This window comes from Streptomyces sp. NPDC096310 (assembly GCF_044763125.1).
Taxonomy (GTDB): Bacteria; Actinomycetota; Actinomycetes; order Streptomycetales; family Streptomycetaceae; genus Streptomyces.
Genome location: NZ_JBIWFO010000006.1, coordinates 166632 through 223615 on the forward strand (window position 1 = coordinate 166632; position 56984 = coordinate 223615).

Sequence of the window (56984 nt, forward strand, 5' to 3'; positions counted from 1 at the left end):
TCAGGTGCTGCGGGTGCTGCGGTACTACGGGAAGGGGTGAAAAGGGCCGGGCAGGTCAGACACCGAGGGCGGGGAAGACCACGGAATCCAGATACGACCGGAGGAAGGCCGGGTCGGGCGGCAGATCCTCGATGAGCTGCCGCGCGACGAAGGCACCGACGAGCATGTGGATGAGGTAGGGCACGGCCGGGTTGTCCGTGGCGATCTCGCCACGGTCCACGGCGCGCTGGACCATGTCGTGGAACGAAGCGACCTCCGGCTCGATGAGTACTTCCCTCATCGCCTGGAGCAGCTCCGGGTTGCTGTGGACGGCATGGAACAGACCCCGCATCAGCGCGGCGTCCTCCTCCATCTTGTGTTCTTCGGCCAGCGCGGCGATGGCGAGGAAGTCCCCGCGCAGCGAGCCGGTGTTGACCTGCCCGATGTCATGCGGCTTCGTGCACCGCATGGCAGAGGCGACCAGCTCCGGCTTGCTCCCCCACTGGCGGTAGAGGGTGGCTTTGCTGGAGCGGGTGCGGGTGGCGATGGCGTCCATGGTGAGGGCGTCATAACCGACCTCGCGCAGGAGATCGAGCACGGCGTTGTACAGCTCGGACTCCCGCTCCGGCGTGAGTCTGCTGCGTGCCACGATCGACCTCCATCGAACGAAACGGTTTCGTACAGTACGAAGGTAAGCCCGGGCCGAGCGAAACGGAAGTGTTTTCTTTGTGGCCTGGGCCACGCCCTCGCCGCGCCACGTCTCCACACCGCCTCTCCGCGCCACCTCACCGCGCCACCCGCGCCTCAGCCGCCTCACCGCACCGGACGGAGCGGGGAAACGTGCCGTCCCGGAGGCGAAGAGCGCACCAAAAGGGCAGCATTGGGGGGTGAGTGACGAGACCGCGTACCTTCGCTTCCCGCACCTTCACGACGACTCGCTGTGTTTCGTGGCGGAGGACGACCTCTGGGTCGCCCCCCTCACGCCACCCGGACACCGGCCGGAGCGCGCATGGCGGGTGACCGTCGACCGTACCCGGATCGGCCATCCGCGCTTCTCGCCGGACGGCCGCCACATCGCCTATACGAACTGGCGCAGCCTCGATCCCGAGATCCATCTCGCCCCGGTGGAGGGCGGGCCCGCGCGCCGGCTCACCTACTGGGGCGCGACCGACACGCGTGTCTGCGGCTGGACGCCGCCGGACAAGGACGGCGAGTCGCAGATCCTGGCCGTCTCCTCGCACGGCCAGCCGTTCTCGTACTTCGCCTGGGCGTACAGCCTGCCCACGGACGGCTCCCCGGGCGGGGCGCTGCCCTGGGGCCCGGTGACGGACATCGCGATCACGGACCTGCCGGTCACCGAGGCCGCGCCGGGGTCGGCGGCCGGATCGGGGCCGGGGTCCGGGGCCGAGCCGGACCCCGGAGAGCGCCGTACGCTCCTGCTCACCGGGAAACCGCCGCACGAGCCCGCCGCCTGGAAGCGGTACCGGGGCGGCGCCATGGGCCGGCTCTGGCTGCACGGCCAACGGCTGCTGCCGGATCTGGGCGGCCATCTCGACTGTCCGATGTTCGTCGGCGGACGTATCGCGTTCCTCTCCGACCACGAGGGCGTCGGCAATCTCTACTCCTGCCTCCCCGACGGCACGGACCTCACCCGCCACACCGACCACGACTCCTTCTACGCCCGCCACGCCTCCTCCGACGGGCGCCGGGTCGTCTACCAGTGCGCGGGCGACCTCTGGCTGGTGGACGCGCTGACGCCGGACTCGGCGCCGCGCAGGCTCGACGTACGGCTGGGCGGCCCGCGCGCGGGCCGGCGCGGCTACCAGGTCCCGGCCTCCCGCCACATCGACGGCATCTCCGTGGACCTGACGGGCCGGGCGAGCGCGGTCTCCGTACGCGGCAGCCTCTACTGGCTCACCCACCGCGACGGCCCGGCCCGCACCATCGCGGACACGCCGGGGGTACGGGTCCGCAACCCGGTGATGCTCGGCAGCGGCGGCCAGGTCGCGTACGTGACGGACGCGGACGGCGAGGACGCGATCGAGATCGCCTACCTCCCCCGGGCCACCGGCGACCGCCCCCCGCGCCGCCTGGCCTCCGGGCGGCTGGGCCGGGTCCTGGACATGGTGGCCGACCCGGAGGGCACCACCATCGCGGTCGCCGCGCACGACGGCAGGCTGCTGCTGGTCGACGTGACGGACGAGGAGGAGGGGACGGAGGCCGGTACGGCGCTGACACCGGCGGCGGAGGCCGAGCCACCGACCACGGGAAGCGAACCCACCGAACCCACCGAACCCTCGGACGCCACCGCCGACGCCGCCGAGGCCGCCGGCACCGCCGACAACAGCGCCCCCGATCCCGAGTCCCCGTCCCCGTCCCCGTCCGATTCCGAGGCGGACCACGCCCCGGACCCCGACCCCGACCCGGACCCGGACGGTGTCACCGAGCTGATCCGTTCCATCAACGGACCCGTCACCGACCTCGCCTTCTCCCCCGACGGCGGCTGGCTCACCTGGTCCCACCCCGGGATCGGCCGTTCGCTCCGGCAGATCAAGCTCGCCAAGATCGCCGGAAGCTTCGCCCGTACCATCGTCGATGTCACCAACGGCCGCTTCGAGGACGAGAATCCGGTCTTCACCAGCGACGGCCGCTACCTCGCCTTCCTCTCCTGGCGAGGCTTCGACCCGGTGTACGACGTCCACACCGGCGACCTCTCCTTCCCCCTCGGCTGCCGCCCGTACCTCGTCCCCCTCTCCTCCGCGACCCCCTCCCCCTTCGCGCTCTCCCCGGACGGCCGTCCGGCGGCCGGCGGGCTCGATCCGGCCGGCGACGGGCTGGTGGGCGGGATCGACGGGGCGGTCGCGGTGACCGTCGAGGTCGAGGGGCTGGCGGACCGGGTGACCCCGTTCCCCGTCACCGCGTCCAAGTACTCCGCCCTGCACCCGGTCAGCGGTGGTGGCCTGGTCTGGCTGCGCTGGCCGATCTCCGGGGCGCTCGGGGAGACCTTCGCCAACCCCGCCGACATGTCGGGGCGCCCCACTCTCGAACACTTCGACATCGCCCGTGCCCGCAAGAGCGAACTCGTCTCGCACCTCGACTGGTTCGCGCCGAGCGGCGACGGTACCCGCCTCGTCGTCGTGGACGACGGCGAGCTGCGCGCCGTACCCGCGACCGAGCTGGGCGACCTCGACTCGACCGTCTTCCTCGATCCGCGCCGGATCCTGCACGATGTCGACCCGGAGGCGGAGTGGCGCCAGGCGTACGCGGAGGCGGGCCGCATCATCCGGGCGTTCTTCTGGGAGCCTGGGATGTGCGGCATCGACTGGGACGGGGTGCTCGACCAGTACCGTCCGCTGGTCGAACGGGTCGCGTCCCCCGACGAGTTCGCCGATCTGCTCCGCGAGGTCCTGGGCGAACTGGGCACCTCCCACGCGTATGTCTCCCCCGCCCGCCGCGACGAGGGACCGCCGCACTACCAGCGCCCCATGGGCCTGCTCGGCGCCAACCTCGTGTGCCGGGACGGGGATTGGATGATCAAGCGGATCCTGCCCGGTGACTCCTCGGACTCCAAGGCCCGTTCCCCGCTGGCCGGTACGGGGATCCGCGAGGGCGCCGTCCTCACCCATGTGGACGGCCGCGCCGTCGACCCGGTGACCGGACCGTACCCGCTGCTCGCCGCCGCCGGAGGGACCACGGTCGAGCTGACCTTCCGGCCCGCCGAGCGCGAGGGCTCCCCCGCCGTCCACGAGAGCCGGCCCCGCCGGGTCGCGGTCGTCCCGCTGATCGACGAACGGCCGCTGCGCTACCAGGACTGGGTGGCCAAACGCCGTGAGGTCGTACGGGAGATCAGCGGCGGCAAGTGCGGCTATCTCCACATCCCCGACATGGGCGGCTCCGGCTGGGCACAGTTCAACCGGGACCTGCGCCTGGAGGTCTCACGGCCCGCGCTGATCGTGGATGTACGGGGCAACGCGGGCGGCCACATCAGCGAACTCGTCGTGGAGAAGCTCAGCCGCCGGATCATCGGCTGGGACCTGACCCGCGACGCGCAGCCCGTCTCGTACGCCTCGAACGCGCCGCGCGGTCCGGTCGTCGCGCTCGCCGACGAGGCGACGGCCTCCGACGGCGACATGATCACGGCGGCGTTCCGGCTGCTCGACCTGGGGCCCGTGGTCGGCCAGCGCACCTGGGGCGGCGTCGTCGGGATGACGGGCCGGCACCGGCTCTGCGACGGGACGGTGATCACCGTGCCGATGAACGCCGCCTGGTTCGACGCGTACGGCTGGTCCGTCGAGAACCGCGGCGTGGAGCCGGACATCGAGGCGCTGCGCACCCCGCTCGACTGGGCGGAGGGGCGGCACGCGCAGCTCGACGACGCGGTGTGGGTGGCGCTGGACCTGCTGGCCGGGCAGCCCGCGTCGGCCCCGCCGGGGTACGGGGCGGTCCCGGATCTGCGCCGCCCGAAGCTCCCGCCGCGCTAGTGTCATGATCTTGCGTGGTGGATCATGGTCGAGTGGTACCTCGCCATGAACTGCCGCGAGCTGCCAGGGTCCCGTTGAGGGCTGGGAAAGACCGTGTCGGATCGGGCGCGCCGGGCGTCCGCCAAGTCGCTCAAGCCGATCGGGTCGGTGACGTCCTGGCCGGGTCGGTCCTTGACGTGGTGCACCCGCAGCGGGTGCACGGAGGCCCCGTCCCTCGTCGTCCCTGTACCAGGAGATTCAGCGCAACCCTGGGGAACAACGGTCCGACCACGACTTTTTCGAGGCCCGCGGCAACCTTCGGCGCCCCGGCGGCAACCACTCCGTATCTCTTCCCCCACCGTGTCCGACACAGATCGGAAGAATCCATGAGTGAGATACGCAGCACCGCCCGCCACCACAAGCGGCGGACCACCCTGGCCGCGGGTGTCCCGCTGGCTCTCGCCGCCGCCGGCGTCATGGCGTACGGCAGCGGCCCCGGGGCGTTCCGCGCGGACGGGCAGCGGATGGTCGCCGCGACGGCCTCGGCCGCCGCCCCCGCCTGGGCGGCCGATGTGGCGGACGGCTTCGCCTCCGTCAACGCCCTCGGTCAGAACGGGACGTACGGCGGGCGCGACGGCAGGACCGTCACCGTGACGACGCTCGCGGATCTGGAGAAGTACGCCACCGCCACGGAGCCGTACGTCATCGTCGTGGCCGCGGCCATCACCATGGACCCGGTCGGCAAGGAGATCAAGGTCGCCTCGGACAAGACGATCGTGGGCCGGGGGACCTCCGGGCAGATCGTCGGCGGTGGGTTCTTCCTCGGCCAGGGCGTGCACAACGTGATCATCCGTAACCTGACGATCCGTGACGCCTACCAGGGCGTCTGGAACGACAAGGACCATGACTTCGACGGCGTGCAGATGGACGGCGCCCACCATGTGTGGATCGACCACAACGATTTCCGGCGGATGGCCGACGGGCTCATCGACAGCCGTAAGGACACCACCTATGTGACGGTGTCCTGGAACAAGCTGAGCGAGAACAACAAGACGTTCGGCATCGGCTGGACCGAGAACGTCACCGCCTCCCTCACGATCCACCACAACTGGTTCCGCGAGACCGAGCAGCGCAACCCGTCCACCGACAACGTGGCCCAGGCGCACCTCTACAACAATTACCTGGAGGACGTCGCGGGCACCACCATCAACTCCTCCTACGGCAACTACTCGCGCGGCAGCACGAAGATGGTCCTGGAGAACAGCTACTTCCAGGGGATGAAGAACCCTGTGCAGAAGGACGCCACCGCCTCCGTGGTCCAGCGGGGGAACGTTTTCTCCGGCACGAGCGGACGCAACGAGAGCGGCGGCACGGCGTTCGACCCGAAGGCGTCCTACAGCTACACCCTCGACCGGGCCGCCGATGTGCCGGCGCTCCTCAGGGCCGGGGCGGGGCCGCGTACGTCGATCGGAACGGTGAGTGCGACGGACACCACGGCGGCCGCCGCCACCACGATCACCGTGGCCAAGGACGGCAGCGGCCAGTACACCAGCGTCCAGAAGGCCGTCGACGCGGTACCGGCGGGCAACGCCTCCCGCGTCGTCATCCTGGTCAGGCCAGGGACGTACCGCGAGACCGTCAAGGTCCCGTCGAACAAGCCGCACGTCACCATCCAGGGCTCGGGCGCCGGCCGCAAGGACACCGAGATCGTGTACAACAACGCGGCGGGGACCGCGAAGCCGGGCGGGGGTACGTACGGCACCAGCGGCAGCGCGTCCGTCGCCGTCGAGGCCGACGACTTCCAGGCCCGCAACCTGACCATCAGCAACGACTTCGACGAGGCGAAGAACCAGAGCCTGTCCGGTCATCAGGCCGTCGCCCTGCGCACCGCCGCCGACAAGGTCTTCCTCGACGGGGTCATCGTCAACGGCGACCAGGACACCCTTCTGCTGGACACAGCGGCCAAGGACCGGCTCGGTCGGGTCTTCGTCACCAACTCCTACGTCACGGGCAACGTCGACTTCATCTTCGGCCGCGCCAGCGCCGTGATCGACAAGTCCGTGATCACGGTCAAGAAGCGGTGGGACGGCAGTTCGGCCGGTTACATCACCGCGCCGAGCACCGCCGCGGACCGCAAGGGCATCCTCATCAGCCGCTCGACCGTCAACGGCGATGTCTCCTCGGGGAGTTTCTATCTGGGCCGGCCCTGGCACGCGGGCGGCGACGCCTCCCTCGACCCGCAGACCACCGTCCGCGAGTCCACGCTGAGTGCCGCGGTCAAGACGACTCCCTGGACCGACATGAGCGGCTTCTCGTGGAAGGACGACCGGTTCGCCGAGTACAAGAACACCGGCCCGGGATCCGGCTCCGCGAGCGGCGACCGGCCGCACCTCAACGACTCCCAGGCGGCCGGCCAGGAGGTCGCCGACTGGCTGGGCGACTGGACGCCGACGGCCGGCTGAGCGTCCGACCGGCGCGGCGGGCCTCGCGGTCGACGGTGACACCCGCGTCGTGGACGACGGGGGCTTCGGGGGTGCGCAGGGAGAACACCCAGCTCACGCGGGCGAACGAGATCCTGCGGACGGCCCCGGCAACAGAGCCTCCCGCACCACGGCTGAGAACAGCGGAGAAGGCGCACCCGGCGGACCGGGTGCGCCTTCTCCGTACGGCCGTACGGTCACGAGTCGAAGTGGTCGTCCATCTCGTCACGGGCGCTCTGCGCCCTGTCCTTCGCCTGGTCGCCCATGCGGTCCTTGGCGTCGGAGGCGCGGCCGGACGTGTCGTCCTTGTTGCCCGCCTGCTCCTTCTCCTTGGCCTGGTCGGCGAGCTTCTGTGCCTTGTCCTTGAACTGGTCGGCGATACCCATGAAAGGTCAACTCCTGAGGGCTTGAGAGCCTGAAGGCCTGCGTGAAGGCACCCTGAGTGGGGCCTCGACCAGCCTGACACGGGCGGACATTCAGCGCATTTCGATCAGTTACGCTCCGTGCCGGTCCTGGCGCCTCCTCGCGCCGCCTCGTCCGCGGCGCCGCCCGCGCCCACCAGCCCGTACCCGACCCCGGCCCCTGCCAGGCGCGGCGCGAGGCGCCGCATCTCGCGCGCGCCGGCCGTGGCGATCACCCCGGGGATCCAGCCCCGTACCGCCTGTGTCCCGCGCAGCCACCACTGCGCGTACACATGCGGCGAGCGGCGCTCGATCCCGGCGACGAGCCGGTCCACGGCCGGGCCGGGCGGATACGTACGGTTCGCGGGCCAGGGCAGCCGCTGCCGCAGCTCGCGCAGCACGCCGTCGCGGTCGGCGCCGCGCACCATGTCGGTGTCCGTCCAGGACAGATAGCCGACACCGACGCCGACCCCCCGGTGGGCGACCTCGGCGCGCAGGCAGTGCGCGAACGCCTCGGCGCCGGACTTGGAGGCGCAGTACGCGCTCATCATCGGCGCCGGCGTGATCGCGGCGAGGGAGGCGATCTGGAGGAAGTAGCCGCGGCTGCGCCCCAGCGCGGGCAGGAAGGCGCGGGCGGTCACCGCGGAGCCGATCAGGTTGACCTCGATCACCCGCCGCCACGCGGCCGGGTCGGAGCCGTCGACCGGGCCGCCGGTCGCCACGCCCGCGTTCGCGACGACGATGTCCACCCTCCCGAAGCGCTCGACTGCTGCCGCGGCGACCCGGGCCATGGCCGCCTCGTCGGTGACATCGGCGTACCAGTGGCCGCACTCGGTGTGCAGCCGGCCCGCGACCGCCTTCAGGCCGTCCGCCTCCAGGCCGACGAGGACCAGCTTGGCGCCGCGCGCGGAGAGCTTGCGGGCGAGGAGTTCCCCGACGCCGCGCGCCGCGCCGGTGACGACGGCGACCCGCCCGTCGAGGCGGCCGGCCGGCGGACCGTCCCTGTCGTCCCTCATGCGACGTCCTCCTTCGTGTCCGGGTACGCGGTGACCAGGGCCCGTATCGAGGCGGTGACGGCCTCCGGCGCCTCCACGGGTGTCATGTGCCCGACCCCGGTGAGCACGGTGAGCCCGGTGCAGCGGGGCAGCGTCGCGGCGAGCGCGCGGGAGCGGACGGGCGGAGTGAGCCGGTCGTCCGCTCCCGTGAGCACGGCGGCGGGGACGCGCAGCTCCCGTACCTCGGCGTCGAGATCGAGCGTGCCGAGCACCTTCGCCCAGGCGGCCCGGACGACGCGCGGGCAGGCGTGCACGACCCTGGCGCACTCCGCGACCCGGGCGGGCGCGGCGCCCGCGCCCATCGTCCCGTACCGCAACAGCCTCTTCGAGAGCAGCGTGACGGGCCCCAGCGGGAGGGAGGAGGCGAGCAGTGCGGCCGTGATCCGGGTCCGTACGGGTCCGGCGCGCAGCGGGACCACCCGGGAGTCGGCGACCAGCCGCGAGCTGCCCGTGCTGCACAGCAGGACAGCGGCGGCGTGCTCCTGGAAGGCGGGTCTGCGGGCGGCGGCCATCAGGGTCATGCCGCCCATGGAGTGCCCGGCGAGCACCGCACGCTCGCCGGGCGCGAGGGTGAGGCGCAGTACGGCCTCCAGGTCGTCGGCGAGGGCGCCGGTGCCGTATCCGGCGGAGTGCGCGGGGTCGGGCACCGCCGACCGGCCGTGCCCGCGCTGGTCGTAGACGATCACCCGGTGGTCGGCGGCCAGCTCCGCGAGCTGCGCGGACCAGAAGCTGACCGAGCAGGCCCAGCCGTGTATGAGGACGACGGCGGGGCGTCCTGGCTCACCGTGGACCTCGACGTGGAGCCGGGTGCCGTCGGCCGAGACGGCGGTCAGTTCGCGTTCCCTGGGCGGCCGTGTCATCGCGCGGTCTCCTTCTTCCTCGTCGTCGCGGCTCGCTGTCCCGGCACACCGGGTCCTGGCACACCGGCGCGGCTCACCTCGTACTCGGCGAGGTCGACCCGCCGGGTGGCGCGCCGGAACTCGCCCGTGGTGCCGGGCCAGATGGTGGTGTTGCGGCCGCCCGCGTCCAGGTACCAGCTCGTACAGCCGCCGGTGTTCCACACGGTGCGCCGCATGCGTTCCTGCACCCGCCGGTTCCAGGCGTCCACGGCGGCGGGGCGCGGGGTCAGGACGGCGCGGCCGGTTCCGCCGCGCCCGCCCAGACCGTCCAACTGCCGCAGGTAGTCGGCCAGATAGGCGAGCTGCGCCTCGATCATCAGGATCATCGAGGAGTTGCCGAGGCCGGTGTTGGGGCCGATGATCGTCATCCAGTTGGGGAAGCCGACGGCGGTCGCGCCGCGCAGCGACGCCATGCCGTCCTTCCACGACTCGGCGAGCGTGATGCCGCCCTCGCCCACCACCCGTTCGGCGATCGGCATGTCGGTGACGTGGAAGCCGGTGCCGAAGACGATGGCGTCCGCCTCCGTCTCCGTACCGTCGGCCGCGACGAGTGTGGAGCCGCGCACCTCGGCCAGCCCGGAGGCGACGAGATCCACGTGGGGGCGGGCGAGCGCCGGGTAGTAGGAGCTGGAGAGCAGGATGCGCTTGCAGCCGATGCGGTACGAGGGCGTCAGCCTGGCCCGGAGTGCCGGATCCTTGATCGCCCGTGCGATGTTGGCCTTGGCCAGGGACTCGACGAGCCCGAGTTCGTCCGGCCGCTTGGTGAACGCCTGGATCTGCAACTCCCTGATGCCCCAGAGCAGTTGGCGGCGTACGGCGCCGGTGAAGGGCAGCGCGCGGTGCAGGGCGCGCTCGGCGTCGGAGATCGCCCGGTCGACGCGTGGCATCACCCAGGGCGGGGTCCGCTGGAACAGCGTCAGCCGCGCCACCTCGGACTGGATCGCGGGCACGATCTGGATCGCGGAGGCGCCGGTGCCGACCACGGCGACGCGCTTGCCGCGCAGGTCGTAGCCGTGATCCCAGCGCGCCGAGTGGAAGACCTTGCCGGGGAAGCCGTCGAGCCCGGGGATCTCCGGGATCCTGGGGTCGGAGAGCGGCCCGGTCGCGGAGACGACGACCTCGGCGGTGAAGGCCCCCCGCGAGGTCTCGATCTCCCAGTGCGCGGCGTCGCCGTCCCAGCGCATCAGCCGCACCTCGTGGCCGAGCCGCAGATGGGGCCGGAGCCCGAAGGTGTCGGCGACATGCTCCAGGTACGCCCTGATGTGGCGCTGGCCGGAGAAGGTGCGCGGCCAGTCGGGGTTGGGCGCGAAGGAGAACGAGTAGAGGTGCGAGGGTACGTCGCAGGCGCACCCCGGGTAGCTGTTGTCCCGCCAGGCCCCGCCGACGGTGTCGGCGCGCTCCAGGACGACGAAGTCGGTGATGCCCTCCCGGCGCAGCCGGACCGCGGCACCCAGCCCGCCGAACCCGGATCCGATCACCGCCACCCGCACCTGCCGGCGTTCATGCCGGTCCGTGACCATCCTGACCACCTCTCCCAGCCGTATCCACCGCACACACTCATCACGCCAGCAATCACTGGCATGGTGGTGAGGGTAGAGCAGCGGGCTACCCGTGGGTAGGGGGTGGACCGAAACAAGTTACCGGCGGTACGTCATAGGCTGCCCGCCATGGAATACCGCATGGAGGAGCTGGCCCGCGCCGCGGGCATCACCGTGCGCACCGTGCGCTTCTACCGCGAACGCGGCCTCCTGCCGCCACCCCGGCGCGAGGGCAGGATCGCCTGGTACGACGACCACCACCTGGCCCGGCTCCGTACCGTCGCGGCCCTGCTGGAGCGCGGCCACACCCTCACCGGCATCGCGGACCTCGCCACCGCCTTCGAGAGCGGACGCGACGTCGGCGAGGTCCTGGGGCTCGGCACCCCGACGGAGGAGACGCCCGTACGGCTCTCCCCGGAGGAACTGGCGGACTACTTCGAGGACGAGGTCACCCCTTCGAGCCTGGCCACGGCGCTGGAACTCGGCTACCTCGCCACGGACGGCGACGAGATAGTCCACATCAGCCGCCGGCTGCTGGACGTCTCCTCGTCGCTGGTCCGCGAGGGCGTCCCCCTCGCCGCCGTCCTGGAGACGGCGCGCCGGGTCCGCGCCCACGCGGACGCGCTGGCGGACCTCTTCGCCACCACGCTCGACACCCACGCCCCCGCCGCGGACCCGGCGAAGCTGCGCCCACTGGCCCGGAGCGTGGTGGAGGCGGAACTCTCCATGGCCCTCGACCGCCGCCTCCGCCAGGGACCGCCGGCCACCTGACGCGGCGGCGGTCCCGCGTCCGCAAGCCCGCGCCACGGGTCCCGGCACAGGTCCGCCGCCTCAGGTCCGCCGCTACAGGTCGTACACCGCCGTCACCGGCGCGTGGTCGCTCCACCGCTCCGCGTGGCTCGCCGCCCGCTCCACGTACGCCTTCACCGCGCGCGCCGCCAGACCCGGCGTCGCGATCTGGTAGTCGATGCGCCAGCCCGCGTCGTTGTCGAAGGCCCGGCCGCGGTACGACCACCACGAGTACGGGCCGTCCTGGTCCGGATGCAGGGCGCGTACGACATCGACGTACCCGGGACCCGGCTCCTCGAAGACCCGGGTCAGCCAGGCGCGCTCCTCGGGGAGGAAGCCGGAGGACTTGCGGTTGGCCTTCCAGTTCTTGAGGTCCGACTCCTGGTGGGCGATGTTCCAGTCGCCGCAGACGACGACCTCGCGCCCGTCGGCCGCCGCGCGCCGGCGCAGCTCCTCCAGGTACGGCAGGAACGCGTCCATGAAGCGGATCTTCTCGTCCTGCCGCTCCGTGCCGACCTCGCCCGAGGGCAGATAGAGGCTCGCGACGGTGACCCCGGGCAGGTCGATCTCCGCGTACCGCCCGCTCGCGTCGAACTCCTCGCTGCCGAACCCGATCCGGGTGGCCTCCGGCTCCCGGCGCGCGTAGAGCGAGACGCCCGCCCGGCCCTTGGCGGTGGCGGGGGCGTGCAGGACGTGCCAGCCCTCGGGCGCCCGTACGGCGTCGGGGAGCTGCTGGGGCTCGGCCCGTACCTCCTGGAGGCAGACCACATCGGCGGAGGTGGTGGCCAGCCACTCCACGAAGCCCTTCTTCGCGGCGGCACGCAGCCCATTCACATTCACGCTGGTCACGGTGTACAAAACATCATCTTCCGTCGCACGTCGCACAGAACAGACGGGCAGCCTATCCGGCCACCCCCTGGAAGACTCCCGCACCTCCCGCTAGTCTGAATTCGAACTAGTCGAGATTTCCAGCTACTCGACAACCCCAGGACTCGACCCACGACCGCATGACTCGATCCACGGACGAAGGGAGGCCGTATGCCGGGCAAACCGGTGGACTGGCAGGCGGGCTGGCTGCGCGGCGCCCTCGAACTCGCCCTCGCCGCCGTCCTCGCCGAGGGCGACGGCCACGGCTACGCACTGGCCCAGCGGCTCGACGAACACGGCTTCGGCCAGGTCAAGGGCGCCGCGCTCTACCCGGTGCTGGGCCGGATGGAGCGGGACGGCGTGGCGACCGCGCACTGGGAGCCGGGCGAGGGCGGCCCCGGCCGCAAGGTGTACGCGCTCACCCCGGCGGGCCGGCAGCGGCTCGCGGAGCAGCGGGCGGAGTGGGCGCGCTTCTCGGTGCTCATGGACGGGCTGCTGACCGAAGCACCACCCGCGGCGCACGTAACCGAAGCACCACCCGCGGCGCACGCACCGAACCGACCGACGCAGGAGGAACGATGACCGAGACGCACCGCAGGACCGCCGAGCAGTGGACGCAGCGGCTGGAGTACCGGCTGGCCGGGGAGCCCGGCATGGACCGCGCCGCGATCACCGAGGTGCTGGACGAGGTCGCCGCGCACTGCGCCGAGACCGGCCGGCACCCCGAGGAGGCGTTCGGAACGCCGGACGAGTTCGCCGCCCGGGCGGCCCGCGACCGGGTGCCGGTCGAGGAACGGGCGCGCCGCGACCGGTCGTTCCGGGCGCCTTCGGAGTTCTGGCCCGCGGGCCTGGTCACGGTCACCGGACTGCTGGCGGTCTTCACCGTCTTCGCCCTCGTCCACCACGGCCTCTGGTTCGACGTGACGGTGTCGGGCCTGTGCGGGGTCGCACTGATGGCCGTTGTGGTCCAACTGGGCTGGTTCGGGCTGGGGTTGCACGCCGACGGGCGGATACGGGCCGCCGCCCTCGCCGTGGGCGGCGCCGCCGCGCTGGTCGTCGCGTCGGCGCTCGCCTTCCTGGCGCTGCCGGACGACCGGATCGCCCGCTTCCCGACCCTGGCGCTGATCCCGGTCTGCGTGGCGCTGCACGCCCTGACCGTACGCCTCGGGCGCGGCCGGCACAGCCGCGCGACGGCGCCCGCCGGGCCCGGCGACCCGACCGACCCCGACCAGTGGCTGCGCCGGCTCGAAGCGCTGTTGCGGGGACGCCACAAGCTGCCCGGCCGCCGCGCCGCCGAGCTGACCGCCGAGGCCCGTAACCACCTGGCCGCGAGCGGGAGTTCACCGGCGGAGGAGTTCGGCCCCGTGGAGGTGTACGCGCTCGGCCTGGCCGAGCACGCGGGCCCCCGTACCTGGTGGTCACGCTCCGACTGGCAGCTCCCGGTCCTGTGCGCCCTGGTCACGGCCAGTTGGGTGGTGCGCCTCTACCAGGGCGACATCGACCGGGTGTTCTGGGTCAACACCGCGGGGGTCGTCGCCGTCGCGCTGCTCTGGGTCGCGAAGGTGATGCCGGACAAGCCGTCCTCCTGAGGGTGCGCGGGGGCATCAGCGACCTCTGGCGGGTACACATCGGGGTACACATCGGATGACCTGATTCCTCAGGAGGTGCTGTATCCATGCTCCACCGCGCCAGAGCAACATCCGCCTCATCAGAGATCCGAGGGATGGCTCGCCTCGCCGGGATCCTCATCACCGCGCTGCTGCTGGTCACCGGGCTCGCGCCCACCGCGACCGCCACGGCCACCACGAGCGCCGCCACACCTGCCGCCGCCGCGCCCCGTACCGTCCCCGCCCTCACCAACTGGACTGCGGGACAAGGTGAGTTCGCCCTCACCGACGCCACCCGTCTGGTCGTCGCCCCGGCCGACCCCGCCGCCCGCCGCACCGCCGACACCCTCGCCCAGGACCTCCGCGCGGCGGGCCGGGGCGCCCTCCCCGTCGCCGCCGTACGGGGCAGCGGCCGCCCCGGGGACATCCTGATCGCGACCGACGCCGGGCGGAGCGGGACGCTGGGCGCCGAGGGGTACGAACTCCGGGTCGCCGACCGGGTCCGTATCACCGGAGCCACCGCCGCCGGCGCCTTCTACGGCACCCGCACCCTGCTCCAGCTCCTCGCCACGGCCGACCGCATCCCCGCGGGCCGCACCGTCGACATCCCCGCGTACCCGGAGCGTGGCGTGGGCGTCTGCGCCTGCTACATCCACATCACCCCGGCCTGGCTGGAGAACCTGGTCCGCGACATGGCGTACCTGAAGCTCAACCAGCTTCTGCTGGAGCTGAAGGTGAAGAGCGACCGCCACCCGGAGGCCAACTCCTGGGGCTACTACACCAAGGACGAGATACGGCAGCTCGTCGCGCTCGGCGACCGCTACCACATCACCATCGTCCCGGAGATCAACTCCCCCGGCCACATGGACCCGTGGATCGAACGGCGGCCCGACCTCCAGCTCACCGACTCCGACGGCGTGCCCCAGCCCTCGCGCCTCGACGTCACCAGCCCGGCCGCCTTCTCCTACTACACCGATCTCATGGACGAGTACGCCGAGGTCTTCACCGCGCCCGTCTGGCACATGGGCGCGGACGAGTACATGCTCGGCTCCGACTTCGCGAAATACCCGCACATCCTGGAGTACGCGCGCCAGCGGTACGGCCCGGCCGCCACCCCGCAGGACGCCTTCATCGACTTCGTCAACCGCGTCCAGGCCCATGCGGCGGACCGCGGCAAACAGCTCCGGATCTGGAACGACGGGCTGACCGGCGACCACACCGTCCCGGTCGCCGCGGGCACCACCGTCGAGCACTGGCTGAACGTCAGGACCAGGCCCAGCGAACTCCTCGCCCAGGGGTACCGGGTCATGAACGCCTCGTACTCCCTGTACCTCATCCGCGGCGGCTTCCACATGGACACCGCCTCCCTGTACGCGCAGGGCTGGGACCCCCGGAGCTTCGAGGGCGAGAAGGTCGCCTCCGCCGCCGGGATCACCGGCGCGAAGATCAGCCTCTGGCCCGACAACGGCCGGGGCGAGACCGAGAACGAGGTGGCCGCGGGCCTGTTCGCGCCGCTGCGCTACATCGCCCAGACCACCTGGGGAGCCCCCCGCCCCGACGCGACCTACGCGGAGTTCACCGCCCGCGCCACCGCCGTCGGCCACGCGCCCGGCCGTACCGATCTCACCCGCCCGCCGCTGCCCGACGGCACCTACACACTGCGCGAGGCGGCCGGCCAGCTCCCCGCCGTCCGGAGGCGGATCACCCGTACCGCCGACGGCTACGTCACTCTCACCGACCCGGCCACCGGACGGTGCGCGGAGACCAGGAGCGGCAGGCTGACCCTCAACACCCCGCTGGAGCCCGGTAGTCCGGTCACCCAGGAGGCCTGTTCCGCCGCCAGTACCCTCCAGCGCTGGCAACTGACCCCGGTCCAGGGCGGTTTCCATCTCACCCAGGCGATCACACGGATGTCCGTCGTCCTCACCACCGACGGCCGGTGGCTCCAGTACCCGCCCGACCAGCGCCCGCCCACCGTCTGGACACTCACCGCGCCGGCCGCCGCCCCGCAGAAGGGAAACCGCTCATGACTCTCGGAAGACGCCCGTTCGTCGCCGGGCTCGGTGCACTCACCGCCGTGTCCCTCCCCTCGTACGCCTCCGCGCTCCCGGCCCGCGCCGGCGCGGACGACACCGCCGCCCGCGTCCCCGTCGGCCCCGAAGACACCCCCGACCAGCTCGTGGCGAAGGCAGCCGGTCTGCGCCCCACGGAGCGCCAGATAGCCTGGCAGCGGCTGGAGCGGACCGCGTTCCTGCACTTCGGGGTGAACACCTTCACCGGCCTCGAATGGGGGACGGGCGACGAGGACCCCGATGTCTTCCAGCCCACCGGCCTGGACACCGACCAGTGGGCGCGCGCCCTGCGCGACGGCGGCTTCACACTCGCCATCCTCACCGTCAAGCACCACGACGGGTTCGTCCTCTTCCCCTCCCGCCACACCGGCCACACCGTTGCCTCCTCCACCTGGGAAGCGGGCCGCGGCGATGTCCTGCGCTCGTTCGCCGACTCGATGCGCGCCCACGGCATCAAGGTCGGCGTGTACATCTCCCCGGCCGACGAGAACCAGTACCTGCACGGCGTCTACGCCAACGGCAGCGCCCGCACCCTCCGCACCATCCCCACCCTGGTCGACGGCGACGACCGCGCGGGACGCGGCGGCCTCCCCGCCCCCGGCCTCCCCGTCCTGCGCCTTCCCGCCACCGACTACGGCACCTTCATGCTCGACCAGCTCTACGAGGTGCTGACCGAGTACGGTCCGGTCGACGAGGTGTGGTTCGACGGCGCCCAGGGCCGTATCCCGCCCGAGCATGTCGAGGCCTACGACTGGGACAGTTGGTACGCGCTGATCCGCGCCCTCGCCCCGCAGGCGGCCATCGCCGTCTCCGGGCCCGATGTCCGCTGGGTCGGCAACGAGGACGGTTCGGCCCGCGAGAACGAGTGGAGCACCGTCCCCGTCAAGGCGATGCCAGGCGGCCGTACCGACTTCGCCCTCTCCTACGACACCCCCGACCAGGGCAGCCGCGACGCCCTCGTCCGGGCCCAGCCGGACACCGACTTCCTCCAGTGGTGGCCCGCCGAGTGCGATGTGTCGATCCGGCCCGGCTGGTTCTTCCACCCGGAAGAACGCCCCAAGACGGCCCAGCAGCTCACCGACCTCTACTTCCGCTCGGTCGGCCGGGGCGCGGTCCTCCTGCTCAACGTCCCGCCCGACCGGCACGGCCGGCTCGACCCGGCGGACGTCGCGGCCCTCGGCGCCTTCGCCGAGCGGGTACGGCGCGAACTCCCCGCGGACCTGGCCCGGCGTGCCCGTGCCCGGGGCGACGGCCGTGATCCCGCCCTGGCGGTCGACGGCGACCCGGACACCTCGTGGACCGCCCCGGCACCGTCCGCCGGGACGCTCACCCTGGACCTGGGCGCGCCGACGGCCGTCGACCGGATCCGGCTGGCCGAGGACATCCGCCACGGCCAGCGGATCGAACGGGCCGTGGTCGAGGCCGAGTCGGCGTCCGGCTGGACGGAGATCACCCGTACGGGGACGGTCGGCGCGAGCCGCATCCTGCTGCTGCCGGCCCCGGTCACCGCCCGGCGCTGGCGGCTGCGGATCCTCGGCTCCCGCGGCCCGGCCCGTGTCGCGGAGTTCGGTCTCTACCGCTCCACGCTCTGACGCTCCCGCACGTCCGTCCCGGTCTCCGTCACCGGCGTGGTCCCGCCGCGCCGGTGGCGGGCCGAGGCGAACAGCGCGACACCGGTGCCGGCCGCCGCGTAGAGAGCCAGCACCCACAGCGGTCCGGCGAGCGCGTTGCCGCCGAAGTAGACGGTGTTGCGTACGGCGGTGGTGCCCGCGCCGGTGGGGATCCAGTCACCGATGGCCCGCCAGAACGGCGGCAGCAGCGAGCTGGGGAACGCGCCGCCCGCGCTGGGGTTGCCCAGGACGACGAAGACCAGGATGGTCACACCGATCCCGAGGACGCCCAGCAGGATCTGGAGGGCGACGGTGGTCGCGGCGGCGGCGAAGACGGTCAGCGCGCCGATCGCCCACAGCTCCGCGAAGTGGCCGCTCAGCGCACCGAGCACGGGCCCCGCGATCAGGGCGCCGCCCAGCCCGGAGACCACCGCGTACACGGCGAGGACGCCGAGCCTGATGACCGTACGGTGCGGGTTGGCCGGCCGGGATCCGGCGGCGACGCCGAGGATGGCCGCGGCGAGATAGCCGCCCACGATCCAGCCGATGGCCAGGTAGAACGAGGAGAGCCCGCGTCCGTCGCCCGCCGCGGGCGGCAGGATGTCGTCGGTCGTGACGGTACGGTTCTGGGCCGCGTCGGCCCGCTCGATGATCTGGGTGGCCGCGGAGGAGACGGCGGGCCCGCCCGCGGACGCCACCAGCAGCGTGTCCTCGGTCCCCTTCGGGTTGACGAGGAGTACGGCGTCGACGGTGCGGTCGTGGATCAGCGCGCGCCCGGCGGCCTCGTCCCGGACCGCACGCGCCGCGAGGGGGTCACCGCCCAGCGCGTTCAGCCGGTCGACGGTCCCCGCGGAGACCTGCTCGGGCGCCACGACGGCGAGCGGGATCCGGTGCGGGGTGGGCGCGTGGAAGGCCCCGATGTACGACAGGATGAACGCGAGCTGGAGCACCAGCCCGCCGACGACGAGCAGCAGCCCGCGCGCGCTGAGCGCGTCACGCAGCTCCGCGGTGAACCCGCGCGACGGTGCCCCGGTCGCGGTGCCGGTGGCGGTGGCGGTGGATATGGACGGGTCGGAGGGTTCGGACAGCTCGGTGCTCATCGCTCAGGGGTTCCTTCGTCATCGTTCGGGTGGGGGGTGGCCCCGGGGCCGGCCGGCGTGGTCAGCGCGCGGACGAGATACGGGGCGATCCGCCGCGACAGCCCCTCGGCGCCCCGGATCTTCCGCGGCCCCTGGACGGGCTCCAGGGCGCTGATGCCCTTGAACAGGGCGATGAGCAGCCGGGCCCCGTCGGCGGGGTCGATCGTGGGGCGCAGCCCGGTCCTGGCCAGGGTCTCCGTGATCATTTCCGCCACGCCCTGGACCAGGCGTTCCTCGTGGACAGCGAGCAGTTCGGCCACGGCGGGGGTGCGGGCCGCGTGCAGCGTGAACTCCATGGAGACGAGGAACCACTGCCGTTCCCGGGCGGCGCGGTCCGCCGTGTACGCCAGGAGTCCGTCGATCAGATCCTCGCCCGGGTCCAGCCGGGCGGCCTCGTCCCGCAGATCGGCCAGCAGCCGGTCGGCGTGGGCGTCGTACAGCGCGAGGAACAGTTCGTCCTTGTCGCGGTAGTTGGAGTAGAAGGCGCCCCGGGTGAGCCCGGCGCGCTCGACGATGTCGCTGATCGAGGTGGCATGGAAGCCGTGCTCGGTGAAGAGAGCCAGCGCGCTGTCGGTCAGGGAGGCGACCGTACGGGGACGGCGTTTGGTCGGTGACTTCGGCATGGAAGGGGCCCTTTCTCGCGCTCCGGCCGGCCGGTCCGTGGCGGTCCCCGCCAAGGCCAACGGATACATCATGTATCCGATACGCCATGTATGCAAAATGAGCCCCTCACCCCGCACACGCCGGAGGCCCGGCCCGGCGGTGTGAACCGCCGGGCCGGGCCTCTCTGGGGTGATCAGTGGTTGGCGACGCCGTTCCCGGACAGGACCGGGATGTCGTCCAGGATGTGCGACAGCGGCTCGTCGCCCTTGGCCTGCGTCGAGTTCTCGACACACTGCTGGTTCTGCGGCGAGGACAGCACGTTGATGTCCTGGACCGCCACGTCGACGAGACCGATCAGCGCGCCGACGTTCGCCTTGAGCGGCAGGCCGACACAGGGCTTGTTCAGCGTGCCCTGGATCAGCTGGAGCTGGGGGCTCATGTCGCCCTTGGTGACCGCGTTGCCGAAGGACTGCTCGGCACCGTTGCCGCTGAACGACGTCGTACCACCGTCATCGGCGATGGCCAGCGCCGGTGACGCCATGGCGGCCGTCGCGCCGATGAGGGAAGCGGCTACAGCGGCGGTTGCCCAGATCTTCTTCATGGTGAATGCCTTTCCGGAAAGTGGGATTCTCAGTGGTTGCCGACGCCGTTCCCGGACAGGACCGGGATGTCGTCCAGGATGTGCGACAGCGGCTCGTCGCCCTTGGCCTGCGTCGAGTTCTCGACACACTGCTGGTTCTGCGGCGAGGACAGCACGTTGACGTCCTGGACCGCGACGGTGACGAGACCGATCAGCGAGCCGACGTTCGCCTTGACCGGCAGACCGACACAGGGCTTGTTCAGCGACCCCTGGACCAGACCGAGCTGGGGGCTCATGTCGCCCTTGGTCACCTGGTTGCCGAAGGACTGCTCGGCACCGTTGCCGCTGAACGACGTCGTACCACCGTCATCGGCGATGGCCAGCGCCGGTGACGCCATGGCGGCCGTCGCGCCGACGAGGGTCGCGGCTACAGCGGCGGTTGCCCACAGCTTCTTCATGTGAATGCCTTTCCGGAAATTCGGACTCCACCGGCGGAATCCATTGTGTTCAACTGCTTACGGGTGGATTAGTTTCTGCGGTTCCCTCCAATGGAGTACCGAACCGGCAGATAAAAAGGCCGGGCCCCCGCAGAGAACAGCGGTGACCCGGCCGGGACGGCCGATTCCTCAGCGGTTCGCGGCGCCGTTCCCGGACAGGATCGGGATGTTGTCCAGGATGTGCGACAGCGGCTCGTCGCCCTTGGCCTGCGTCGAGTTCTCGACACACTGCTGGTTCTGCGGCGAGGACAGGATGTTGAGGTCCTGGACCGAGATCGGCACCAGGCCCAGGAGCGAACCGACGTTCGCCTTGGCGGGCAGGGCGATGCAGGGCTTGTTCAGCGAACCCTGGATGAGCGCCATCTGCGGGCTCATGTTCCCGTAGGTCGCCGAGTTGCCGTACCACTGGTCCGCGCCGTTGCCGCTGAACGACGTCGTGCCACCGTCGTTGGCGATGGCGAGGGCCGGGGCCGCCGCGGCGGCGGAGACGCCGACGACGGAGGCGGCGACGGCCGCGCCGGCCATAACCTTCTTGATCACGATGAGTCCCCTTCTGAAGGATGCCCCAAAATCCCCGGGGCCCCCTGTGCAACTCCCCGCCACCGGTTTGGTTCTGGCCCTTCACTCCAACGGCCTATTACCGGCGATCTACCGTCCGGCTCGTACGGGCCGGGCGGACAAGCCGATCGGGTGAAGCAGGAGAACCGAGGAGAACCAAAACACCGCCGCCCGGTTGTTCAGGTCGCTCCCCAAGCATTTCCTGAGAAAAGGAACAGACCGTGATCAAGAAGATTCTGGCGGGTGCGGCCGTGGCCGTCTCCGTCGTCGGCGTCTCCGCCGCCGCGGCGGCTCCGGCCCTCGCCATCTCCGATGACGGCGGCACCACGTCGTTCAGCGGCAACGGTGCCGAGCAGGCCTTCGGCAACGCGGAGACCAAGGGCGACCAGAGCCCTCAGTTGCAGCTGGTCCAGGGGTCGCTGAACAAGCTGTGCGTCGGTGCGCCGGTCAAGGCCAACGTGGGCTCGATCGTCGGCCTCATCGCGGCCGTCGCCGTCCAGGACGTCAACGTCCTGTCCTCCCCGCAGAACCAGCAGTGCGCGGAGAACTCCACGCAGGCCAAGGGCGACGAGCCCCTGTCGCACCTGCTGGACGACATCCCGGTGCTCTCCGGCAACGGTGTCGGCAACGGCTGACCCGACCACTCGGCGCGCGATCCGGACGGGTCGTACGGGGCAATGGCGCCCGGTACGGCCCGTTCGGCGTCTCCGTCCGCTTCGGCGTGTCGCGCGGCCTCGCCCTTGCCGGGCAGAAACGAAAATTCTCCAGGGTGCAATCGGGTGAAACAGCGATGCCGTAAATCAGGACAGTTTCCTCGGAACCGCCCTCTCGTTGGAGTTCCAGCAGCGGAGTGCGAGCCGGAAGTCGACGGCTCACGCCCGTACGACGGTCGTGCGGACGTGTTCGCCGCTGCGGAAAGGGCTCAACATGAAGTGCAAGAAGGCCGCAACGATCGTCGCCGGTCTGCTCCTCGCCGTAGGTGCCGCGGCTCCCGCCATGGCCGACGCGGGCGCCGAGGGCGTCGCCGTCGGTTCGCCGGGTGTCCTCTCGGGCAACGTCGTTCAGGTGCCCGTCCACGTCCCGATCAACGTCTGTGGCAACAGCATCGACGTCATCGGGATCCTGAACCCCGCCTTCGGCAACGTCTGTGTCAACGGCTGACGTTGTGACCTCGTGAGGTCCCGGGGGTGTCCCGCGGGACACCCCCTTCCGGTCCCGGTGCGCGTGTCCGCTCGCGTGCCGGGACCGGCCCGGGTGGGGCATGGAACCCACCCGCGACAACGGCCGGCCGGTCAGCCGGCAGGAGGAGAGAACCAGAGTGCGAGACCTCATCGGCAAAGGACTGCTCACGGCCGCCGCGGCGTCCAGTGTGCTGTCCTTGAGCGGCGGTTACGCCCAGGCCGCCGACGCGAGCGGCGCGGCCGTCGGGTCGCCGGGGCTGCTGTCCGGCAACAACGTCCAGGTGCCCCTGGACGTCCCCGTCAACGCCTGTGGCAACAGTGTCGACGTCATCGGGCTTTTGAACCCCGCCTTCGGCAATGTCTGCGCCAACGTGTCGCACCCGCCGAAGCACCACGGGAACCCGCACCACCAGGCGCCTGGCCACCCCGGGGCGCCCCAGCAGCACACGCCCCAGCAGTACACGCAGCAGCAGGACGCTCCCCCGCACCACGGCGCCCCGCACCAGGCGGTCACCGGCTCCGGCAGCGAGGCCAGCAGCATCGCCAAGGGGTCACCCGGCGTGCTCGGCGGCAATGACGTCGAGGCGCCGCTCGACATCCCCGTGAACGTCTGCGGTGACTCCGTCGACCTGGTGGGCCTCCTCGATCCGGCCTTCGGCAACCACTGCGTCAACGGCACGCCCCCGGCGCCGCCGGAGCGCCCCACGGCCCCCGAACTCCCCGACACCCCCGACGAGGAGCCCGAGGAGAACACCCCGCCGGAGGACCGCTCCGTTCCGCCGGCCCCCGCCGGGCCTCACCACGTGCCGCACACCGACCCCGCTTCGCGCGCGATCACGCCCGCCGTCCTGCCCGCCGCGCGCCCCGCCGGCGACCCGCAGCTCGCGGCCACCGGCGGCGCCCCCCATCTGCTCGCCGCCGCGGCGTCGAGCGCCGGCCTGATCCTCGGCGGCGCGCTCCTCTACCGGCGCTCCCGAGTCCCGGCCCGCGTCTGACATCGCGTCCGGCACGACATCCGGCAGTACGTCCGGCAGTACGTTCGACACCGTGCCAGGACCGACGGGGCGAGGGCAGCGCGGCGACAGCCCTGCCCTCGCCCCGTCAAACGGAGATCACCTGACGGAGAGCGGGCCCCGGCCCCGCGCCTCGCGCTGCCCCTGCCGCTGGCGCACCTTCGCGAGCGGGCCGCCCCGGGCGCCGACCCGGCGCCGTACCCCGGCCACCAGCCGCTCCGCCGTGTACGCCGCCCCGTACACGAACCGCATCGACGGACCGAACGACGGCGCGCTCAGCAGGCCTGCCAGGAACAGACCGGGGTACGAGGACTCGAAGGCGGCGCTCGCCTCGGGCGCCCTGCTCGGGCCCACGGTCCGCAGGCCCTCGGCGAGCGGTCCTTCGAGCAGGCCGAGCCGGTCGAGCCCCGGGGTGAAGCCGGTAGCAGCGATGACATGGTCGGTCTCCACCGTCTCCGTCCGCCCTGTGGTGGCGAACAGCTCCAGCCGTACCCGCCCGCCCGCCGGGGCCGCCGTCACCACGCTCTCGCCGAGCCGCACCTCCACCCGCGCCGCCGTCTCGAAGCGCTCGCGCAGCCACCACGCGCCGGCCGGGCCGAGCGCCGAGGTGAAGATCCGGGCGCGGGTCGCCTCGGGGAGCCGGCGGAAGACACCGGGGGTCTCCGCGTACAGCCAGTTCTTCCAGCCGCACCCGAGCCCGGTGTGCGGGGCGCGGGCCGCCGTGGCGGCGGGGCGGTCCAGGGGCGGCGGCAGGGTGTTCCAGTTCAACCGCCCGGAGCGGGCCACCAGCCGTACGGACGTGCCCTGTTCGGCGAGGAGCGCGGCGGTCTCCAGGGCTGCCTGACCCGCCCCGATGACCGTCACGTCACCGCCCGCGAAGCGCGCCAGATCGCGGTGGTGGCTGCTGTGCGTCACATACGCGCGGTCCAGAGCGAGCAGCGGCGCGGGGATGTCGATGAACGGCATCACACCGACGGCGAGCGCCACCGTACGGGCGAGGAGCTGTTCACCGTCCTCGGCGGTCAGCCGGAACCCGCCGGGGCAGGCCCGTACGGAGGTGATCATCCGTTCGTCGACCGGCGGCGCCGCACGCTCGGCGAACCACAGTCCGTACGAGGCGAAGAGACCGACCGGCAGCGGAACGCCGTGCCGGGCCTCCCGGCCCAGCGTGGCCGCGTAGGCGGCGAGGCCGAAGGCCCCGCCCGGGTCGGAGAGGTTGGACGCCCACGGTTCGGACTTCAGGAACATCCCCGGCGGCATGTGCTCCCGCCACGAGGCCATCGGCCTGCCGAAGACCCGCAGGTCGAGCCCGGCCGCGGCGGCGTGCGCCGCGATGGAGAGTCCGTAGGGGCCGGCGCCGACAACTACCAGGTCGTGCATGGTGATTCCCGCTCTCTGTGGTGTGTCTGCTGGGGAGGGTTCATCGGGTACGGCGCGGTGCGGGCGCCGGGGGCAGGCCGGAGGGGTCCGGGCCGCTCCACCTCTGCCGTACGGGCGGGGTGCGCGGCGGCCGTCCGGTCCCGTCGTCACGCCGGTGCGGCAGGGCGCGGCGCAGCAGCCGCCCGCCGCGGCGTACGAGATGCAGCCCCCAGGCGAGGGCCATCGCGCAGGCGGGCAGCGGATCGTCCGGCGCCCACCACGCTGTCTCCGTGGCACGGGGCCGCGGCCGGGAACGGAACCGGCGCCTGGGCCGGGAAGGCGTCCCCGGCTCGCGGCGGCCGGTCCTGATCGAGGAGAGGAAGGACAGCGCCGCGTAGTTCTCCACGACGAACGCCCGCCCGTGCACCGCCTCCTGCACCGGCAGGCCGCGTCCGGTCAGATCGAGGTGGAGGGCGCGGACGACGTCCGTGCCGGAGCCGTCGGTGAAGAGCCGGAACTGCGCGCCGGGGCGGGGGTTGAAGTCGAGCAGGTGGTACGCGCCGGTCGCGGCCTCGCGGCGGAAGTCGAGGTCGAGGATGCCCCGGTAGCCGAGGGCGGCGACCAGTTCGCCCGCCAGCCGCTCCACGGCCGGGTTGGGCAGCCACCGGCCGACCGCGGTCAGCCCGGCCCCCACCGGCCAGGCGCGGTCCTTGCGCCCGGCCGCCCCGAGCAGCCGCGTGCGGCCGGGCCCGGGGCCGTGGCCGCTGTAGCCGTGGAAGAACCAGTCGCGGTCGGGGGCGCCCGGCAGGAACTCCTGGAGCAGCAGCCTGCTGCCCGCCTCGTCGCTGCGCCCGTACAGCGCGCGTGCCTCCTGCGGGGAGCGGACGACGCGGGTGCTGCGCAGCCCGGACCCTTCGGGCAGCAGCCATGGTCTGCTCCACTTCGCGACCACGGGCAGCCCCAGCGACCAGGCGGCAGCGGCGGCCTCGGCCGCGTCGTCGGGGATGACCGTGCGGGGATGGGGCAGGCCCAGCTCGCGGCAGATCCCGGCCAGCTCCGCCTTGTCCGCGACGCGCTCGGGCAGCCCTGACGGCTGTTCAGGCAGAAGGTAACGGCCCGCCAGTTCCGGTTGGAGCCGGTCCACGGCGATCGCGCTCAGGTCGTCCATCGCGATGAGGACGGCGGGGGCCGGGAGCCGGTCGGCGAGGGAGAGGAGCAGTCGCCGTACCGATGCCGGCGCCGGATTCCCCGCCGTGTCCGGCGACGCCGGAATGCCTGTCAGATCCGGTGCCTGTTGCGGCCGTAGATGGGCCTGGCGCAGATAGCGGGAGCGTCCGACGGGGCTGTGCGCGCCCTCGACCACCGCGTGCACCTCGATCCCGGCGCGGCCGAGGGAGCGTACGGCGCCCAGCGTGCCGTGGTGGAACGGGTTCCGGTCGAGCCGCAACAGGACGGCCGGAACGCGGGTGTCAAAGCTCGGCACGGTGGTGCCCTTCATTTCGATACCCCATGCGAGGGATGAAATTCACTAATGGACTACTGGAACACCAGGCCGGGTTCCCGACCGGCTTATTAGAAATAATTTGTGATCAACGTGACCACGGCTCGGGGCCACGAAAGCGCGTGCGATCACAAGGAGCGGACATGACCCGTCGACGACGTCGAAGGATGACGACCACCTGCCTGGGTGTGGTCTCGGCCGGACTTCTCGCCTCCGGTGCCGTGCTGCCCGTTCCACGACTCGCCGGGGATTCCGGTGGTGCGGAAAGACAGAAGCCGCCCGCGGCCCCGTCGCCCGCGCTGGGCGCGTATCTCGACTACGGGCCGGACGGGGTACGGCGTATCGCGGCCATGGAGAAATGGCTCGGCGGCCGGGAATTGCGCGTGGGGCACACCTATCTCCCGGGCGACGTGTGGTCCAACATCGAGGGCAGCCCGGATTTCCTGGAGAGCTGGGCCGAGTGGCGCAAGGCCCGCGACGACCGGATGTTCGTCCTCAACGTGCCCATGCTGGAGCGGAACGAGGACCATGTGCCGGACGACGTGGTCCGCCGTGAGCTGCGCAGAGGCGCCTCGGGCCAGTACGACGGGCACTTCAGGACGCTGGCGCGGCGGCTGGTCGCACTCGGGGTCCCCGACACGGTGGTCGTGCTCGGCTGGGAGATGAACGGAATCACGTACACGCATCGTTGCGGTCCTGACCCGGAGGCGTGGAAGGCGTACTGGAACCGTATCGTCACCGCGATGCGCGAGGTGCCAGGACAGAAATTCCGATTCGATTTCGCCCCGAACCGGGGACGGGACGCCATTCCCTGGACGGAGTGTTATCCAGGTGACTCCACCGTGGACATCCTCGGCATGGACTCGTACGACCAGCCGCCGGGACGGACGTTCGACGAACAGGTCGGTGAGCCGTACGGACTCCAGCAGCATGTGGACTTCGCCGCCGCACATGGAAAGGTGATCTCCTATCCGGAGTGGGGTCTCTACCGCAACGGTGACAACCCTGTGTACATGCGGCGCATGCTCCAGTGGATCGACACGTACAAGCCGCTGTACAGCACCGTCACGGATTACTGCCCCCACGGCGTCTGGCAGTGCGACCGGAATCCCAAGTCGTCGAAGGTGTTCCGTTCGATGCTGTACGGACGTGACCCGCAGTCCGTGCCGACGCCCACGCCGCCCGCTCCCCCCGCGCCGCCCACGGCGCCCGCGGAGCCCACGCCGGTCCCGACCCCGGAGCGTCCGCAGGACTGCCGTCCGCTGAACCTCGGTGCCTGGGTGGAGAGCTGGCTGGGCGGCAAGATCTGTATCCCTCTCGACTGGTGGGAGAGCCGGCGCACCTGAGGTCACGGCCCCGGCACGGACATCGGCGGTAACGGCGGTAACGGCGGCGACAAGGTCATCCCTGGTCGCCGCCTCACCGTGGCCGCGCCCGTGGCCGCGCCCGCTTCACCAGCTCGGCCGCCCGGCCGCGCCCCGCCGCCCGTGCGACCACCAGGTGCAGGGAGGGCGCCAGCGCGGACCGCGCGAGCAGCAGCCGCTGGTTGGTGACGGCCTCGGGACGCCAGTGGTGCTTGTACGGTTCGTTGCCGCGCAGCATGCTCAGCGTGGTCCGGCCGCTCTCGCCGATCCATCCCGCCCCGGCGCGCAGCAGCATCGTGGCGACATCCGCCTTCCTGGCGCGCAGTTCGGGGTCGGCGCCGTACAGATAGCCGCCCGCGAGCTGACCCGACATCAGGGTGACGTCGGCGGCCACCACCGCGCCGTCCAGGGTGAACTCGGTGACCCGCGCGTCGCCGGACCCGGCCATGGCGCGCACGGCCCGGGTGAGGTGTTCCGCGAAGCGCTCGCTGAGGTGTTCGGCGGTGACGCCGCGGCCCTGCCACTGGAGGCGGTGCAGCGCCAGCAGCCGTTCGACGGCGGCGGGGATCTCCGCGCGCTCCACCACCCGCTCGCCGATGCCGAGCACGGCCAGCTTGCGCAGCTTGGCGCGGGCGCGCTGGGCGCGCGCGGCGGGCAGCCGGGTGAGCAGTGCGTCCATGGGGACGGCGGGCAGCTCCAGGCAGGTGGAGTCCGAAAGCCGGCGGCGCGGCCCGCGCCAGCAGTCGTAGACGCGTTCGGCGGCGGCCCCGGGCCGTACCTCGCGCAGGTCGATCACCGCGGTACGGGCCAGTTCGGCGAGGGCCCGGGCGAGCGCGGGCGCGGCGGTCCCTGCGTGCTCGTCGTCGAGCAGGACGTCGGAGAAGTCGGAGATGGAGCCGCCGAGATGGACGAGGACGGGCAGCGGGCGGTGCGTGAGTGTCAGCGCGACCGCCGCGACGAGCTCCCCGGCCCGGCGGACGAGGACGACGCGCAGCCTGCCGCGCCCGCCGCCCGCGCCGCCGTCCCGGCCGTACGACAGCCACCAGGAGTGCAGCCAGGCGTGGCTCTGGAAGGGGGTGGCCGTACGGCAGCGGCGGTACAAGGCGTGCCACTCCGGGGCGAGTTCGGCGAAGCGGCCCGCGTCCCGGCACACCTCGGTGGTGTACACCGCGTCCGACCGGGAGGCGTGCAGCAGCGCCGCCACGGGGACGTAGCGGGCGGCGGTCCGTGTGCCGGCTCCGGGGGCCATCAGACCGTTTCCTGCTGCTGCGGGGAACAGGCCGCCGACGCGGTCGCTGGCCCTGGCACGGACGCCGGGCCCCCGGCGTGCGCGGGGGCCACGGGGCGGCGCTTCGGCCGCACCAGCAGGCCGAGCCCGCCGAGCAGCCCGCCCGCGCAGCCGCCGACCAGCGCGGCCAGCGGCGCGGAGGGCGTGACCGGGCTCGTGGGCTCCACGGCCCGGGAGAACGGCAGGACGCGTACATGCGTACGGGACTGCATCTGCGAGCCGTTGACGACGAGCGAGCGTGCCACGCCGTCCGCCATGCCCACGGCGGTGCCCGCGCTGGACGAGGTCGCCGTCACCGAGATCATCGGCGCGTCGGGCGAGGTCGCCGTCCGGACGCTCTCCTTGAGGGTCCGCGCGGGCACCCCGGACCAGACCGCCGCGTCCCCGACCACCGCGACCTGCGCGGCGACCCGCCCGTACGCGGTCGCGAAGCCCAGCGCGGCGGCCGGGTCGGACCGCTCGGTCGGTACGACGACGACATAGCTGGTCGCCGCGTACTCGGGGGTACGGAGCGCCCCGTACGCACCGCCTGCCGCCGCCCCGGCCAGCACGGCGGCCGGCACGATCCAGCGGGCCGAGAGCGCCGCCGGCCGCAGCCGCCGGAGCCGGCGGGCCCAGCGGACCGTGGTACGCCGGACCCGCCGGGCCAGCAGTGTGGGCGCCGGCGGCGCGGGGCGGCGCTCGGGCCGCGGGCGCGGAGTGCGCGGAGCGCCGCACCGCAGGGGCCGCCGGTGCGGTTGCTGGGGGGCCTGCTCGGTCATACGCTGCTCGCTTCTCGGGTGGGGGCCTGGCCGCGGACGGCGTTCTCGTACACGGCCATCAACTGCTCGGCGCTGCGGGCGATGTCGTAGTGGTGCACGGCGGACGGCACGGGCCGCCGGTGCGGGCCCAGGCCGCGCAGCCGCCGCAGCTCCTCGGCGAGACCGGGCACGGAGCCGCTGACCCGGCGCGCGCCCGGCGCGGCCTCGGGCGGCAGGTCCTGGAGCGCCGGGCAGGTCACATGGAGCACCGGCAGCCCGGCGGCGAGCGCCTCCACCACGGCGAGCCCGAACGCCTCGTCGTGGGAGGTGGAGACGAAGACGTCCATGGCGGCGAGCAGCGAGGGCAGGTCCCCCGGGTGCGGGACGGGCGGCGGGTCCTCGCACGCGCCGGGCAGCAGGATCCGGTCGGCCAGCCCGCGTTCCTCGGCGAGCCGCAGCAGCGGCGTACGCTCCGGGCCCTCGCCGACCAACAGGAGTCGCGCGTCAGGCAGTTCACCCACGGCGCGCACCAGGCGGTCGTACCGTTTGCCGGGTGCGAGCCGTCCGACGCCGCCCACCACGAAGGCGTCCTCGGCCAGGCCCAGCCGCTCGCGGGCGGCGCGGCGCGCCTTCTCGTCGAAGGCGAAGCGCCCGGACTCGATGCCGTTGGGGACGACATGGATACGGTCGCGGCGCACCCCCCAGCGCTCCAGCCGGCGCGCGACGGTGGTGGAGACGGCGACGGTGGCGGTGCCGAGCCGTTCCCCGGTGAGATAGAGCGCGCGGGCGCCGGGGGTCAGCGGGCGGCCCTCGATCTGGACTGCGCCGAGGGAGTGTTCGGTGGCGAGGATGGTCCGTACCCCGGCCAGGCGGGCCGCGACGCGGCCGTACAGGCAGGCGCGGTAGAGGTGGGTGTGGACGAGGTCGTACCCGCCCTGCCGGACGAGGCGGGTCAGCCGGGGCAGGGCGGCGAGATCGCGGTTCCCGGCCATGCCGAGGTGGGCGACGCGTACCCCGTCGGCGACGATGCCGTCGGCGACCGCGCCCGCTTCCGTGAGCGTGACGACCTCGTTGTGGGTGGGCAACTGGCGCAGCATCAGGCGAAGTTGCTGCTCGGCGCCGCCGATGCCGAGGCCGGTGATGACATGCAGGACCTTCACGGGGTGGCCGCCGGGGCCGTCGGTACCGTCCGGGAGGCGCGGTACGCGGCGGAGTCGGCGTACTCCGTGAAGGCGGCGGCCTGGACGGGTACGCGCCTGCGGTGGTGCAGCCGCCACTTCAGGCGCAGCCTGAGGTCGGTGTCGCGCTCCCCCACATGGATACGGGGCAGCGCGAACAGCCCGGTCAGCGGCCCCGGGTCGATGGCGCAGGCGTACGCGTACCCGGCGGCGCGTACCGCCGCGACGGCACGGATGCCGACCGTGCCGTACGGGTAGCAGAAGCCGCCGACCTCGGTGCCGGTGAGGTCGCGCAGCAGTTCCCGGCTGCGACCGGTCTCGGCGGCGAGCGTGGCGTCGTCGACCGTGTCGAGGTCGACGTGGAGGAGCCCGTGGGAGCCGATCTCCATCCCGGCCGCGGCGGCCTCCCGTACGCCGTCCTCGGTGAGCAGGGGCTTGCGGGGGCCGGGGCTGTCCCACGCGTTGGTGCCGCCGGGGCGGCCAGGCAGGACGAAGACGGTCGCGGTGCAGCCGTACTCGCGGAGCAGCGGGAGCGCGTTGGCGGTGAAGTCGGCGTACCCGTCGTCGAAGGTGAGGCCGACGAGTCCGGCGCCGCGCCCCTCGGCGCGGGCGCGCAGCAGTTCGGCCATGGAGACCCCGGTCAGGCCACGGCGGCGCAGCCAGCGGAGCTGCTGTTCGAGCCGGCCCGGGGAGACCGTCACCCGGTGGGGGTCGTCGGTGGGATCGGCGACCGAGTGGTACATGAGGGCCCACAGGGGGCCGCCGGACCTCGGGCGGGCCAGGGCGGTCATAACGGCTCTGTCAGCGGGCATCGGCGAGCTTTCGTGAGAAGGGGCGGGTGAGGGAGCGGAGGATGGAGCCGGCTTCGGGGGCCTTCAGAGCGCTGGCGGCGACCAGGAACACGGCGGTGACCACCAGCCCGGCGGCGAGGGTGGCGAGGACCGGGGAGGGGACGAGGGCGGCACACAGCCATCCGGAGCCGGTGGCCACCGCGGCGGCGGCGCTGAGCTTGGCCAGGGCGCCGGTCATATGGCGGGTCCTGACGGGGACGCTGTGGCGGCGCAGACCGTGCAGCATGAGGACGGCGGTGAGGGTGACGCCGACGGCGTTGGCGGCGGCGATGCCGAGCACCCCCCAGACGCCGACCAGCAGGGCGCCCGCGCCGCCGGTGAGCGCGAGCCCCGCGGTCATGGCGAGCGCGGGGAACCAGAGCGGGCGCGCGGCGGAGAAGTAGCAGCGTACGAGGGCCCCGACGAGGGTGTGGCCGAGCAGGCCGAGCGCGTACACCCGCATCACGGCGGCGGTCGCGGCGGTGTCCTGGGAGTGGAACTCGCCCCGCTGGAAGAGCACTTCGATGATCTGCGGGGCGCAGGAGACGACGGTGGCGGCCCCGATCAGCACGATGATCCCGGCGAGCGCGAGATCGCGTTCGACGCGTCGTCGGGCCCGGTCGGTCTCGCCCGCCGCCATGGCACGGGCGACCACCGGGAAGGTGACGGTGCAGAGCATCAGCGAGAGCGTCATCGGGATCTGCGCGACCTTCTGCGCGTAGTTGAGGTGCGAGATGGCCCCGGCGGGCAGCGGCGCGGCGAGGAACCGCTCGACGAGGACCTGCGACTGGCGGCTGAGCGCGAAGGCGATGACGGGGACGAGCAGTCCGAGGGCGACGGGCGAGGTGAGCCGGGCGGGGGCGGTGGTTCCCGCCGTCGCCGCCGCCGCTGCCGTCGCGGGTACGGGGGCGGACGGGGGTTCGTGGCCGCTCGGGGGCCGGCGCTCCGTCAGCCGGTTCCACAGGGCGGGGAGCTGGATCAGCACCATGAACACCCCGCCGACGGCGACCCCGGCCCCGGCCGCGCGCACCCCCGTCTCCGCGCCGGCCAGCAGCATCGTGGAGATGATGCCGACGTTGGAGGCGACGTAGATCGCGGCGGGCGCCAGGAAGCTGCCGTGTGCGCGCAGGGCTGCGCTGCAGTAGCCCGCCACCCCGTAGGTGAAGATCGACGTGGCGGTCAGCCGGGTGCAGTCGACGGCCAGCCCGGGTTCGGGCAGACCGGGCGCGAGAACGGCGACCGCCCAGGGCGCGCAGACGACGAGCAGCGCCGCGCACGCGCTGAGGGCGAGGAAGAGCCGGGGCAGGGTGGCGCGGGTGAGCTGCCGTACGGGATCGGGGTCGGGGCCCTGGACGCGTTCGCGCGGTCGGTCCCGGGGCGGCCGGGCGGCCCGGCGGGCGAGCGCCAGACTGAACGCCGGTACGAGGATCAGCGCCATGGCGTCCTCGATGAGGAGCGTGGCGGCGACCTCGGGCACGGTCCAGGCGACGAGGAAGGCGTCGGTGTCGGGGCCCGCGCCGTAGAGGTGCGCGATGGTCTGGTCGCGGAGCAGACCGAGGAGCGATCCGGCGGCGGTCAGCGCGGCGGTCACGAACGCGGCCCGCGCCAGGAACCGCGCGGAGGCGGAGCCGCGCCCGCCGGGCTCCTCCGAGAGGCCGGGGGTGACGGTGGCGGCGGTGCCCGGACCGGCCGTCGCGGGGGCCGGGACGGCGGAGCCGGCCTCCGCCGCCGGGGGTACCGAGGGCGGTGGGACCGCGGGGAGGGAGTGCGTCGTATCGCTCACGCCGTCCCGGCCCCTCCGCGGGCCGCGGGGGCCGCGCCGTCGCCGTACGCCATGGGCCCGCCGCTCCGGTGGCGCCGCCGGCTCAGCGCCCACCAGGCCGCCAGGCCGAGCATCACCGCCGTCAGTACGGTCGACGGGCCGCCGATGTCCGCGTAACCGAAGTCCACCAGCTGCCAGGCCAGCAGCCCCGTGACGACGAGCCCGCACTCCGCGCCCGTACCGGAGCGGCGCGACCCGCGCAGTCCGCGCACCGCGCACACCAGGAGCCCCGCCCAACTGCCCGCGAAGGCGACGATGCCGAGCAGCCCCTGTTCGCTCAGGACGAGCAGATACATGTTGTGCGGCGAGAGCAGCGGCTGGCGCTGGAACCCCATCCCCGCGCCCGCGGTGTCGCTGGCCGCGGACAGCGCGAGGGAGGCGTGGTGGTCGCGGTAGGCGGGGAAGCCCTTCAGCCCCACGCCCGTGACGGGCCGCTCCCGCCACATGTCGGTGGCCGCCGCCCACATGGTGTACCGGTCGGTGACGGACTGGTCGGGCGCGTCGGCGACCCGGGCGATCGAGTCGAACCGTTCGGTGATCATCTGCGAGCCGATGCCGAGCCCGCCGACGAGGACGACCCCGAGCGCCGCCGCGGTGAGCGTCACGACGACGGCCCTGCGGAGCCCCGAGAGCGCGAGTTGCAGCGCGAGCGCCACGGCGGTGGCGATCCAGGCGCCGCGGCTGAAGGAGAGCAGGAGCGGTACGCAGAGCAGCGCGGCGCAGCCGAGGGCGAGCGCCCGCTGTCCGCGCGGCGCCCCCGTGCCACCGCCCAGGGCGTAACCGACCGAGATGATCAGCCCGTACGCGACGACGGTGGCCATCCCCATCACATCGGTGGGTCCGAAGGTGCCGACCGCGCGGATGTCCTCGCCCTGGTACGAGGCGCCGGTGCCGGTGAGGAACTGCGCGACCCCGATCGCCCCCTGCGCCAGCGCGAGGACCACCACCGACCCCGCGACCAGCCGGAAGTCACGGCGGTCCCGGATCAGGAGCAGCAGCGCCCCCGGTACGAGCACGAAGATCTGGAGGTAGCGCGCCAGCCCCGGCAGGGTGGCCGCCGGGTCGTGGGCGGTGAGCGAGGCGGCGGTCACGCCGAGCACCGGGAGTCCGAGGAGCAGCGCGGCGGTACGGGTCAACGGGCGGGCCCGTGACCGCAGTACGCGGACCAGACAGTGCAGGACGAGCACGGCGGAGGCGGCGTCGGCCACACTGCCCGACCCGGCGGAGCCGTCACCGGCCGGCGGCGCGGGGACGGCGAGCAGGGCGACGACGGCCACGGCGGGCAGCAGGGGCGCCGCCCGGCGCAGCGCGCCGGACCAGGCGGGCGGACGGAACCGTACGCGGGGCGCGTCGACGGCGCCGGCGGCCATCAGCTTCCCGCCGGGCGGACGAGGGAGAGGGCGGTGCGCACCAGGATGCACACGTCCTGCCAGAGCGACCAGTGGTCGATGTAGTGGTTGTCGAAGCGGGACCGCTCCTCGATGGAGGTGTCCCCGCGCAGCCCGTGGACCTGCGCGAGACCGGTGATGCCCACGGGCATCCGGTGGCGGGCCGCGTAACCGGGGTGCGTCTTGCTGAAGTTGGCGACGAAGAAGGGGCGTTCGGGCCGGGGTCCGACCAGGCTCATGTCCCCGCGGAGCACATTCCAGAGCTGGGGCAGCTCATCCATCGACGTACGGCGCAGCACGCTGCCGACCGGGCTCATCCGCAGATCGCCCGCGATGTTCCAGCGCGTGGCGGACTCGTGGTCGTCGGAGGGGCGCAGCGTACGGAACTTCAGCAGGGTGAAGGGGCGGCCGTGCTGGCCGACGCGCTCCTGGCGGAACAGCACACCGGGGCCGTCGCCGAGCCGGATCGCGAGGGCGCAGACCGCCAGCACCGGGGAGATCGCCAGCAGCGCGGGCGCCGTGATCAGCAGGTCCAGCAGGCGTTTGGCGAACGCGCCGAGGCGGTGCGTGTGCGCGGCGGGCGGCTCGACGCGGCGGCGGCTGAGACCCCAGAGGTGGTGCTCCATGGGGGCGGGCACGGCGGCGGTGTCCCAGGGACCCGCGCCGACGAAGGTGGTGGCGCAGCCGTACTCGTGGAAGAGCCCGACGAGCCCGGCGCGGCCGGTCCACTCGCCGGGGTCGCCGTAGCCGACCCCGGCGTCGATGAACAGGGCTTCCTGGACGCCGTTCTGGATGACGGCGCGGTGGATCTCCTCGGTCGTGGTGAGCACGGGCAGGGCGGGTCCGTCCGTACCGCCGCCGTGGGGATGCCCGTCGTGGCCGGCGTGGTGGTCGCCGTCCCCCGGCTCGGGGGCGGCGGACGCGATGCCGACAGGGCGCAGTCCGTACTCCGGATGCTGGGCGAGCAGCGAGACCAGCCGGCGCGCGGCCGGCCCCGTACCGACGACGAGGGCGGAGCGCAGCCGGTCGCGGGCGAAGGCACGGCGGTACGTGTGCAGCAGCGCGCGGCCCGTACCGCACACGGCGAGCTGTACGGCGGCGCCCCCGGCCAGGGCCGCGAAGCCCAGGGCGTGGGCGGGCAGGAGCGCGGCGAGCACGGCGGCGACGGCGCACCAGGCGACCGCGATCCTGGCGGTCAGCCCGGGAAGCTGGTCGAGGCCGGAGACGACGGTTCCGGGGCGGTAGAGACCGGCGCGCGCGTTGAGCGCCGTCACGCAGACGAGGAGCTGGCCGGCCAGGAGGACGTCGCGCCGCTCGTCGCCGAGTACGGCGGTGGAGAGCAGCACGGCGAGCGCGTCCACCGCGACGAGCGGCAGGCCGAAGCGGAGCGAGTCGCGGGCCGGGGTGCGGCGGGGCGGCAGCGCGACACGGTCGGCGGCGTCCCGGGGCGGGGCGAGCGCGACGCGCCCGCCGAGCGACCGCTGCCCCACGGCCTGCTGGCCCAGGGGCTGCTGGCTCAGCGACTGCCCCACGGCCTGCTGGCTCAGGGCGGACAGGGAGGGCTTGGACAGGGAGAGCCGTGCCGTCGGCTGTCCCTGGCCCCGCTCCCCGTGCTGCGGTGCGGTGCGCGCCCGGCCGTGCGGCGGCGGAACACTGGTGCTTTCCGTGGTCACTGAGGAATCGGCTCCCTGCGCTCGGGGCGCGGCACGGCGGCGACTTCGCGGTACACGTCTGCGATGGCCTGCGCGGTCTGCCGCACGTCGTAGGTGCTGAGTACGTGCTGATGGCTCCGGCGGCCGATGGCCTCGCGCAGGGGCCCGTCAAGGAGGAGGGCGCTGACGGCCGCCGCCAGCGCGGGCGGATCCTCGGGCGGGGTGAGACAGAACCGCTCGTGTCCCGGTGGCAGGCTCTCGCGCGCGCCGTCCACATCGCTGAGGACGACGGCCCTGCCGCTCGCCATGGCCTCCAGCGGCGCCACCGCCATGCCTTCCCAGCGGGACGGCAGAACCACCAGATCGGCGGCCCGGTACCAGGGCGCGGTGTCCGGTACGGCGCCCGCGAAGAGCACGGACGGCGGGGCGGCGGCACGCAGCGCGGCGGCGTCGGGCCCGTCGCCGACGAGCACCAGCCTGGCCCCCGGAATCCGGCGTACGACCGGCCGCCAGGCGCGGAGCAGGAGGTCCTGGCCCTTCTGGCGGCAGAGCCGGCCGACGCACACGACGACGGGGGCGGTGGCCGGCACTCCGGCGAGCAGTGGCAGTGCGGCCCGCGCGGTACCGGTACCGGCGCCGGTCGCCGCGCGGTCCCCGGGGTTGAACCGGCCGGTGTCCACACCGTTGTGGACGACGGACCAGGTGGCGTCGATGCCCGCGCGTTCACCGGTACGCCGCTCCGCCTCGCTGACGCAGACGACCCGGTCGGTCCACCGGACCGCCCACCGCTCCCAGCTCCCGGCCAGCCGTCCGGTCACCCCGCCGGCCGCTTCGAAGGACCAGGCGTGCGGCTGGAAGACGGTCGGGACGCGGCCCCTGACGGCCAGCCGGCCCGCGAGTCCGGCCTTGGCGCTGTGCGCGTGGACCAGATCGGGGCACACCCGGCCGACCAGCCGGGCGGCCTGCCGTACCTCACGGAGGAGGCCCGGACCCGGCTCGCGCGTGGCGTGCCAGACGTGGATCTCGGCTCCCCGGCGAGCCGCCGCCCCGGCGAGCGGCCCCTCGGGGGGGCAGCCGACGGCGACCCGGAACCCGGCGGCCACCTGCGCCGCGACAAGGTCGAGCACCACTTGGGCCACGCCGCCGTCGACGGGCTGGACAAGATGGAGCGCGGTGAAGCCGGTCCCGGGCCGGTGCCGCTGTCGCTGCACGCGCGACTCCTTCCACTCGTGCGATACAGGGAGAGGAATGAACGCCCGGGTCAGCGGAAGTCACGTCCGGTACGGAATCGAACGCCACACCGGATCGGGCGGGAACGCGCCGCGCACAGGGCGCGCGGGACCGGGCCGCACAACAGAACGCGCCCCACAGCATGAACCGCAGAATTCCGCATACTGGCTCTCCGCCTCGAAGGTCGAAACAGGCAAGATGGGACCTTTACAGAGCGCAGGCTGAAAATCACGCCAGACGCGCCGAAACGCCCTGAACGTACAACCGAGTGGGGAAAGCCCCTTCAGGTGACGTCCACCGGAGTCGCGCGCCCGGCCCAGCTTCACTCATTCGGCCCGCAACCTCTGATGGACCTCGGCGTTGATCCACAAGTCGGGCGATCGCGCCCGGCGCCCCACGTCATCCCCATACGACCGAGGAGCCCCTCCCCATGTCGCGTATCGCCAAGGCTGTTGTTCTCTCCACCGCGGCCGCCGCCGCTGTCGCCGGTGCTTCCGGCGCCGCCTTTGCCGACAGTGGCGCTTCGGCCGCGGCTGTCGGTTCCCCGGGCGTCCTGTCCGGCAACATCATCCAGGTGCCGCTCCACGTGCCGATCAACCTCTGCGGCAACACCATCGACATCATCGGGCTGCTGAACCCGGCTTTCGGCAACGTCTGCGTCAACAACTGACGCCGTCTCCTCGGCGGAGCCGCCCTTCCCTTCGGGGAGGGCGGCTTTTCCGTGTACACCCCTCACCGGTTCTCCGTCACGCGTTCCACCGGTCTTTCCTCACTCATCCGGCGGACCGATAGGAGGATAGGAGGATAGGAGGATAGGAAAAATCTCCTCTTCATTCGGGTGGCCCGCACAGAATTCCTTCCGCACGGGGTTTCCGGCGCGCCGGGGAATCGTTAGAGAGAACGAGGCCACGGGAGGAAAATCCTCCAAAGGGCCTGTGCGCGACGAGAGTTGACTCGTACCGCAGCGCACCGGACATCACACGGAGAAGGAATCACAATGAAGCCCATGAAGGTCGCCGCCGTCGTCGCCGGTTCCATGGTGGTGCTGGGTGCCGCCGCCCCGGCGTTCGCCGCCGAGGCGAAGTCCCCCTCGTTCAGCCTGAACGGCGCCCTGGACACCGTGGCGAGCGAGGGCCTGCGCGACGCCAAGCCGCTCCACACCAACGCGCTGGACACCGAGAACGACGGCTCCGTGCTCAACGCCGTCAAGGGCGCAACCGACAGTCTCAACAAGCCCCAGCAGGGCAACAAGCTGCTCGGCGGACTCCCGCTCGGCAAGTAGGTCCCCGTCGCCGCCGTCCCGCCACCGCCCCTCAGGCGCACTGCCTTGAGGGGCGGGCGGGGCCGATCGGCACGCGACGGGCAGCCCGGTGCGACGGCCGGCCCGGTGTGTACGACGGTGGTCAGCTCGTCCAGAAGTCCCACCAGCGGGCCAGGATCAGCATCCCGATGATCCCGATGTGCAGCACGGGCGGCACCCAGGTGAACTCGGCGAGGAAGCCGCGCAGCACGGCCGGCGCGGGCAGTACCCCGGTACGGACGTTGTGGGCGGTGACGTACCAGAACATCAGGATCGTCGCGACCCACGCCAGGGAACACCAGAGGCAGAGCGCGTTGATGCTGTACAGCGACTGGTACTGGAGCCAGGTGCAGAACCCGACACCGAAGAGCGTCCCCGTGTTCAGCCCCCGCCAGAACCAGTCCCGGTAACGGGCCCCGGCCAGCAGTCCCGTACCGATGCAGATGACGCCCGCGTAGGCGGCGAGGCCGAGCATCGGGTTGGGGAAGCCGAAGACCGACGCCTGCGCGCTCTTCATGATGTTGCCGCAGGACACCACCGGGTTCAGGCTGCACCCCGGTGTGAAGTCCGGGTCCTCCAGCAGCTTGAACTTGTCGATCGTGATCACCCACGCGGCCAGCAGCCCCGCCGCCCCCGTGACCACCAGGAGCAGGGCCAGCGCCCGCCCGCCGCCGACCGTGCCGGGGGGATTCCCGCCGGTGTCACCTGCTGCCGCCGCCTCCGGGTGCCGGGCGGACCTGTACTCGGTCGATGCCGCTGCCATCTCGCCGCTCGCCGCTCAGCCGCGCAGGCCGCGTACCGGCAGCAGGCAGTGCGCGGCGCTCAGAAGCATCTCCTCGTCGCCCGCGAAGGCGCGCAACTGCTGCTCGTCGACCGGCCGCCCCGGGGTCCCCTCGGCCCACGGCCGCGTCGCGACCAGGAAGTAGACCTGCCCGGTGGAGCGCGCGTCCTGCTCCCACTCCGGCGGTACGGGGCACTGCGCGTGGAGGTACGGCATGGTCAGCACGGCCCGGCCCGCCTCCACGATCAGCTTGATCGGGATGTTGGGCGACTGCGCGGCATCGATCAGTTCGCTGCCGGGCTTCAGCCCGATGTCCGAGAGCACCGCACGCATCGCCTCCGCCCCGGCCTCGGCTCCGTCCCGACCGTCGCCGAGTGAATAGGCCAGCAGGAAAGGCGCGTTGCGCTCACCGGCGGCCGGATCGCTGGTCCAGGGAATCACCGAGAGGGTGCCCAGGAGGGACGCGTAGTGCGCATGGTTCGCCGCGGTATTGGTAGAGGTCATGTCTGGGCACAGTAGTGGCCCGCGGAGAATATCCGTGAGCCCGCGTCACCCAAGTGGGCTATTGCGACGGGCAGTTACGGCCCAGGCTTGCCACGCGGCAATCGTCCTCGCGTACGAGAGAGGCGAATGCTTCCGGATTGACAGGGCACCGCCGGATGGCTGTAATGGTCGGCGTGTAGCGCGACACCGGCCAGAGAGCTCTGGGCAGGCCGGCGTTCGAGCGGACACCTTTACCGAGGGACGATGCCATGAGTTCATACTCCGCACCCCGCGTCTGACACATCCGGCGTACTCGGCGTAACGCCGGTACTCGCGCAATGCCAGCACTCGCGCAAGCCGGCACTCGCGTAACGGCCGTACCCGTCCGTCCATCTGACGTACGCGTACGCGTTTCCACGCGCCGTCCCTTGTCCTCCTGGTCCTCCTGGTCCTCCTGACAGCCCGCTGTCTCTCCACCCTGTTTCACGTTCGCGGCCGGCGCGTTCCGGAACACCAGGACAAGGCCCGCGTGTGGTCCCACCCATCCCCTTTTCTGCTTTTCCACTTCTCCTGGAGAGTCACCTCCGTATGCCCCTGTCCTTCACCCAGTCCGTCATCGAGGAGTTCCGGGCCAACCAGGGAAAGGTCGGCGGCCCTTTCGAGGGCGCCGATCTTCTCCTGCTGACCACCACCGGCGCGCGGTCCGGGGCGGAGCACACCACTCCGCTCGGCTTTGTACGCGACGGCGACCTGCTGCTGATCGTCGGCTCGGCCGGCGGCAGCCACCGTCACCCCGACTGGTACCACAACCTGCTCGCCCACCCCATGGTCCACGTGGAGATCGGCACCCGGACGTACGGGGCGATCGCCGTCCCCGCCGAGGGCGAGCGGCGCGACCTGCTCTTCGAGCGCGTCGTGCGCGCGGCGCCCGGTTACGCCGACTACCAGGCCGGCACCGACAGGGTCCTGCCGGTCGTGGCGCTGGAGCGCTCCGAACCCGACGCCGCCGGGGCGGGCCCCGGGGCAGGCCCCGCCAATCTCGCCGAGAAGCTGATCGAGATCCACACCTGGCTGCGTTCCCAGTTGGAGCACGTACGCGCCGAGGCCGACGCCCACTTCGCCGCGCGGGCGGCGCACCAGGGCCCCGGCGCGCCGCCCGCGCCGGGGCTCGGCCTCCAACTGCGCCAGCACTGCCTGGCGTTCTGCGAGTCACTGACGTTCCACCACACCGGGGAGGACGCGCATCTGTTCCCGGCGCTCGCGAGCAGCCACCCCCATCTGTCCGGCGTGTTCGCCCGACTCGCCGAAGAACACCGCACGGTCGCCCGGATCCAGGGCGAGCTGCACGCACTGCTGACGGAGGTCGCCACCGCGGATCCGGACCGTTTCCGTACCGAACTGGACCGCATGTCCACCGAGTTGTCGGCCCACCTGGACTACGAGGAGGAGTCGCTGCTGCCGCTCCTGGCCGGCATTCCGTTCCCTCCGGTCGCGCCCTGATCCGTTAGCGTCATCGGCGGTAGGAGACAGCCGGAGACGAAGGAGTACGTGAAGTCCATGCCCGCGGTTCCCCCAGCAGCAGACGACGCGCCCGTGATCCTGGGCAACGAGCCCGGCTCGTTCCCCCGGAGTGTCCTGGAAACCCGCCACCCGGCGCTCATCCGGCAGGTGCGTGACGCGTTCCCGTACGGCCCCGAGCAGCACGAGGCCCTTGACGCGCTCCTCCGGGAGATCACGGACGGAGTGATGGAGCCGCTCGCCGCGGACGCCCATGACCTCGGGCGATGGCGGAGCTGGGGGTATGACGAGCAGGTGGGCCGGTCATGGTTCGACGCGCCGTTCCTGTGGAGCGAGAGCTACTTCTACCGCAGGCTGCTGGGGGCCGTGGGGTACTTCACCCCCGGCCCCTGGCAGGGCGTCGACCCCTTCGCCCCGTTCAAACGCGCCGAGCTGCGGACCGGCGCGGTCGACGACGAACTCACCGCCCTGGACGGCCTCGCCACGGTGGCGGACGGTCCCGGACGGCGCGACGACGACCAGGCGTACGCGCTCCTGCTCGCCTCGCTCTGGGGCAACCGGGCCGACCTGGGGTTCCGTATCTCCTCCCCTTCCGCCTCGGAGGGCAGCGGCGGACCGGATACGGACTCGCCGCTCGTCGCGGACGACAGCGCCCTGTTGTGGTCCCTGCTCCCCCGCGGGGTGCCCGCCAGGCCCGTCCATCTGATCGCGGACAACTCGGGCCGGGAGCTGATCCCCGACCTCGTCCTCCTCGACCATCTCCTCCGTACCGGCCGCGCCGCCCGCGCCGTACTGCACATCAAGCCGTGCCCGTACTACGTGTCCGACGCGACGCTCCCGGATGTGGTCGACGCGCTGCGCCGGCTGCGCGAGGCACCCGGGTACGCCGCGCGGATCGGCAGGCGTCTGTGGGACGCGATGGCGGCGGGGCGCCTCGACGTACGCGCCCACGACTTCTTCCGCGCGCCACTGCCCTTCGACGCGATGCCCGCCGATCTGCGCGCCCAACTCGCCGATGCTGCGGTGACCTTGGTCAAGGGCGACCTGAACTACCGCCGCCTGGTGGGCGATCGCGCCTGGCCCGCCACCCTGCCCTTCGCCGAGCGCACCGCGTACTTCCCGGGCCCGGTGACCGCGCTGCGCACCCTGAAGTCCGATGTGGTCGTCGGCCTGAGCGACGACACCCTGAAGTCGTTGGACACCCGTACGGAGAAGGGGAGTTCCTGGCGGACCAGCGGCACCCACGCGCTGATCCAGACCCGGCTCAGCGACCGGTGAAACGGGGCTCGCGCTTCTCCAGGAACGCGCGCATGCCCTCGCTCTGGTCCTCGGTCGCGAACAACGCGTGGAACAGCCGCCTCTCGAAGAGAATTCCGTCGCGCAGTCCGGTCTCCAGCGCCCGGTCGACCGCCTCACGCGCCGCCGTCACCGCCGCCCTGGCGCCAGAGGCGACGGCGGTGGCGGCCCGCGCCGCCTCCTCCAGCACCTGCTCGTCGGGGACCACCCGGGACACCAGCCCGGACCGCTCGGCCTCGGCCGCGTCCATCGTGCGTCCGGTGAGGACGAGGTCCATGGCCTTGGCACGGCCCACCAGCCGGGTCAGACGCTGGGTGCCGCCGATGCCGGGGATCACACCGAGTCTGGTCTCCGGCTGCCCGAAGACGGCGGACTCCCCCGCGATCACGATGTCGCACATCATCGCCAGCTCACAACCTCCGCCCAGCGCATAGCCGTTGACGGCGGCGATCTTCGGCGTGCGGAAGGCCGCGAACTCCTCCCACTCCGCGAAGTAGTCCTCGTCCGCCATCTCCACGGCCGTCTTCCCCGACATCTCCCTGATGTCGGCGCCGGCCGCGAAGACCTTCTCCGACCCGGTGACGACAAAGCAGCCGACGCCCGGATCGCGGTCCAACGGGGCGAGTGTGGCGAGGAGTTCCCTCATGAGGGCGCTGCTGAGGGCGTTGAGCACATGGGGGCGGTGGAGCCGCACGGTCACGACGCGGCCGTCCGGTCCGTGCCGCTCGGTCTTGATGTTCAGGTCCACGGGAAGTGCCTCCGATCGGGGTCCGGCGGGACGTCAGGAGTCCCAGATGGCGCCGTACGCGGGGATGCCACGGCGTTCGAGGCCGTGCACGACCTGCCAGGTGAGCTTCTTGTTGGAGATGCAGATGACGGCCTCGGCCCCGAAGTCGCGGTACGCGGCGTAGGCGAGCCGCACCATGTCGGGTTTGCCGTGGCGCGAGGTGTCCCAGATGAGCGCGTCCGGCTGGACGCCGAGGATCTCGTCGACGAGCCCGTCCCCGTACGTCACCCGCGGATCGCGCGTCGCCCACACCAGCCGCGCGGGCACCTCGGCGGCGAGCAGATGGGGCAGACAGGGGCCGATCCCGCTGCCGGTGGCCACGTAGACCACCTTGCGGAACAGGGTCTCGATGTTCGCGACGCCCGCCGTGGTGATCCCCTTGACCCACACCCGCTCGGGCGCGTCGTCGATGAAGGATCCGGTCCAGTCGCCGGCGCGGGAGATGGTGAGCCGGAAGCCGGTGCGCCCCGGGGCGGGCACGTTGGCGAACGAGTGCCACTCCTTGAGCGGGCTGCGGCTGATCGTGGTGGAGGAACCGGCGAACGGGGTGACGCCGTGGTCGAAGTGGGCCAGCGCGACATGGGACGAGGGCCGTTCGATCCGTACGCCGACCTTGCGCAGCCGCAGCCAGGGCAGCGCGACCGAGAAGGTGACGAGGGCGAGCACCCAGAGACCGGGCTCGGCGACGACCGGTCCGCCGGCGGAGAGCGGGGCGAGCGCGGAGAGCACCGTATGCGTCCAGAAGAGCGCGAGCGCCGCCCAGCCGCCGAAGCGGTGGATCATCTCGAAGCGGTCGTGGAAGCGGGAGCGGAAGGGGGGCAGCGCGGTGGCGATCAGGCCGGCCAGCAGGGCGATCAACGTGTACGCGACGACCAGCAGCGCGCCGTCCGCGCCGGTGCCCTCGACGGTCAGGACAACGGTCTGCCCCAGGAACCACAACGCCCCCGCCACCGCCCCGCCCACGTGCAGCCCACCGAAGTGGTAGACCTTCGCGAGCGTCCAGCGCAGCTTGAGCGGTCGGCGCGTGGACGGCCAGGTGGCCAGCCGGAACAGCAGATTGATGACGTACTGCTGGCGTGCGACGACGGCGAGCGCGAGGTTGGCCAGGGCGGCATGGCCCAGCGTACGGGGGCTGTACGGGCCCGCCGCAAGGAAGCAGAGGTTGGCGAGGAGGACGAGGGCGGCGAGGCGGTTGTAGTGCATCAGGCGGGGGTGCTTGAGGAGCCGCCTGGGCCAGGAGGTGAGCGGGGGAAGGGAAATGGCATCGACATCGACGGGCGCGGGCACGGGCGCGGGCGGCACGGGCGGCACGGCTGCGGAAGACCGTGCGGAGGTCTTCGTCCGCGTCACGCCCCGGCGCACGCGCTCCTCACCGACGGAGAAGGTCACGCCCCCACCACCCCCACGCGCTCGGCCCGGTCGGTGCCCCCCGTGGCGAGCCGCAGCAGCGCCGCCTTGTCGATCTTCCCCCGGTCGGTCTCCGGCAGGGCGGCGAGGGGCAGCACTGCGGACGGCACGCAGTAGTACGGGAGGGCCGCCGCCACCGCCCCGCGCGCCGCCTCCGGGTCGACGTCCTGGGGGCAGACGAACGAGACGAGGTGCTGGGCGTCGCGCCGGAGGGTGACCGCGCGGGCGCATCCCGGCAGGGACTCAAGGACGGCGGAGACGGAGTCCGGCTCGACGCGGAAGCCGCGGATCTTGATCTGGTCGTCCGTCCTGCCGAGGTGTTCCAGCTCGCCGTCGGGTGTCCAGCGGCCGAGGTCTCTCGTACGGAACATGCGGCGGCCCCCGCCGAGGTAGGGGTCGGGCACGTACCGTTCGCCGGTCAGGACGTCGTCCCCGAGATAACCGGCCGACACACAGTCGCCCCCCGCCCACATCTCGCCCACCTCGCCGATGGGGACGGGGCGGCGCCGCTCGTCGAGGACGTACACCGTGTTGTTGGGGGTAGGGCGGCCGATCGTCAGCAGCTCCGCGTCCGGGTGATGGCGCTGCATCGTATTGACGATCGTGGTCTCCGTAGGGCCGCAGGCGTTGTGGAAGGCGCAGCGCCGCGCCCACAGATCGGCGAGCGGCCGCGGGCAGGGCTCCCCGGCGACGGCGACCGTCCGTACCCGGGGGCAGGTGGCGGGGTCGACGGAGGCGAGCACGGTGGGAGTCGCGACCAGGACGTCCGCGGTGCGTGCCGTCTCCGCGATGTCCTTGCCCCGGATGACGAGGGTGCCGCCGTGGCCGAGGCAGCCGAGGATCTCCCAGGCCGCCATGTCGAAGGCGATGTTGAGAAGCTGGGCGACCCGCTGCCCGGGCCCGATACCGAGGCCGCCGGACCCGGTGAACAGGATGTTGGCCACGTTCCGGTGCGTGACGGTGACCCCGTTGGGGCGGCCGGTGGTGCCGGAGGTGAAGAGCACGTAACACCCGTCGTCGGGCCCCGCCACGCCCTCGGGCGCGGGCTCCCCCGCCTCCGGCCCGTACCCGGGGAGCCGGTCCACGTCCTCCAGCGCGACGAGATGACGTACCCCGGCGGGTAAGGGCACACGGTGCGCGTACTCCCGCTGTGTGAGGACGATCCGTGTGGCGGCCGTACGGATGACCTGGCGGAGCTGGGCGGCGGGCGCGAGGCCGATGTCCTGCGGTACGTACGCCGCACCGGCCTTGAGGGTCCCGAGCAGCCCCACGAGCATGGGGATCGAGCGCCGCACGAAGAGTCCGACCCGGTCTCCCGGCCGCACCCCGGCACGCCGGAGCCAGTCGGCGAGCCGGTCGGCGCGCCGGTTCAGCTCCGCGTACGTGACGGTGACGCCACGGTGCTCGGCGGCCACGGCATCGGGCACGGCGAGCGCCTGCTGTTCGAAGGCATGGTGCACCAGGGCATACGGGACGCGCACGGCGGGCCCGTACCCGAACCGCCGGAAGAGCTCGCGGTCCCGCGGGGTGAGGTGGTCCAGATGCATGGGAGGGGAGACCTCCTGGCTGTTTCGAGCGACGGATGGGGGTCCGGTATTTCGAACGCCTTGCGGTCCACTGGCCGGCGGGGGCCGACGCCCCTCGCGGTCTTCCGTCCGACTGTAGTGCGCGCGCTTTAACTCTCAACTACCCCTGACCGGACAAGAACTGACACTTAATCAGCCACATGTGCCGCCTTCCACCCCACCGGCAACCTTCGCCACACAGTGCGACGACACCACAGGTAGGGGAAGCTCCGCGCGCAGGCCGGGCCTGCGCACACAGCACCAGGTGCGCGTCCACCTCGCACGTGTCACCGTCCGTGACGGAAGCACGGGAGAAGGAGACGTCGGCGTCGGCCGGGACCAGGTGACGGGCCCCGGTGAGGCGGGCCAGTTCCAGCCCGCCGGCGACGTAGCCCGAGTGCAGGTGTGTCTCCGCCACGTAGACGATGCGCACCCCTCGTCGGGCGGCGGTGGCGCTCACCTGGCCGATGTCCCGCGGCCCCATACGGTACGAGACGGATGCCTGCCCGGCCGGCATCACGCCGAGGCGTGTGCGGCGGTTGTCCCCCGGCTCCGCTTTCGTCGGTCTCGCGCACCGCGGCTTCGACACGGTCGCCGTGGTCCGCCCTCCGCGGCTCGCCTGCACGCCGGCTCGCCCGCCGCGTACGCCCGTACGGCACACGAACCGGGCTCGCCATGCTGCCGGTCTCGCCTGCGGATCTGCCTGACGGCCCGCTGGCCCGCCTCGGCAGGAGACAGATCTGTACCTCATTGCTGTACGGCGCAAAAAAAGCCCCTACCGGGGTTCCCCGGTAGGGGCTTTGAGCTGCTGTGGACCTGAGGGGATTTGAACCCCTGACCCCCTCGATGCGAACGAGGTGCGCTACCAGTCTGCGCCACAGGCCCTTGCAACGAGTGAAACTTTAGCACCCTCCCGGCCGTGCCCGGAAATCCGTTGGCGGCTGGTCACGGGGTCGACGGGCCGGCGACCCGCGGCGGTCTGGTCACTCGTTGGCCGCGCGAGGGCGGTCGTCGTCTTCGTCGTACTGGTCGAAGAGCGGGGTTCTGCCGTGGTCGCGGGTGCGGCGCTGGGGTGGAGTGCGGGGGGAGGGGGTGGGGTCCGGTGCCGGTTCGGCCGTGGAGGAGCGGGCCGCGCTCCAGGTCTCCGGGTCGCCGACCTCCACGCCGCTGGAGGCGCGGGGGGCGACCGGGGCCGTGACGTACGTGGGCAGGGGCACCGGGACCGGTTCCCAGCTCTCGCCGCGGGCCGGGCCGCGTTCGCGCTGCTGGTCGACCCATTCCGCGTGGTCGGTCTGCTCGACCAGGGCGCGGCGGCCCGCCTCCTGGGGGGAGACCGTGGCGGCCGGCTCGGGCTCGGGGCAGGGTTCCGGCTCCTGTTCGGGCTCGTCGGACCCGGCCGCGGAGGGCTGCCGGCGCGGGGAGCGGTTCTCGCGCAGCCGCTGCGCGGCGGCCTCGGCCCGGCGCCGGTCCATGGTGAACGCGAAGCGGCGCCGCTCCTGGCCGCGCAGATGGACGATGTACGTACTGAGGAGTATGGCCGGGACCGCGGGCGCCCAGAGGAAGCCCAGGCCTCCGACGGCCGCGACGATCGCGCCGAGAGTGAAGGAGAGGAAGAGGATCATGGTGGTGCGCCGCCGGCGCGCCAGGACCTGGGAGCGCTGTGCGCGCCGGGCTCGTTCGGCCGGATTGCCCGCGGGGCGCGCGCGCCGCTTGGACGCCGGGCGCTCGGGGGCGGCACGGGGCGCGGGGTGCGGTTCGGGGTGGGGCGCCGCCGACCTGGGCTGCGCCGACCTGGCCGGAGCGGGGATGTCCGCGTGGACGCTCATCCGGACTTCCGTGTGGTCCGGAGGCGCGGCGAAGGACCGGACGTCGACGGAGCTGATCGACTCCGTACGACTCCCCGGTTCCCCGTCGGCCCCCGCCTCCTCGGCGGCTCGCCCCTGAAGCTCCTTGGCGTAACGGCGCTCCATGGCCGCCCGTCCGGACAGCAGCCGGATGGCGGTGCTGAAGCGTTCCGTCGGACGTGCCTCGTTCAGCTCGTCCTGCCTGCGGAGCCACATCGGCACCAAGTAGGCGGCCCAGGCCCCGACGATGACTGCGTAGATGAGGCCGCTGCTGCTCACGGTTCACACCGTAGAGGGGTTCGCACGAGGGCATCGGCCAATTGGGCCGGTGTGTCGCACGATCCGGCTGATATTACGGACTTTTTTTATGATTGTTCGTATCGGTTTATGGTCGTATGCAACGCGATATCGAAAGTTTGTTTTATTTTCTGGTCGTTCCTGGGTGTGCTCGGTGCCAGCGGCGGACCAGCCCCTCGGGCACCTCCTCCGCCGTGAGGACGTAGACGAGGTGGTCCCGCCAGGCTCCGTCGATGTGGAGATAGCGGGGGCGCAGCCCTTCCTCCCGGAAGCCGAGCTTGTCGACGACGCGGCGGCTGGGCCCGTTCTCGGGGCGGATGCAGATCTCGACGCGGTGCAGCCCGACCATCCGGAAGCAGTGGTCCACGGCGAGCGCGACGGCCGTCGGCATCACCCCACGGCCGGCCACCTCGCGGTCCACCCAGTAGCCGACATGGCCGGAGCACATCGAGCCCCAGGTGATCCCGGCGACCGTGAGCTGGCCCACCAGCCGCCCCTGGTACTCGATGACGAACGGCAGCATCCGGCCCGCGTTCGCCTCGGCGCGCAGATGGCGGACCATCTGGCGGTACGTGGGGCGCTGGGCGACCGGGCCGCCGGGGGGAGGCGGCGGAATCGTCGCTTCCCAGGGGCGCAGCCAGTCGCGGTTGCGCCGGTTCACCTCCCGCCAGGCGCGCTGGTCGCGCAGTCTTATGGGGCGGAGGGTCACCTCACCGTCCACCAGCGTCGTGGGCCAGGCCGGGTTCATCCGGAGACGCGGGGGTGATCGCCGCCGCGGATCTGGTCCACGGCGTGAAGGAGCAGCCGGTCCAGTACGGCGAGCCCGTCGCGTACGCCGCCGGTCGAGCCGGGCAGGTTGACGATGAGGGTCCGCCCCGCGACGCCCGCCAGGCCCCGGGAGAGCGCGGCGGCGGGGACCTTCGCGGCGCCCTCCGCGCGGATCGCCTCCGGGATGCCGGGGATCTCGTGGTCGAGCACGCGGCGCGTGGCGTCCGGAGTGCGGTCGGTGGGCGAGATGCCCGTACCGCCGGTGGTGAGGATCACGTCGTACCCGGCGGCCACACCCTCGCGCAGGGCCTGTTCGACCGGGTCGCCGTCGGGGACGACCCGCGGGCCGTCGACGGCGAAGCCGAGCGCGCCGAGGCCGTCGGCGAGGAGCGGGCCCCCGCTGTCGGGGTAGACGCCCGCCGCGGCACGGTTGGACGCCGTGACGACCAGGGCCCGGTACGGCGACGAGGGCGCCCCGCCCGACGGTCCCGGGCGGCCGGGTGGCGCCGTGCTCATGCCGTACCCCCGTCGGCTCCGTCATCGGCCGCCTCGGGGCGGTTCCAGGTTCCGGACCTGCCGCCGGTCTTCTCCTCGACCCGTACGTCCGTGATGACGGCGCCCTTGTCGATGGCCTTCACCATGTCGACGACGGTCAGCGCGGCCACCGAGACGGCGGTCAGGGCCTCCATCTCGACCCCGGTGCGGTCGGTGGTCTTCACCGTCGCCAGGATCTCGACCGCGTCGTCCGTGACCGAGAGGTCGAGCTTGACGCCCGACACGGCCAGTGGGTGACAGAGCGGGATCAGGTCCGGGGTGCGTTTGGCGCCCATGATGCCCGCGATACGGGCGGTGGCGAGCGCGTCCCCCTTGGGCACTCCCTCGCCTCTGAGCAGTTCGACGACGCGCGGCGAGACCAGCACCCGGCCGCTGGCGCGCGCGGTGCGTGCCGTGACCTCCTTGGCGGAGACATCGACCATCCTGGCTGCGCCCGACGCGTCGATGTGGGTCAGGCCGTCCTGTCCCGCCTCGGTCAGGCCGTCCTGACCGCTCGATCCGCTCTCGTCGGCCTGCTGAGGGTGTCCGGGGGTCGCCCCCCGGGAAAACACAGTCATTCGCTGTGGCGCTCCCGGTCCGGGCCCGACAGGGCCTGTGTGGGCAGCCACGGTACCGCCACAGGGGTGCGTCAGCCGATCAGAACCACCTCGACCTCCGTGCCGGGCTCGACGGAGACGGTCTCCTCCGGGATCACGATCAGCGCGTCGGCCTGCGCCAGGGCCGCCACGAGGTGGGAGCCCGCGCCGCCGACCAGGGTGACGGCGCCCGCCTCGGCGTCGTACGCGCCGCGCAGGAACTGACGGCGGCCCGCCGGGGACGAGAGCGTCCGGTCCGCCCTGAGGGACGCTCTGACCGTCGTACGGTGCAGGTCCTCCAGGCCCATGAGGGCACGGATCGCGGGCCGGGCGAACAGCTCGAAGGAGACGTAGCACGACACCGGGTTGCCGGGGAACGCGAGCAGCGGGGTGTGCTCAGGGCCGATCGAGCCGAACCCCTGCGGCTTGCCGGGCTGCATCGCGACACGGCGGAAGTCGATCCCGCCGCCCGCCTCGTCCTCGTCGCCCACGGAGGAGAGCGCCTCCTTGACGACGTCGTACGCCCCGACGCTCACGCCGCCCGTGGTGACGACCATGTCGGCGCGGATGAGCTGGTCCTCGATCGTGGCGCGCAGGGTGTCCGCGTCGTCGGTGACGGCGCCGACCCGGTAGGCGAGGGCGCCCGCGTCCCTGGCCGCGGCGGTGAGGGCGAAGCTGTTGGAGTCGTAGATCTGGCCCTCGCCGAGCGACTCGTCCGGCTGGATCAACTCGCTGCCGGTGGAGAGGACGACCACCCGCGGGCGCGGGCGGACCCGGACCCTGCCCCGGCCGATGGCCGCCAACAGGCCGATCTGCGGCGGGCCGAGGACCGTACCGGCCTTCAGGGCGAGATCACCGGCGCGCACATCGCTGCCGCGGGCACGGACGTGGGCGCGGGCCTCGGCCGGGCGGTGGACCCGTACCTCGCCGCTCGCGCCGGCCCCGTCCTCGCCGGCCGGGCGCATCGAGGTGGCCGCGCCGGCGCCCGTACCGCCGTCGGTCCACTCGACGGGGACGACGGCCTCGGCGCCGGGCGGCAGCGGGGCTCCGGTCATGATCCGGGCGGCCTGCCCGGGGCCGACCTCGGGGAGCGCGCCGCTGCCCGCGGCCACGTCCCCGACGACGGTCAGCACGGCGGGGAACTCCTCCGTGGCGCCCGTCACATCGGCCGTACGGACGGCGTACCCGTCCATGGAACTGTTGTCGAACGGCGGCAGTGCGACCGGAACCGTGACGTCCTCCACGAGGACGCAGCCCTGGGCGTCGAGCAGTTGCAGCTCGATGGGGTCGAGGGGACGGACCGCGGCGAGGATGTCCGCGAGGTGGTCCTCGACGGACCAGACCCGGTCCTGCCCGGGGGCCGGGTCCGGCCCCGGGCCCAGGTCCGGGCCCCGGCCGGGGTCCGGGGCGTCTGCCGTGCTGCTCACGTGCTACAACTCCTCGCTGACATAACTGCGGAGCCAGGTCCGGAAGTCCGGGCCCAGGTCTTCACGTTCGCACGCGAGTCTGACAATGGCACGGAGATAGTCACCCCGGTCACCGGTGTCGTAGCGGCGGCCCTGGAAGACGACCCCGTGGACCGGACCGCCGACCTTCTCGTCCGCGGAGAGCTGCTGGAGGGCGTCGGTGAGCTGGATCTCACCCCCGCGGCCCGGCTCGGTCTTGCGGAGTATCCCGAAGACGGCGGGGTCCAGCACGTAGCGGCCGATGATGGCGTAGTTGCTGGGGGCGTCGGCGGCGTCGGGCTTCTCGACGAGGTCGTGCACCTTCACCACGTCGGTTTCGCCCGTGGGCTCCACGGCGGCACAGCCGTACAGGTGGATCTGCGCCGGATCGACCTCCATGAGGGCGACGACGCTGCCGCCCTCCCGCTCCTGGATCTCGACCATGCGCGCGAGCAGCGGGTCACGCGGGTCGATCAGGTCGTCGCCCAGCAGGACCGCGAAGGGCTGGTCGCCGACGTGCGGGGCGGCGCACAGGACGGCGTGCCCGAGGCCCCTGGGGTCGCCCTGACGCACGTAGTGCATGGTGGCGAGGTCGCTGGACTCCTGGACCTTCGCGAGGCGCCCGGCGTCGCCCTTGCGGGTCAGCGCCTGCTCCAGTTCGTAGTTCCGGTCGAAGTGGTCCTCAAGAGGGCGCTTGTTGCGACCGGTGACCATGAGGACGTCGGAGAGCCCCGCGGCCACCGCCTCCTCGACCACGTACTGGATCGCCGGCTTGTCGACGACCGGCAGCATCTCCTTGGGCGTGGCCTTCGTGGCGGGGAGGAACCGGGTGCCGAGGCCTGCGGCGGGGATGACAGCCTTGGTGATCCTGGAGGGCGAATGAGTCATGGCGGGGAGCCTATCCGGTGCGTATGGGCGGAAGATGATGCTCCGGTTAACTTTCGCCTCATACAAGCCGATAGGCGAGGTACGAGAGGTTTGTGATGCCCTGTGAGCGCCCACTTGCCCGACACGCCGGGAAAGAGCGGTCTGCGAAGTGAACTCCTCGCCGCGCGTGCCCTGCTGTCCGGTGAAGACGTACGAAAGGCCGCCGAGGTTCTGTCGCGAAGGGCACAGGATCTGCCGGAACTCACCCGCGCCCGCACCGTCGCCGCCTACGTGTCGGTCGGACGCGAGCCGGGCACGCGCGCGCTGCTCGACGCGCTGCGCGCACGGGGCGTCCGGGTCCTGCTGCCGGTACTGATGGCCGACAACGATCTCGACTGGGCACGCTACGAGGGCGCAGAACGGCTTGTACGGGCCGGACGCGGGCTGCTGGAGCCCGAGGGGCCCCGGCTGGGCCCGGAGGCCGTCCTGGCGGCGGAGGCGGTCCTGCTGCCCGGTCTCGCGGTGGACGGGCGCGGAACGCGGCTGGGCCGGGGCGGTGGCTCGTACGACCGGGTCCTGAGCCGGCTGGCGCGGGCGGGCGCCGCACCGGCGCTCGTGGTGCTGCTGTACGCGAACGAGGTGGTCGCGCGGATCCCGGAGGAACCGCACGACCACCCCGTGCAGGCCGTGGTGACACCGGAGGGCGTCCGGCGCTTCGGCGCCGCCGTCGGCCGGACCGGCTCTTGAGGCAGTTCTTGAGGCGTATCTTGAGGCGTTTCTTGAAAGCAGCCCCTGAAACGGGGCTGAGGCGGGCTCTTCCGGTGGTGCGATCGATCCGATGATGCGATCGAACGCCGGAAGAGCCCGCCCCGAAGCGTCTGAAGCGCTTTGCGCCGCTACGGCTCCAGCGTCAGCGTGTCCTTCGTACTGTTCTGCACCGCGTTGGGGGTGAAGGACCAGTCCAGCAGTTCGCCCTTGGCCCACTTGTCCGTCTGGTCGGTGTAGTGCGCGTTGTAGGCGTGGCCCGAGGCACCTGTCAGGTTGATCCAGCGGGATTTGTCCCAGTCACCGACGTTGACGACCATCCGCATGGACGGCACCCAGACGACCTCGTAGCCGCCCGCCGCGTTCCAGCCGGTCGCGTTGACCGCCGCCTCGCCGCCGCCGAGGTTCCACGGGCCGCGGTTGAGTATCTCCTTGAGGAAACCGGGCCCCTGGGTGCCGAGGGTCTGGTTCTCCAACTGAAGCTGGTGCAGACGGCCCCAGTTCCAACTGGAGACGTCCTTGCCGAGCTTGGCCGTCAACTCCCAGCGCGCGTCCTTCATAGCGCGGTTCAGGAGCTCGTCACGCGTCGTCGTGGCGGCGTCCCTGCGGTTCTTCGGAGAGCTCCACCACTCGTTGTCCTCGTCCTTGACGATGCTGCGCACCACCTCGTACCAGCGGTCGCCGCCGTCCGGCTGCGCCTGGTCGGGGTCGCGCTGGCCGCACTCCCGTACGAGCTGGTCGAGACCGTCCGCCGGGCCGGTCGAGTCGGCGGGTCGCACGGTGAGGCATTCGCCCTTGACGCGCACTTCCTTGGGAAGCTTGTTCCCGAACGCCAGCTTGAGGACGTTGCGCCAGACCGCGTTGAAGTACGCGGCGGCACCCGAGTCGGGCTCCTGGGTGTAGTCCCAGCCTTCGAGGAGCTTCTGCGCCTCACGGACGGACGGGTCCGAGACATCGATCTTGAGCAGGTAGGGCATCAGCACCTTCGCGATCTCGCTGCTGTTGTCCATCTGCATGGTCTGCATGTCGTCGGTCGAGATCTTCCCGCCGTCCTTGGTCTTCGACTCGATCAGGTCGTTGATCCGCTGGCTGCGCGCGCCGTAGCCCCAGTCCTCGGTGAGCAGGTACGGGTACTCCTCCGCGTTCACGACGGCCTGGTTGGCGGTGACGATGTAGCCGCGCTCGGGGTTGTACTCGTACGGCAGCTCATCGAAGGGGATGTACCCCTTCCACTTGTACTTCGGGTCCCAGCCCGGCGCCGGCATCGTGCCGTCGCCCTCGGCGCGGACCGGGATCCGGCCGGGCGCCTGGTAGCCGATGTTGCCCTTGGTGTCGGCGTAGATGAGGTTCTGCGAGGGAACCTCGAAGTGCTCGGCGGCCTTACGGAAGCCGGAGAAGTCCTCGGCCCTGTTGAGCTCGAAAACGGCGTCCATGGACTTGCCGGGCTGGAGCGCGGTCCACTGCAGGGAGACCGCGTAACCGGTGCCCCGGTCCGGGGCGACGTCGCCGACCGGGGCCTTCTCACCGACCTTCTCCAGCTCGCCGTCGCGGTCGGAGACCACGGGGCCGTGGTCCGTCGAACGGACCGTGATCTCCTTGCTCGCGCCCCCGGCGACCTTGATGGTCTCCTGACGGGACTTGAACTTCTTCTTCTGCGACCCGTACTGGTACGTGTCGCCGCTGACCTTCTCCAGGTACAGGTCGGTTACATCGGCACCGAGGTTGGTGAAGCCCCAGGAGATCTCCTGGTTGTGCCCGATGATCACTCCGGGCATTCCCGCGAAGGTGTAGCCGGCGACGTTGTACTTGCAGGTCGGCGAGACGCTGCGGCAGTGCAACCCCATCTGGTACCAGAGCGAGGGGAGCTGCGGCGCCAGGTGCGGGTCGTTGGCGAGGAGCGGCTTGCCCGTGGTCGTGTACCGACCGGAGACGACCCAGGAGTTGGAGCCGATGCCGCTGCCGTTCGGGCCGAGCAGGGCGGGGATCTCGTCCAGGGTGCCGGAGAGCGCACCGAGCTGCGCTTCGAGGCCCTGCGCGGCGCCGGCCGCGCCGGTGGACCGCAGGGAGACGTTGGAGCCCGTGGCCGTTCCGGTGCCTGTGCCTGTGCCTGTGCCGAATCCTGTGCCTGTGCCGTCCGTACCGGTGTTGCCGGTTCCGGTTCCGGTTCCGGTTCCGGTGTCGGTGGGCTCGGCCTTGGGGTCGTACGTGCCTGTGACCGGGTCGATCCCGCCCTCGCTGACGATGGGCTTGTTCCGGTCGGACGGGTACTCCGGGTACAGGTTCTTGATCTGCTGCTCGCTCAGGCGGCTGGTCAGCAGCGAACGGTCGATCTCGTCCTGCATGTTGCCGCGCAGGTCCCAGGCCATCGCCTTCAGCCACGCCACCGAGTCGACCGGGGTCCACTTCTCCGGCGTGTAGTCGTTGGTGAAGCTCAGGGCCGCGTACTCGACCGAGATGTCCTTGCCGTCGCGGCCCTTCAGGTACTCGTTGACGCCGTCCGCGTACGACTGGAGGTTCTTCTTGGTCTCCGCCGACAGCTCGGTGTCGTACTCGCGCTGCGCGACTCCGCGCCAGTCCAGGGTGCGCAGGAAGGTGTCGGTCTCGACCTGGCCCTTCCCGAACATCTCGGAGAGCCGGCCGGCGGTCATGTGCCGCCGTACGTCCATCTCCCAGAAGCGGTCCTGCGCCTGGACGTATCCCTGCGCGCGGAACAGGTCGGCGTCACTGTCCGCGTAGATCTGGGGGACGCCGTAACTGTCGCGCCGGACGTCCACGGTTCCTGAGAGGCCCTTGAGCGTGACGGTCCCCGTGGTCTGCGGGAACGAGGCTCGGGCCGTACTGACGCCCCAGAACGCGCCGTATCCGACACCCGCGACAAGCGCCAGCACCAGGACGATCACGATCAGACGGGCGCGTCGCCCCTTCTTTTTGACGGAAGGGGGGGCTGTGTTGGCGGGCATCGCTGTCCTTCGAGGGGCAGGGTGGTCCTGGAATGCTGGAGCAACCATAGGCGCAGGGGTTGGGCGCCCCCGACGCGGTGTCATGTAGTGC

49 protein-coding genes, 1 tRNA gene and 1 pseudogene are annotated in these 56984 nt (G+C 72.2%); 16 read left to right on the forward strand and 35 right to left on the reverse strand.

Features of this window, described 5'->3' with window-relative positions:
* Positions 1–55: 55 nt before the first annotated feature.
* A complete protein-coding gene (locus ACIQ7D_RS15635) occupies positions 56–628 on the reverse strand; it encodes a TetR/AcrR family transcriptional regulator (RefSeq protein WP_403937718.1) in 573 nt (190 codons plus the stop codon).
* A gap of 238 nt (positions 629–866) precedes the next feature.
* On the opposite strand from ACIQ7D_RS15635, the gene ACIQ7D_RS15640 reads away from it, so the two are divergent.
* Positions 867–4460 (forward strand): S41 family peptidase, encoded by a 3594-nt coding sequence (locus ACIQ7D_RS15640; protein WP_403937720.1) that lies wholly within the window; start codon positions 867–869, stop codon positions 4458–4460.
* Positions 4461–4825: 365 nt separating this feature from the next.
* The gene (locus ACIQ7D_RS15645) at positions 4826–6901 is read left to right on the forward strand and encodes a pectinesterase family protein (RefSeq protein ID WP_403937722.1); all 2076 of its coding nucleotides are present in this window, start codon (positions 4826–4828) and stop codon (positions 6899–6901) included.
* Positions 6902–7116: 215 nt separating this feature from the next.
* On the opposite strand, the gene ACIQ7D_RS15650 is transcribed toward ACIQ7D_RS15645, so the two are convergent.
* From ACIQ7D_RS15650 to ACIQ7D_RS15665, 4 genes are all read right to left on the reverse strand, one after another.
* Positions 7117–7305, reverse strand: coding sequence for a hypothetical protein (locus ACIQ7D_RS15650; RefSeq protein WP_403937724.1), 189 nt, complete (start codon positions 7303–7305; stop codon positions 7117–7119).
* Positions 7306–7409: 104 nt separating this feature from the next.
* On the reverse strand, positions 7410–8336 hold the full coding sequence (locus ACIQ7D_RS15655) for an SDR family oxidoreductase (protein WP_403937726.1): 927 nt from the start codon (positions 8334–8336) through the stop codon (positions 7410–7412).
* Positions 8333–9235: an alpha/beta fold hydrolase gene (locus tag ACIQ7D_RS15660; RefSeq protein ID WP_403937728.1), complete on the reverse strand. Its 903-nt coding sequence runs from the start codon at positions 9233–9235 to the stop codon at positions 8333–8335. The genes ACIQ7D_RS15655 and ACIQ7D_RS15660 overlap by 4 nt, the downstream gene beginning before the upstream one ends.
* Positions 9232–10794: a flavin-containing monooxygenase gene (locus tag ACIQ7D_RS15665; RefSeq protein ID WP_403937730.1), complete on the reverse strand. Its 1563-nt coding sequence runs from the start codon at positions 10792–10794 to the stop codon at positions 9232–9234. The genes ACIQ7D_RS15660 and ACIQ7D_RS15665 overlap by 4 nt, the downstream gene beginning before the upstream one ends.
* A 159-nt stretch (positions 10795–10953) precedes the next feature.
* On the opposite strand from ACIQ7D_RS15665, the gene ACIQ7D_RS15670 reads away from it, so the two are divergent.
* Complete coding sequence (locus ACIQ7D_RS15670; protein ID WP_403937914.1) at positions 10954–11583, forward strand: MerR family transcriptional regulator; 630 nt, start codon at positions 10954–10956, stop codon at positions 11581–11583.
* Positions 11584–11655: 72 nt separating this feature from the next.
* On the opposite strand, the gene ACIQ7D_RS15675 is transcribed toward ACIQ7D_RS15670, so the two are convergent.
* Positions 11656–12459 (reverse strand): exodeoxyribonuclease III, encoded by an 804-nt coding sequence (locus tag ACIQ7D_RS15675; protein ID WP_403937732.1) that lies wholly within the window; start codon positions 12457–12459, stop codon positions 11656–11658.
* A 180-nt stretch (positions 12460–12639) separates the two neighbouring features.
* Between ACIQ7D_RS15675 and ACIQ7D_RS15680 the strand changes: the two genes are divergently transcribed.
* From ACIQ7D_RS15680 to ACIQ7D_RS15695, 4 genes are all read left to right on the forward strand, one after another.
* A complete protein-coding gene (locus ACIQ7D_RS15680) occupies positions 12640–13050 on the forward strand; it encodes a PadR family transcriptional regulator (RefSeq protein WP_403937734.1) in 411 nt (136 codons plus the stop codon).
* Complete coding sequence (locus tag ACIQ7D_RS15685) at positions 13047–14057, forward strand: hypothetical protein (RefSeq protein ID WP_403937736.1); 1011 nt, start codon at positions 13047–13049, stop codon at positions 14055–14057. The genes ACIQ7D_RS15680 and ACIQ7D_RS15685 overlap by 4 nt, the downstream gene beginning before the upstream one ends.
* Positions 14058–14191: 134 nt before the next feature.
* Positions 14192–16105, forward strand: coding sequence for a family 20 glycosylhydrolase (locus ACIQ7D_RS15690; RefSeq protein ID WP_403937738.1), 1914 nt, complete (start codon positions 14192–14194; stop codon positions 16103–16105).
* Positions 16102–17739, forward strand: coding sequence for an alpha-L-fucosidase (locus ACIQ7D_RS15695; protein WP_403937739.1), 1638 nt, complete (start codon positions 16102–16104; stop codon positions 17737–17739). The genes ACIQ7D_RS15690 and ACIQ7D_RS15695 overlap by 4 nt, the downstream gene beginning before the upstream one ends.
* Here ACIQ7D_RS15695 and ACIQ7D_RS15700 read toward each other — a convergent pair.
* The 5 genes from ACIQ7D_RS15700 to ACIQ7D_RS15720 form a co-directional block, all read right to left on the reverse strand.
* Positions 17721–18857 carry a DUF3533 domain-containing protein gene (locus tag ACIQ7D_RS15700; protein WP_403937741.1) on the reverse strand — a complete coding sequence of 379 codons (1137 nt, stop codon included), beginning with the start codon at positions 18855–18857 and terminating at the stop codon, positions 17721–17723. The two genes, ACIQ7D_RS15695 and ACIQ7D_RS15700, sit on opposite strands and share 19 nt — an antisense overlap.
* Positions 18854–19519: a TetR/AcrR family transcriptional regulator gene (locus ACIQ7D_RS15705; RefSeq protein ID WP_403937743.1), complete on the reverse strand. Its 666-nt coding sequence runs from the start codon at positions 19517–19519 to the stop codon at positions 18854–18856. The genes ACIQ7D_RS15700 and ACIQ7D_RS15705 overlap by 4 nt, the downstream gene beginning before the upstream one ends.
* A gap of 173 nt (positions 19520–19692) precedes the next feature.
* Positions 19693–20100 carry a rodlin gene (locus tag ACIQ7D_RS15710; RefSeq protein WP_403937745.1) on the reverse strand — a complete coding sequence of 136 codons (408 nt, stop codon included), beginning with the start codon at positions 20098–20100 and terminating at the stop codon, positions 19693–19695.
* Positions 20101–20129: 29 nt separating this feature from the next.
* On the reverse strand, positions 20130–20537 hold the full coding sequence (locus ACIQ7D_RS15715) for a rodlin (RefSeq protein WP_403937747.1): 408 nt from the start codon (positions 20535–20537) through the stop codon (positions 20130–20132).
* 168 nt (positions 20538–20705) lie between these two features.
* Positions 20706–21116 (reverse strand): rodlin, encoded by a 411-nt coding sequence (locus ACIQ7D_RS15720; protein ID WP_403937749.1) that lies wholly within the window; start codon positions 21114–21116, stop codon positions 20706–20708.
* Positions 21117–21358: 242 nt separating this feature from the next.
* On the opposite strand from ACIQ7D_RS15720, the gene ACIQ7D_RS15725 reads away from it, so the two are divergent.
* The 3 genes from ACIQ7D_RS15725 (at position 21359) to ACIQ7D_RS15735 (ending at position 23310) form a co-directional block, all read left to right on the forward strand.
* Positions 21359–21769, forward strand: a complete 411-nt coding sequence (locus ACIQ7D_RS15725; protein WP_403937916.1) for a rodlin — start codon at positions 21359–21361, stop codon at positions 21767–21769.
* 292 nt (positions 21770–22061) lie between these two features.
* Complete coding sequence (locus ACIQ7D_RS15730; RefSeq protein WP_403937751.1) at positions 22062–22295, forward strand: chaplin; 234 nt, start codon at positions 22062–22064, stop codon at positions 22293–22295.
* Positions 22296–22452: 157 nt separating this feature from the next.
* Positions 22453–23310 (forward strand): chaplin, encoded by an 858-nt coding sequence (locus ACIQ7D_RS15735; protein ID WP_403937753.1) that lies wholly within the window; start codon positions 22453–22455, stop codon positions 23308–23310.
* Between the two features lie 117 nt (positions 23311–23427).
* On the opposite strand, the gene ACIQ7D_RS15740 is transcribed toward ACIQ7D_RS15735, so the two are convergent.
* Both ACIQ7D_RS15740 and ACIQ7D_RS15745 read right to left on the reverse strand, forming a co-directional pair.
* Entirely contained in the window at positions 23428–24708 is a 1281-nt protein-coding gene (locus ACIQ7D_RS15740; RefSeq protein WP_403937754.1) for an FAD-dependent oxidoreductase, read from the reverse strand.
* Between the two features lie 40 nt (positions 24709–24748).
* The gene (locus ACIQ7D_RS15745) at positions 24749–26185 is read right to left on the reverse strand and encodes an ATP-grasp domain-containing protein (protein WP_403937755.1); all 1437 of its coding nucleotides are present in this window, start codon (positions 26183–26185) and stop codon (positions 24749–24751) included.
* Between the two features lie 146 nt (positions 26186–26331).
* On the opposite strand from ACIQ7D_RS15745, the gene ACIQ7D_RS15750 reads away from it, so the two are divergent.
* Complete coding sequence (locus ACIQ7D_RS15750; protein WP_403937757.1) at positions 26332–27534, forward strand: glycoside hydrolase family 26 protein; 1203 nt, start codon at positions 26332–26334, stop codon at positions 27532–27534.
* Positions 27535–27607: 73 nt separating this feature from the next.
* Here the strand turns inward: ACIQ7D_RS15750 and ACIQ7D_RS15755 are convergent, their stop codons facing one another.
* Genes ACIQ7D_RS15755 through ACIQ7D_RS15790 form a run of 8 tightly spaced genes read right to left on the reverse strand, consistent with a single transcriptional unit; the run spans position 27608 to position 37661 of the window.
* Entirely contained in the window at positions 27608–28801 is a 1194-nt protein-coding gene (locus tag ACIQ7D_RS15755; RefSeq protein WP_403937759.1) for a GNAT family N-acetyltransferase, read from the reverse strand.
* On the reverse strand, positions 28801–29601 hold the full coding sequence (locus ACIQ7D_RS15760; RefSeq protein ID WP_403937761.1) for a lipopolysaccharide biosynthesis protein: 801 nt from the start codon (positions 29599–29601) through the stop codon (positions 28801–28803). The genes ACIQ7D_RS15755 and ACIQ7D_RS15760 overlap by 1 nt, the downstream gene beginning before the upstream one ends.
* Positions 29598–30740, reverse strand: coding sequence for a glycosyltransferase (locus ACIQ7D_RS15765; protein WP_403937762.1), 1143 nt, complete (start codon positions 30738–30740; stop codon positions 29598–29600). Before ACIQ7D_RS15765 ends, ACIQ7D_RS15760 begins: the two co-directional genes overlap by 4 nt.
* Positions 30737–31570: a polysaccharide deacetylase family protein gene (locus ACIQ7D_RS15770; RefSeq protein ID WP_403937764.1), complete on the reverse strand. Its 834-nt coding sequence runs from the start codon at positions 31568–31570 to the stop codon at positions 30737–30739. Before ACIQ7D_RS15770 ends, ACIQ7D_RS15765 begins: the two co-directional genes overlap by 4 nt.
* On the reverse strand, positions 31560–33371 hold the full coding sequence (locus ACIQ7D_RS15775; RefSeq protein WP_403937766.1) for a lipid II flippase MurJ: 1812 nt from the start codon (positions 33369–33371) through the stop codon (positions 31560–31562). Before ACIQ7D_RS15775 ends, ACIQ7D_RS15770 begins: the two co-directional genes overlap by 11 nt.
* A complete protein-coding gene (locus tag ACIQ7D_RS15780) occupies positions 33368–34780 on the reverse strand; it encodes an O-antigen ligase family protein (RefSeq protein WP_403937768.1) in 1413 nt (470 codons plus the stop codon). The genes ACIQ7D_RS15775 and ACIQ7D_RS15780 overlap by 4 nt, the downstream gene beginning before the upstream one ends.
* Positions 34780–36471: a sugar transferase gene (locus ACIQ7D_RS15785; protein ID WP_403937771.1), complete on the reverse strand. Its 1692-nt coding sequence runs from the start codon at positions 36469–36471 to the stop codon at positions 34780–34782. Before ACIQ7D_RS15785 ends, ACIQ7D_RS15780 begins: the two co-directional genes overlap by 1 nt.
* On the reverse strand, positions 36468–37661 hold the full coding sequence (locus tag ACIQ7D_RS15790; protein ID WP_403937773.1) for a glycosyltransferase family 4 protein: 1194 nt from the start codon (positions 37659–37661) through the stop codon (positions 36468–36470). The genes ACIQ7D_RS15785 and ACIQ7D_RS15790 overlap by 4 nt, the downstream gene beginning before the upstream one ends.
* 449 nt (positions 37662–38110) lie before the next feature.
* Between ACIQ7D_RS15790 and ACIQ7D_RS15795 the strand changes: the two genes are divergently transcribed.
* Together ACIQ7D_RS15795 and ACIQ7D_RS15800 are read left to right on the forward strand one after the other, a co-directional pair.
* Complete coding sequence (locus tag ACIQ7D_RS15795) at positions 38111–38350, forward strand: chaplin (RefSeq protein ID WP_403937775.1); 240 nt, start codon at positions 38111–38113, stop codon at positions 38348–38350.
* A 327-nt stretch (positions 38351–38677) separates the two neighbouring features.
* Positions 38678–38962: a hypothetical protein gene (locus tag ACIQ7D_RS15800; protein WP_403937778.1), complete on the forward strand. Its 285-nt coding sequence runs from the start codon at positions 38678–38680 to the stop codon at positions 38960–38962.
* Positions 38963–39083: 121 nt separating this feature from the next.
* Here ACIQ7D_RS15800 and ACIQ7D_RS15805 read toward each other — a convergent pair whose 3' ends face one another.
* On the reverse strand, positions 39084–39743 hold the full coding sequence (locus ACIQ7D_RS15805; protein ID WP_403937780.1) for a vitamin K epoxide reductase family protein: 660 nt from the start codon (positions 39741–39743) through the stop codon (positions 39084–39086).
* 15 nt (positions 39744–39758) lie between these two features.
* Positions 39759–40265, reverse strand: coding sequence for a DUF5949 family protein (locus ACIQ7D_RS15810; protein WP_403937782.1), 507 nt, complete (start codon positions 40263–40265; stop codon positions 39759–39761).
* Between the two features lie 567 nt (positions 40266–40832).
* Between ACIQ7D_RS15810 and ACIQ7D_RS15815 the strand changes: the two genes are divergently transcribed.
* Both ACIQ7D_RS15815 and ACIQ7D_RS15820 read left to right on the forward strand, forming a co-directional pair.
* Positions 40833–41744, forward strand: a complete 912-nt coding sequence (locus ACIQ7D_RS15815) for a nitroreductase/quinone reductase family protein (RefSeq protein WP_403937784.1) — start codon at positions 40833–40835, stop codon at positions 41742–41744.
* 57 nt (positions 41745–41801) lie between these two features.
* On the forward strand, positions 41802–43040 hold the full coding sequence (locus ACIQ7D_RS15820) for a damage-control phosphatase ARMT1 family protein (protein WP_403937786.1): 1239 nt from the start codon (positions 41802–41804) through the stop codon (positions 43038–43040).
* Here ACIQ7D_RS15820 and ACIQ7D_RS15825 read toward each other — a convergent pair.
* The 11 genes and pseudogenes from ACIQ7D_RS15825 to galU all read right to left on the reverse strand — a co-directional run bounded on the left by ACIQ7D_RS15825 (position 43027) and on the right by galU (position 53189).
* Positions 43027–43806 carry an enoyl-CoA hydratase-related protein gene (locus ACIQ7D_RS15825; protein ID WP_403937789.1) on the reverse strand — a complete coding sequence of 260 codons (780 nt, stop codon included), beginning with the start codon at positions 43804–43806 and terminating at the stop codon, positions 43027–43029. The two genes, ACIQ7D_RS15820 and ACIQ7D_RS15825, sit on opposite strands and share 14 nt — an antisense overlap.
* Before the next feature lie 33 nt (positions 43807–43839).
* Positions 43840–45132: a hypothetical protein gene (locus ACIQ7D_RS15830; RefSeq protein ID WP_403937918.1), complete on the reverse strand. Its 1293-nt coding sequence runs from the start codon at positions 45130–45132 to the stop codon at positions 43840–43842.
* 98 nt (positions 45133–45230) lie between these two features.
* Positions 45231–46799, reverse strand: a complete 1569-nt coding sequence (locus ACIQ7D_RS15835; RefSeq protein WP_403937791.1) for an amino acid adenylation domain-containing protein — start codon at positions 46797–46799, stop codon at positions 45231–45233.
* A gap of 205 nt (positions 46800–47004) precedes the next feature.
* A pseudogene (locus tag ACIQ7D_RS15840) lies at positions 47005–47334 on the reverse strand (MBL fold metallo-hydrolase); the annotation flags it as partial.
* A 294-nt stretch (positions 47335–47628) separates the two neighbouring features.
* A tRNA-Ala gene (locus tag ACIQ7D_RS15845) sits at positions 47629–47702 on the reverse strand.
* Positions 47703–47800: 98 nt separating this feature from the next.
* Positions 47801–48940, reverse strand: coding sequence for a gephyrin-like molybdotransferase receptor GlpR (gene glpR, locus ACIQ7D_RS15850; RefSeq protein ID WP_403937793.1), 1140 nt, complete (start codon positions 48938–48940; stop codon positions 47801–47803).
* Positions 48941–49082: 142 nt separating this feature from the next.
* The gene (locus ACIQ7D_RS15855) at positions 49083–49706 is read right to left on the reverse strand and encodes a GNAT family N-acetyltransferase (RefSeq protein ID WP_403937795.1); all 624 of its coding nucleotides are present in this window, start codon (positions 49704–49706) and stop codon (positions 49083–49085) included.
* On the reverse strand, positions 49703–50242 hold the full coding sequence (locus tag ACIQ7D_RS15860; RefSeq protein ID WP_403937797.1) for a molybdenum cofactor biosynthesis protein B: 540 nt from the start codon (positions 50240–50242) through the stop codon (positions 49703–49705). The genes ACIQ7D_RS15855 and ACIQ7D_RS15860 overlap by 4 nt, the downstream gene beginning before the upstream one ends.
* On the reverse strand, positions 50239–50838 hold the full coding sequence (gene moaC / locus ACIQ7D_RS15865) for a cyclic pyranopterin monophosphate synthase MoaC (RefSeq protein ID WP_403937799.1): 600 nt from the start codon (positions 50836–50838) through the stop codon (positions 50239–50241). The genes ACIQ7D_RS15860 and moaC overlap by 4 nt, the downstream gene beginning before the upstream one ends.
* Positions 50839–50909: 71 nt before the next feature.
* Entirely contained in the window at positions 50910–52238 is a 1329-nt protein-coding gene (gene glp / locus ACIQ7D_RS15870; RefSeq protein WP_403937920.1) for a gephyrin-like molybdotransferase Glp, read from the reverse strand.
* A 48-nt stretch (positions 52239–52286) separates the two neighbouring features.
* Positions 52287–53189, reverse strand: coding sequence for a UTP--glucose-1-phosphate uridylyltransferase GalU (galU, locus tag ACIQ7D_RS15875; protein ID WP_403937801.1), 903 nt, complete (start codon positions 53187–53189; stop codon positions 52287–52289).
* Positions 53190–53291: 102 nt separating this feature from the next.
* Here galU and ACIQ7D_RS15880 point away from each other — a divergent pair, with 102 nt between their 5' ends.
* The gene (locus tag ACIQ7D_RS15880; RefSeq protein ID WP_403937802.1) at positions 53292–53915 is read left to right on the forward strand and encodes a 5-formyltetrahydrofolate cyclo-ligase; all 624 of its coding nucleotides are present in this window, start codon (positions 53292–53294) and stop codon (positions 53913–53915) included.
* A 149-nt stretch (positions 53916–54064) separates the two neighbouring features.
* Here the strand turns inward: ACIQ7D_RS15880 and ACIQ7D_RS15885 are convergent, their stop codons facing one another.
* Positions 54065–56893, reverse strand: a complete 2829-nt coding sequence (locus ACIQ7D_RS15885) for a penicillin acylase family protein (RefSeq protein ID WP_403937804.1) — start codon at positions 56891–56893, stop codon at positions 54065–54067.
* Positions 56894–56984 lie beyond the last annotated feature (91 nt).

Coding starts and splice junctions, on each gene's coding strand:
- ACIQ7D_RS15645 (WP_403937722.1), top strand. CDS start 4,826: ATGAGTGAGATACGCAGCACCGCCCGCCACCACAAGCGGCGGACCACC.
- ACIQ7D_RS15650 (WP_403937724.1), bottom strand. CDS start 7,305: ATGGGTATCGCCGACCAGTTCAAGGACAAGGCACAGAAGCTCGCCGAC.
- ACIQ7D_RS15655 (WP_403937726.1), bottom strand. CDS start 8,336: ATGAGGGACGACAGGGACGGTCCGCCGGCCGGCCGCCTCGACGGGCGG.
- ACIQ7D_RS15660 (WP_403937728.1), bottom strand. CDS start 9,235: ATGACACGGCCGCCCAGGGAACGCGAACTGACCGCCGTCTCGGCCGAC.
- ACIQ7D_RS15665 (WP_403937730.1), bottom strand. CDS start 10,794: ATGGTCACGGACCGGCATGAACGCCGGCAGGTGCGGGTGGCGGTGATC.
- ACIQ7D_RS15670 (WP_403937914.1), top strand. CDS start 10,954: ATGGAGGAGCTGGCCCGCGCCGCGGGCATCACCGTGCGCACCGTGCGC.
- ACIQ7D_RS15680 (WP_403937734.1), top strand. CDS start 12,640: ATGCCGGGCAAACCGGTGGACTGGCAGGCGGGCTGGCTGCGCGGCGCC.
- ACIQ7D_RS15685 (WP_403937736.1), top strand. CDS start 13,047: ATGACCGAGACGCACCGCAGGACCGCCGAGCAGTGGACGCAGCGGCTG.
- ACIQ7D_RS15690 (WP_403937738.1), top strand. CDS start 14,192: ATGGCTCGCCTCGCCGGGATCCTCATCACCGCGCTGCTGCTGGTCACC.
- ACIQ7D_RS15695 (WP_403937739.1), top strand. CDS start 16,102: ATGACTCTCGGAAGACGCCCGTTCGTCGCCGGGCTCGGTGCACTCACC.
- ACIQ7D_RS15700 (WP_403937741.1), bottom strand. CDS start 18,857: ATGAGCACCGAGCTGTCCGAACCCTCCGACCCGTCCATATCCACCGCC.
- ACIQ7D_RS15705 (WP_403937743.1), bottom strand. CDS start 19,519: ATGCCGAAGTCACCGACCAAACGCCGTCCCCGTACGGTCGCCTCCCTG.
- ACIQ7D_RS15710 (WP_403937745.1), bottom strand. CDS start 20,100: ATGAAGAAGATCTGGGCAACCGCCGCTGTAGCCGCTTCCCTCATCGGC.
- ACIQ7D_RS15715 (WP_403937747.1), bottom strand. CDS start 20,537: ATGAAGAAGCTGTGGGCAACCGCCGCTGTAGCCGCGACCCTCGTCGGC.
- ACIQ7D_RS15730 (WP_403937751.1), top strand. CDS start 22,062: ATGAAGTGCAAGAAGGCCGCAACGATCGTCGCCGGTCTGCTCCTCGCC.
- ACIQ7D_RS15740 (WP_403937754.1), bottom strand. CDS start 24,708: ATGCACGACCTGGTAGTTGTCGGCGCCGGCCCCTACGGACTCTCCATC.
- ACIQ7D_RS15745 (WP_403937755.1), bottom strand. CDS start 26,185: ATGAAGGGCACCACCGTGCCGAGCTTTGACACCCGCGTTCCGGCCGTC.
- ACIQ7D_RS15750 (WP_403937757.1), top strand. CDS start 26,332: ATGACCCGTCGACGACGTCGAAGGATGACGACCACCTGCCTGGGTGTG.
- ACIQ7D_RS15755 (WP_403937759.1), bottom strand. CDS start 28,801: ATGGCCCCCGGAGCCGGCACACGGACCGCCGCCCGCTACGTCCCCGTG.
- ACIQ7D_RS15760 (WP_403937761.1), bottom strand. CDS start 29,601: ATGACCGAGCAGGCCCCCCAGCAACCGCACCGGCGGCCCCTGCGGTGC.
- ACIQ7D_RS15770 (WP_403937764.1), bottom strand. CDS start 31,570: ATGCCCGCTGACAGAGCCGTTATGACCGCCCTGGCCCGCCCGAGGTCC.
- ACIQ7D_RS15780 (WP_403937768.1), bottom strand. CDS start 34,780: ATGGCCGCCGGCGCCGTCGACGCGCCCCGCGTACGGTTCCGTCCGCCC.
- ACIQ7D_RS15795 (WP_403937775.1), top strand. CDS start 38,111: ATGTCGCGTATCGCCAAGGCTGTTGTTCTCTCCACCGCGGCCGCCGCC.
- ACIQ7D_RS15800 (WP_403937778.1), top strand. CDS start 38,678: ATGAAGCCCATGAAGGTCGCCGCCGTCGTCGCCGGTTCCATGGTGGTG.
- ACIQ7D_RS15805 (WP_403937780.1), bottom strand. CDS start 39,743: ATGGCAGCGGCATCGACCGAGTACAGGTCCGCCCGGCACCCGGAGGCG.
- ACIQ7D_RS15810 (WP_403937782.1), bottom strand. CDS start 40,265: ATGACCTCTACCAATACCGCGGCGAACCATGCGCACTACGCGTCCCTC.
- ACIQ7D_RS15815 (WP_403937784.1), top strand. CDS start 40,833: ATGCCCCTGTCCTTCACCCAGTCCGTCATCGAGGAGTTCCGGGCCAAC.
- ACIQ7D_RS15820 (WP_403937786.1), top strand. CDS start 41,802: ATGCCCGCGGTTCCCCCAGCAGCAGACGACGCGCCCGTGATCCTGGGC.
- ACIQ7D_RS15835 (WP_403937791.1), bottom strand. CDS start 46,799: ATGCATCTGGACCACCTCACCCCGCGGGACCGCGAGCTCTTCCGGCGG.
- ACIQ7D_RS15855 (WP_403937795.1), bottom strand. CDS start 49,706: ATGAACCCGGCCTGGCCCACGACGCTGGTGGACGGTGAGGTGACCCTC.
- ACIQ7D_RS15860 (WP_403937797.1), bottom strand. CDS start 50,242: ATGAGCACGGCGCCACCCGGCCGCCCGGGACCGTCGGGCGGGGCGCCC.
- moaC (WP_403937799.1), bottom strand. CDS start 50,838: ATGACTGTGTTTTCCCGGGGGGCGACCCCCGGACACCCTCAGCAGGCC.
- galU (WP_403937801.1), bottom strand. CDS start 53,189: ATGACTCATTCGCCCTCCAGGATCACCAAGGCTGTCATCCCCGCCGCA.
- ACIQ7D_RS15885 (WP_403937804.1), bottom strand. CDS start 56,893: ATGCCCGCCAACACAGCCCCCCCTTCCGTCAAAAAGAAGGGGCGACGC.